Origin of the sequence: Slackia sp. CM382 (genome assembly GCF_000293015.1) — a bacterium.
In the GTDB taxonomy this organism is placed as follows: Bacteria; Actinomycetota; Coriobacteriia; order Coriobacteriales; family Eggerthellaceae; genus Slackia; species Slackia exigua.
In genome coordinates this window covers 287,541-345,211 of sequence record NZ_ALNO01000001.1, presented here as the reverse complement: position 1 = coordinate 345,211, position 57,671 = coordinate 287,541, and the positions used below count along the sequence as shown (strand labels likewise).

Genomic DNA, 57,671 nt, shown 5'->3' with positions numbered 1-57,671 from the left:
GAGCCGTACAAGGGCAAGGGCATCCGCTACGAGGGCGAGCATGTCCGCCGCAAGGAAGGCAAAGCCGGCAAGGCCGAGAAATAGCCGCGTGAAGGGATTTTGAGATGAACAAGCTTCAGAAGAAACAAGCTGGGCTGGCGCGTCGCCACCGTCGCGTGCGCGGCAAGGTCTCCGGCACCGCCGCACGTCCTCGCCTCTGCGTCACCCGCTCCAACTCCAACATCTATGTCCAGTTCGTCGACGACGTTGCTGGCAAGACTCTCTACGGCGAGGGCACCCTCGGCGCAGACTTCAAGGCCACCGGCAAGTCCGGCGCGAACGTCGAGGGCGCGTCCGCCCTGGGCGGCATCGTCGGCAAGAAGGCTCTCGAGAAAGGCATCACCGAGATCGTCTTCGACCGCGGCGGCAACCTCTATCACGGTCGCGTCAAGGCTCTCGCCGACGGCGCCCGCGAAGCCGGCCTGAAGTTCTAAGAAAGGGTAGCTTAGATGACTCCTCGTAAAGAAGAAAAGAATCAGAGCGCTGTTCCCGAGCTTCAGGAACGCGTCGTCTACATCAACCGCGTGTCGAAGGTCGTCAAGGGCGGCCGCCGCTTCGGCCTGACCGCTTTGGTCGTGGTCGGCGACGGCAACGGCACCGTCGGCGTCGGCATGGGCAAGAGCCAGGAAGTGCCCATCGCCATCCGCAAGGGCATCGAAGACGCGAAGAAGAACCTCTTCACGGTTCCTCTGACCGAAGCCAAGACCCTTCCGCACGAAATCATCGGCGAGTTCGGCGCGGGCCGCGTCCTTCTCAAGCCCGCCACCCCCGGTACCGGCGTCATCGCCGGCGGCCCGGTGCGTGCGGTCATGGAGCTCGCAGGCGTCCAGGACGTCCTCACCAAGTCCCTCGGCACCGACAACGCGATGAACGTCGTCAAGGCGGCCGCCGAAGGCCTTAAGATGATGTCGTCCGCGACCGAGACGGCCGAGCGCCGCAACATCACCGTGGGCAAGATCTACGGCTGGTCCGAAAAGAAGGAGGCGTAAGGGCTCATGGCAGACGCTACGAAGACTCTGCGCATCAAGCAGATCAAGTCGTCCATCGGCTACAAGTACGACCAGGGGCAGACGCTTCGCTCCCTGGGCCTCGGCAAGATCAACCGCGTGGTCGAGCAGAAGGACACGCCGGTCATCCGCGGCATGATCTTCAAGGTCAAGCATCTCGTCGAAGTCGAAGAGATCTAAACCTCCTCGCACGGCGAACGCAAAGCCCGCTTCGGCGGGCTTTTTTCTTTTCCCGTGTTCTTCGGTGCGGCAGACGGACATTTTGTGTATCATGTACAAGCTTATGCGGCTGGGCGGCATATCGCGCCCGAAGGTCGCATGCCTATGAAGTTGGCCAGCGAGCGAGCTGCTGGCTGAAACGGAGGATTTCCTCCGTTGAGAAAAGCGAAAGGAAGCTTTGCATGGAACTCAAGGATCTCAGGCCTGCTGCAGGCTCTCGTAAGAACCGCAAGCGCGTCGGCCGCGGCCCCGCGTCGGGCACCGGCAAGACCGCCGGTCGCGGCATGAACGGCCAGAAGTCCCGCGCGGGCGGCGGCAAGGGCGCCGGCTTCGAAGGCGGCCAGACCCCTCTGGCGATGCGCCTGCCGAAGCTGGGCGGTTTCCGCAACATCAACCGCGTGGAGTATCTGCCCGTCAACGTTTCCCGCATCGAAGAGAAGTTCGAGGCCGGCGACGTCGTCGATCACGACGCCCTCGTCGCGAAGGGCATCATCAAGAAGAACACCGCCCTCGTCAAGGTTCTCGGCGACGGCGACATCACCAAGGCCGTCACGGTTAAGGTGGACAAGGTTTCCGCCAGCGCTGCCGCCAAGATCGAAGCGGCCGGAGGAAAGGTTGAACCGCTTTGCTAAAGACTCTCGTTGATGCATTCAAGGTGCCGGATCTGCGCAACAAGATCCTGTTCACCTTGGCCATCTTGGCGCTGTACCGCTTCGGTGCGTTCGTGCCGGTGCCGGGCATCCCCTTCAACGAGTTCGCGAATTCGTTCACCAGCGGGGGAGGCGTCGGCATGTCGATGCTCGACCTCTTCACCGGCGGCGCGCTTTCGCATTTCTCGGTCTTCTCGCTCGGCATCATGCCGTACATCACGGCATCGATCATCATGCAGCTCATGCAGGGCGTCATCCCGAGCGTGGGCCGCTGGGCGAAGGAAGGCGAGACCGGCCGTCGCAAGATCACCCAGGTCACGCGTTTCATGACGCTCGGTCTCGGCCTCATCAACGCCGTCGGCTACCTATTCCTCTTCAAGAGCAGTGCCTATGGCGTCGTCTTCACGACCGAGATCCCCGAAATCGTCACCGACCTGATCGTCATCGTCACGCTGGTCGTCGGCACTGCGTTCATCATGTGGATGGGCGAGCTCATCACCCAGCGCGGCGTCGGCAACGGCATGTCGCTCATCATCTTCACGTCGATCATCTCGCGCCTGCCTGCCGCGATCGCGAGCAGCATCAACACCGAGGGCGACTTCGGCATGGGCCTTGCGGTCACGATCCTGATCATCGCCGTCGTGGCGCTCACCATCCCGGCGATCGTCTTCGTCGAGCGCGCCCAGCGCCGCATCCCGGTCAACTACGCCAAGCGCGTCCAGGGCCGTCGCATGATGGGCGGGCAGTCCACCTACATTCCCTTCAAGGTGAATGCGGCGGGCGTCATCCCCATCATCTTCGCAAGCGCCCTGATCTACTTTCCGGCGCAGATCGCGGCCCTGCTCAACGTCAGCTGGCTGACGTCGTTCGCCAACTCGCTCAGCACCGGTCCGGTCAACTGGGTCCTGACTATGATCCTGATCGTCTTCTTCGCGTACTTCTACACGTCGATGGTGTTCAACCCCGACGAGATGAGCGAGAACCTGCGCAAGCAGGGCGGCTTCATCCCGGGCATCCGCCCCGGCAAGGCCACGACCGACTACATCCACGACGTCCTGCGCCGCGTCACGCTGCCGGGCGGCATCTTCATCGGCCTGATCGCCGTCGTGCCGGCCATCCTGTTCTATTTCACGGACAACCAGCTGATCCAGGCGTTCGGCGGCACGTCGATCCTCATCATGATCGGCGTCGCGCTCGATACGATGAGCAAGGTGGAATCGCAGCTCAAGATGCACAACTACGAAGGCTTCTTCAAGTAGGCCGCCCTCGTGCTACAGCTCGCTTTCGCGTTGCGCGCACGCGCCCGTCTCTTCGGAGGCGGGCGCTTTTCGTTTCGGGTATCATGCGGAATGCTGCGGGTGATCCATGCATGCGCGCAGGACCTGTCGGAATGGCGCGCAGGCGCTCCGTGCGTGCGCCTTGCCGGGATGCGGCGGGTAGGATGTGCCGCGCTGCGGATTGCGCGGATCATGCGCTCGCGCGATACCGGGACGAATCCCTCCGCGGGCGATGTCGTCGATCGAAAGGGGAGACGGTGCTTTCAGGAAAGACCATAGTCGTCGGCGTCTCGGGCAGCATCTCTGCCTACAAGGCCGCCGACCTGACGTCTCGCCTCGTGAAGCTCGGATGCGACGTGCGCGTGCTCATGACCGATGCCGCCGCGCGCTTCATATCCGATCTGACGCTTGAGGTGCTGTCCCGCCACCATGTGGTCGTGGGGGCTGCGACCGGGCGCGAATCCGTCCTTGATGCGCTCGCACGTGAGGCCGATCTCATGATCGTCGCTCCGGCTTCGGCCAATACCGTCGCGCATCTCGCGCACGCCGTCGATGCCGGCTGCGTGTCGTACGTCGCATCGCGCATGGAACGTGCGCGCGTGCTGGTCGCCCCGGCCATGAACGTGCACATGTACCGCAACGCCGCGACGCAGGCGAACCTCGATGCGCTCGCATCGAGAGACATTGTGGTCATTCCTCCCGCCTCGGGCATGCTCGCCTGCGGAGATGAGGGCGAAGGGAAGCTTCCCTTGGTCGACGAGCTCGTCGACTGGGCGGTGCGCGCGAGCGTGCGCGTGAAAGACCTTGCCGGCATGCGCATCGTCGTGTCCGCCGGGCCGACCCGCGAAGCGCTCGACCCGGTGCGCTTCCTGACCAATCGTTCGACCGGTCGCATGGGATACGCCATTGCGCGGCAGGCGATGCTGCGCGGCGCCGACGTCACGCTCGTGAGCGGCCCCGTCGACATTCCGGCCCCGCGCTTCGTGGAGGTCGTCGGCGTTGAAAGCGCAGCCGATATGTTCGAAGCCGTGACGTCGCGCGCGTCCGAGGCCGACGCCGTCATCATGGCCGCCGCCGTCGCCGACTATCGTCCCGCGACGCGCAGCGCGTCGAAGATCAAGAAGAAGGACGGCGATCTGTCGTTGCCGCTCGAACGCACGCAGGACATCCTGGCCTGGCTCGGCGCGCATCGCACGCCGAGGACGCGTCTATGCGGCTTCTCGATGGAAACCGACGACGTCCTTGAGAATTCCCGCGCGAAGCTCGTGCGCAAGGGCGTGGACATGATCGCGGCGAACAGCCTGCGCGAGACGGGTGCGGGTTTCGGGACGCCGACCAACCGCCTGACGCTCATCACGGCGCAGCGCGAGATCGATCTGCCGATGCTCTCGAAGGACGAAGCCGCGGGCCGTCTTCTCGACGAGCTGTTCTCGCCGGAGTTGGCCGCGAAGGGATGATCTCGGGTGTCAAGCGCCTCTCCGTTTCCACCTCATTCCTGGTGCGCCTCGGCATCGTTTTTCGCGCAGAGGGCATCGCCTAGGGCATGCGAACGGAAGCGCCCGGCATTCAGCTCGAACATGCAGTACGAGAAGGTAGGAACGAACGTGGTCTTCATCGTGGATATCGGCAATACCAACGTGACGCTCGGGCTTATGGAAGGGCGCGGACGCCTGACCTGGCAGCTGCGCATGCCGACCGACAAGCGCCTGACGGTCGAGGAATTCATGGCTGCATTCGAATCGGTCATGGGTCCCCATACGTTCGCGCGCGACGCCATCGAAGGCGCCATCGTCAGCTCGGTCGTGCCGGAGCTCACCGACGCCATGTCCGCGGCCGTCGAAGCCAAGACGGGCGTCCGTCCGCTCATCGTGCATGCGGGTCTTGCGTTGGGAATCGACATCGACATCGACACGCCCGACCGCCTGGGCGTCGATATGATCGCCGATGCCGTGGGCGCCGTGAACGAATACGAAGGGTCGCTCTGCATCTTCGATCTGGGCACGGCGACCACCTGCTCGGTGGTGCGCGCCGATCGCGCCTATATCGGATCGATCATCATGCCGGGCGTCGCCATCTCGCAGAACGCGCTCACGGCCGCGGCGTCGCAGCTTCCCTTCGTCAAGTTCGAGCAGCCGCGCGGGCTCATCGGCCGCACCACGGTCGACAGCATGCGCTCGGGGCTCGTGCACGCGAACGCCGCGATGATCGACGGCCTGGTCGATCGCGTGTCGGATGAGCTGGGCGAATCCGTGACGGCGATACTGACCGGCGGCATCTCCAAGCTTATCGTCCCGGCATGCCGCCGTCCGGTCGTCTACGATGCCGACCTGCTGCTCAAAGGGCTTTGGGATATCTATCGGTTGAACGCGGGGTAGGAGCCGCGAGGCAATCTGTGCGTCGTATCAATCGGCGCGCCGACGCGAACATGCGGCCTGCGCGCTTGATACAATGGACGCACCGTAGCGACAGAAAGGAAGTTCGCGCATGAATATCGTACTGTTGGGCGCGCCGGGTGCCGGCAAGGGCACGCAGGCCGCGAAGCTCGTCGAAGAGTTCGGCACGCCGCACATCTCCACGGGGGACATCCTCCGCGCGGCGGTCAAGAACCAGACCGAACTCGGCAAGAAGGCCAAGTCCTACATGGACGCCGGCGAGCTTGTGCCCGACTCCCTGATCATCGACCTGATGAACGAGCGCCTGCAGGAACCGGATGCCGCCAAGGGCTTCATCCTGGACGGCTTCCCCCGCACAACGGCCCAGGCCGTCTCTCTGGACGCGCTGCTTTCCCAACTCAAGCGTCCGCTCGACGGCGCTCTGCTCGTGGACGTGCCCTTCGACGCCATCGTCGACCGCCTGACCTCGCGTCGTTGCTGCAAAGACTGCGGCGCCATCGGCACCGTGGCCGACGCGTCCTGCCCCAAGTGCGGCGGCGAGATGTACCAGCGCGACGACGACAACGAAGCCACCGTGCGCAACCGCCTGTCCGTCTACGAGCGCAGCACGTCTCCGCTCATCGACTATTACAAAGGCAAGGGCCTGCTTCTGACGGTCGACGGAAACCGTCCGGTCGATACGGTCTATGCCGACGTCAAGGCGCTGCTTGATCTCTAGGCCGCGTCGATGCGTTCGGTCGAGGGCGATCCGAGGTTTCAAGGGTGCGAACCGGTTTCGGTTCGCACCCTTTCATGTCCCGCTCGCGGCGGCGCGCGTCCGAGCGTTTCGCGGATGCGGGTTCCGGTCGCGCGGATCGCGGCCTTCACGGCCGCATCGCTTCATGGCTTCGCCCCGTGCCGGCGTTTTCCAGAACGTTCGTCGATGAAAGAAGGTTCGGATGCGTGATATCGAAAGCCTCGCCGATCTATGGGCGCGTCGCGTGGAAGACCCCGAGCTTGCCCGCGACCTTGCCGGCATGAGGCGGAAATCGTCCGAGGATCTGGCAGATGCCTTCTATCGGGACCTTTCGTTCGGAACGGCCGGGCTGCGCGGCATCCTGGGCGTCGGCACGAATCGCATGAACGTCTATACCGTCGGCCGCGCGACGCAGGGGCTTGCGCGCTACCTGAACGAACGTTTCGACGCGCCGTCGGTCGCCATCGCGCGCGATTCCCGCAACGGGGGAGAAGCCTTCGTCCGCCGCATCGCCGGCGTCCTAGCGGCCAACGGGATCCGCGCGCTCGTGTTCCCGCGCATCGAGCCGACGCCGACGCTTTCCTTCGCGGTGCGCCGTTTGGGCTGCTCTGCAGGCATCAACGTGACGGCGAGCCATAATCCCGCGGCCTATAACGGCTACAAGGTCTACGGCGCGGACGGCTGCCAGATCGCTTCGCAGACCGCATCCGACATCTCCGCAGCCATCGACGCGGTCGATCCCTTCGACGACGTGCGCTGCATGGATCTCGACGATGCCGTGCGCGCGGGCCTCGTCTCGTGGATCGACGATGCGGTCGTGGACGCGTTCATCGATGCCGTCGCCGCGCAGTCGGTCTCCGATGCGCGCGGCCCCTTGAGCGTCGTGTACACGCCCTTGAACGGAACGGGCCTCGAATGCGTCTCGCGCATCCTCGCGCGCATCGGCGTGTCCGACGTGACGCTCGTCGAGGAGCAGGCGGTGCCCGACGGCGATTTCCCGACCTGTCCGTATCCCAATCCCGAGACGCGCGAGGCGCTTGAGCGCGGCCTGGCGCTCTGCGAGGAGACGGGCGCCGACCTGCTGATCGCCACGGACCCGGATGCCGACCGCGTCGGCGTGGCCGTGCGCCATCAGGGTGCGTATCGCCTTATCAGCGGAAACGAGATGGGCATCCTGCTGTTGGACTACCTTGCCCGCGCCCGTCGCGACGCGCAGGGCGGCTTGGACGGATGTGTCGCCGTCACCACGATCGTCTCTACGTCCATGGTCGATGCGCTCGCGCGCGCGTACGGCTTCGAGCTGCGCCGCACGCTGACGGGCTTCAAATACATCGGCCGGCAGATCGGCCTGCTCGAAGCCGCCGGCCGCGCATCCGATTTCCTCTTCGGGTTCGAGGAGAGCTACGGATACCTTGCCGGCACGCACGTGCGCGACAAGGACGCCGTCGTCGCATCGATGCTCATCTGCGAGATGGCGCGCGACTGCCGTGCGCAGGGGCGCACCCTGATCGATGCTCTCGATGGGCTCTATAGCCGCTTCGGCCATGTGCTCAACCGCACGATCTCGGTCGAATTCCCCGGCGCCGACGGCGCGGCGATGATGCGCCGCATCATGGAAGGGTTGCGCGCCTCGGCGCCCACGCGCCTGGGAGGGCTTGCGGTCGAGAAGATCGTGGATTACGCGGCAGGCGCTCCCATGCCGGTCGTGGGCGGGGCGTCATGCGGGGCGGCGTGTGGACGGGAGGGCGAGGACCATGATTTCGGCCATCAGGTCCTGCCCGCCGCCGACGTCATTGAGCTGCGGCTCGAGGCGGGCTGCAAGGTCATCGTGCGTCCGAGCGGCACGGAGCCGAAGGTGAAGGCCTACGTCTTCGCCGCGGCGCCGACGCAGGGCGAGGCGCAGGCCTTGCTCGAGCGCCTGGATTCCGCCGCCCGCATGCTGCTTGCCTGATGAATCTGCGGGCATCTCGCATGACGCGTGCGCGGCATCGGATACCATAGGGACGTATGGACGAAGGAAAGGCATACCCCATGAACGACGGAACGAATCAGGGTTTCGGCATGCCGACGCAGCCGCAGGCCGCAGGGCAGCCTCAGGGTGCGGGTCAGGCGCAAGCCGCCGATCGGCCGCAGTACGGCCAGCCCCAAACCGCAGGCCAGCCTGCCTCATTCCAGCCGCAGGCCTTCCAGCCCTCTCAACAGCCTGGATATGCGCAGCCTCAGGCGGTGCCCGCGGCAGGCTTCGCGGCTCCGGCGGCGCCGGCCGCTCAGGTCGCGGCCGCTCCTGCGAAGCAATCCCATAGCGGGCTGATCGCGCTCGGCATCGTGGCCGCGGCCATCGTGCTCATCTTCGGCATCGGCGCCGCCTCGTGCTCTGCGGCGATAGGCTCGCTTTCGTCCATCGGATCGGCGGGCGACGCCTCGAACCTTTCGACCTACGGCGATTCGGTGGCGGTCATCACGATGAGCGGCACCATCGGATACGACGGCAGCGCCTGCAGCCCCGAGGGCCTGCGTGCGGCGCTCAAGAGCGTCGAAGCCGACGACGATATCAAGGCCGTCGTCCTGCGCGTCAATTCCGGCGGCGGCACGTCCACCGCAGGCGAAGAGATGTCTCAGCTCATCGCTGGTTTCGACAAGCCTATCGTGGTGTCGAGCGCGTCCATCAACTGTTCGGCGGCATACGAGATATCGAGCCAAGCCGACTACATCTACGTCAACCATTCGACGGCCATCGGCGCCATCGGCACGATCATGCAGACCTACGACGCGTCCGAGCTGCTCGATAAGCTCGGCATCAAGGTGAACAGCATCGCATCGGCCGAATCCAAGGATTCGTCGTACGGCACGCGTCCGCTGACCGATGAGGAGCGGGAGTATTACCAGAATCTTGTCAGCCAGATCAACGCCCAGTTCGTGTCTTCGGTTGCCTCGGGGCGAGGCATGAGCGTCGCCCAGGTCCAGGAACTTGCCACGGGCATGGAATTCACCGGCGACGACGCGGTCGCCAACGGCCTTGCCGACGAGATCGGCACCTACGACGACGCGCTCGCGAAGGCTGCGGAGCTTGGCGGCATCAAGGGCGACTTCGATGTCGTGCACGCCGATCCTTCGCGGTCCGACCTGGCGTCGCTGCTCGGCATCTCGGGCTCGACGAAGGTTTCCATCAGCGCGGACGACTTGGCCGCCGCCCTCGCCAAGCTCGACGAGGCGCATACGGTCAGGTAGGGCGCGCCGTTTCGCCCTGGCCTGAGGTCGCCTTTCGGAGGTTGCCGTCAGCCGGCTTCGCATCCCGTCTCGGGCGAAGGCGCTGCCGAACATGCGCGATTCATCGTATCGGCTCACGAATGCATAAGGGGAAGCATCGCATGGACTACGTTTCCGATATCGAATGGCCGCGCCGCGCGGTCGTCACGGCGGGCATGCCGTACGGCAACAAGAAGCTGCATTTCGGCCACGTGGCCGGCGTATTCGTCCCTGCCGACGCCTACGCGCGCTTCCTGCGCGACCGCATCGGGGCCGACGAGGTGCTCTTCGTGTCGGGCACCGACTGCTACGGCTCTCCGATCGACGAGGGCTATCGCAGGGCGTGCGAAGGCTCCGATACGGAGGAGCCTTTCCAAGGCACCATCGTCGACTACGTCCGCCGCAACCATGACGCCCAGAAGGCGACGCTTGACGCGTACGGCATCAGCCTGTCCGTCTACGAGGGGTCGTGTTTGGGCGCGAGCGCCGGCATCCACGAGCGCCTCACCCGGGGCGTCTTCGACCGCCTGCATGCCAACGGGCACCTCATGCGCCGCAGCACGCTGCAGTTCTTCGATCCCGAAGCGGGCGTCTTCTTGAACGGACGCCAGGTGACGGGCCACTGCCCGGTGCAGGGCTGCAGATCCGAGAAGGCCTACGCCGATGAATGCGATCTGGGGCATCAGTTCTCGCCCGAAGAGCTCATCAACCCGATCAGCGCCGTGTCCGGCAAGGCGCCCGAGATGCGTCCGGTCGAGAACTGGTACTTCGACCTGCCGAATTTCCGTGAGCAGATCGCTCGCGTGAACGCCGACAACGCGGCCGATCCCGATGTGCGCGCCGTGGTGTCCAAGGCCGTGGGCGAGTTTCTGGCAGCGCCCGTCATCTACATCAAGAACGAGCTTCAAGACGACTACCGCGCGTTGGCGGACAGCCTGCCCGCGCACGAATTCCACGAGGCCGAGGGCGGCAAGCAATCGTTCACGATCGAATTCGCCTCGATCGACGACCGCGATGCCGCGCGCGATGCGCTCCTGCATGCGGGACTCAAGATCCGCACGGGCAAGACGCTCGTGCCGTTCCGCCTGTCCGGCAATGTGGCCTGGGGCGTTCCCGTTCCCGAGATGGACGGCGTGTCGGGACTCACGTGCTGGTGCTGGCCGGAAAGCCTCTGGGCTCCCGTGAGCTTCTCCATCGCGGCGCTGCTGCACCGGGCCGAGTCGGGCGCGTGCGGAAGCGCGGCGCAGGCCGATCCCGGCGCCTATGCGTGGAGCGCCTTCAAGGATTGGTGGTGCTCAGACGACGCGCAGGTCTATCAGTTCATCGGCCAGGACAACCTGTATTTCTACGGCGTGGTGCAGCCGGCGCTCTGGGCGGCCTTCGAAGAGGGCGACCGCATGGAGGCCTATCCGTCGGGCGACGAGCTGCGCCAGACGCGTCTGATCGCCAACCATCACATCCTGTTCGGCAAGACGAAGGCGTCCAGCTCGGGCGCGACGAAGCCGCCTTCGGCCGACGAACTGCTCGACTGGTACACGGTCGACCAGCTGCGCGCGCACTGGCTCGCGCTCGGCCTGGATCAGAAGTCGGTGGGTTTCAAGCCCAAGCCCTTCGACCCCGACGAGGCCAAGCGCGCCGATCCGCGCGTCGCCGACCCGGTGCTCAAAGAAGGCGCGCTGCTCACGAACGTGTTCAACCGCCTGGCGCGCAGCTGCTTCTACGAGGCGGCCAAGAACTTCGACGGCATGATGCCGCTCGATGCGCCCGCGCCCGACGTGGTGGAGCGCGCACATGCGGCTTTGCATGAATACGAGCGCCTGATGAAGGCCGCATCGCTGCATGCGGTCATGAGCCTCATGGATGAATTCATCCGCGCCGCGCAGAAGCATTGGGCCGACGGCATCCGCGATGCGGAGCATGAGGACGACGATGCGGCGCGCCGCCAGGTGCTTGCCGACAGCTTCTACCTGCTGCGCGTCTGCGCGTTGCTCATGCATCCGGTGGCGCCCGCCGGCTGCGAGATGATCGCCGAATACCTGCAGATCGCGCCTGAGCGCGTGTTCAGCTGGCATGCGCCGTTCGCATCCATGGCCGAGCTCTGCGATGCGGACGAGGCCGCGTCCGGCGCCCATGCCGTCAAGGAGCTGCCGCCGCGCACCGACTTCTTCGGCAAGCATCCGAGCCAGTTCAAATAGGGGCGGCCGCCTTTCTGCGTCGGATGGCCGACATGGCTTCTTCACCGGTCGCCGTGGCGGGTCATGCCCAGGACAGCGGAACGCGCCTGCCTGCGTTCGTCGCGGCCTCCATCTCGTGGCGGTGCGGCTTGTGCGTTTCATGACGGGGAAGGCGTGCGGCGAGAAGCCGCCTTCTCCGCTCTTGCGCCCTGTGGTATCATTCTCAGGCTGTCTCGCCTTGGTCGGAAACCAAGGCATGAAAAGGAGAACCCATCATGAAGCAGGGAATCCACCCCGAATACATGGAGTGCGAAGTCCGTTGCACCTGCGGCAACACCTTCACCACCCGCTCCACCAAGCCCGAGCTGCGCGTTGAGATCTGCAACGCCTGTCACCCGTTCTTCACCGGCACCCAGAAGCTGATCGACACCGGCGGACGCGTCCAGCGCTTCGCGAACAAGTTCGGCAGCGCTTCTTCCGCCGTCGCCGAGCGTGAAGCCGCCCGCAAGGCCGCCAAGGCCGCCGCTGCCGCCGAGGCCGAGGCCAAGAAGAAGGCCGAGCGCGAGGCCAAGGCCGCCGCGAAGGCCGCCCGTGCCGCCGAGTTCGCCAAGAAGGCCGAGGAAGAGGCCGCCAAGGCCGCTGCCGCTGCTGCCGCCGCCGAGGAAGCCGCTCCTGCGGAAGCCGCCGAAGAGGGTGCAGTCGAAGCCGCTCCCGAAGCCGTCGAAGCTCCGGCCGAGGCCACCGAGGCCGCTGCCGAGTAACACGGGTTCGGCTCGCATATATCGCACGAGATAAGACCCGCTTCGGCGGGTCTTTTTCATGCTGTCTCGGGCGGGCGCTTCCTCCTTGCGCTATACTTGCGCGAGCACATGCGTTGACGAAGACAGCGACGCCATGCGGCGCGACACCAGAGAAGAAGCCCCTCGGCTGGAAGGCTTCCGTCGTCGCCCGGCATCGATTCCCTTCCGAGCAGCGCGGCTGAACACGGGGCGCGGTCTTGCAGACCGTGCGGACGTCAAGTAGGCTGCGACGGGCGCTCCCGTCATAGGGCAGACAAGCGGATGCGCACGGCGTTCTCGTCGCCGCGCATCAACCAGGGTGGTACCGCGAGAGCCTCTCTCGTCCTTGGATTCCGGATTCGTCCGGACTCTGAGGCGAGAGAGGCTTTTTTTTGATGGGGCGAACAGGTACGCGCGGCTTCGGCGCGCGTCGGTTCGACGCTGCGGCGGACACGCTTCGTCGCGGGAGGAAGGAAGGCGTGAAATGGCATTGGTCGACGAGCTTTCCCAGCTCAAGGACGAAACCCTCGCAGCGATCGCCGCGGCGGGCGACACGTCGGCGCTCGAGCAGGTGCGCGTGGGCGTGCTCGGCAAGAAAGGGTCGCTGACCGGGTATCTGCGCAGCATGGGACAGGTTCCCAAGGAAGAGCGCGCGGCGGTCGGCAAGGCCGTCAACGAGGTGCGCGTCGCCGTCGAGCAGGCGCTCGAGGCGGGCAAGGCATCGCTTGAGCAGGCAGAGCTTTCGGCCCGCATGAGCGCTGCGGCCGTGGATGTGACGCTTCCCGGCCGCGCGCAGCAGATCGGCTCGCGCCATCTGATCACCTCCATCATCGAAGAGGTGTCCGAGATCTTCCTCGGCATGGGCTATTCGGTCGTGACCGGCCCCGAGGCCGAAACCGACTACTATAACTTCGAAGCGCTGAACGCGCCGGCCGACCATCCGTCGCGCGGCATGCAGGACACGTTCTATCTGGTCGACCGCTCGGGCGACGTCTCGCGCGTGCGCGGCGAGTCCGATGTGCTGCTGCGCAGCCAGACCTCGGGCGTGCAGGTGCACACGATGGAGGACCGCAAGCCGCCGATCTACGTCATCGCGCCGGGCAAGGTCTATCGCCGCGATGTGGCCGATCCTTCGCATCTTCCGCAGTTCCACCAGATCGAAGGCCTGGTCGTGGACGAGGGCATCACCTTCGGCGACCTGAAGGGCACGCTCGATTACCTGTGCAAGCAGATCTTCGGCGAAGACCGCAAGACGCGTTTCCGCGCGCACTACTTCCCGTTCACCGAGCCCTCGGCCGAGGTGGACGTGAGCTGCGGCATCTGCCACGGCGAAGGCTGCCGCTTCTGCAAGCACACCGGCTGGATCGAGGTGCTGGGCTGCGGCATGGTGGACCCGAACGTCTACGGCTTCGTCGGCATCGATCCCGAGAAGTACTCGGGCTTCGCGTTCGGCATCGGCGTGGAGCGCATCGCGGCGCTCAAATACAACGTTCCCGACCTGCGCATGCTGCTCGACGGCGACATGCGGTTCCTGCGTCAGTTCTAAGAGGGGAGACGGGCATGAAGATATCTCTGAAGTGGCTTTCCGAATACGTCGAGGTCCCCTCTGACGTGCAGGCGTTCTGCGACCGGCTCGACCTGACGGGCACGGGCGTGGAAGGCGTGGAGCGTCTGGGCGACGCGTTCGACCATATCGTAACGGGCCGCGTCATCAGCAAGGACGCGCATCCTGACAGCGACCATATGTGGGTCTGCCAGGTGGATGTGGGCGAGGCGAACCTCGGGGCCGACGGCGCGCCCAAGCCGCTGCAGATCGTCTGCGGAGCGCAGAATTTCAACGCGGGCGACCATATCGTCGTGGCGCTCGTGGGCGCCGAGCTTCCCGGCGGCATCAAGATCAAGAAATCGAAGCTGCGGGGCGTGGCGTCGTGCGGCATGAACTGCTCCGCGCGCGAGCTCGGCTTCGGCAGCGACCATACGGGCATCATGATCCTTCCCGAAGACGCGCCCGTGGGCGTTCCCTTCGCCGAGTATCAGGGCTTGGCCGATACGGTGCTCGATCTGGAAATCACGCCGAACCGTCCCGACAGCCTGTCGGTCGTGGGTTTCGCGCGCGAGGTGGGCGCGATGTACGACGTGGACTTCCGCATGCCGACGCGCGCGCTTCAGGAATCCGACGAGCGCATCGACGGCCAGGTGAGCGTTGAGGTGACCGACGCGGCCCTAAGCCCGCGCTATACGGCGCGCCTCATCCGCGGCGTGAAGGTGGGGCCATCGCCCGATTGGCTGGTCGAACGCCTTGCCGCCATCGGCCAGCGTTCCATCAACAACGTGGTGGACGTGACCAACTACGTGCTGTTCGAGTTGGGACAGCCGCTGCATACGTTCGATTTCGACACGCTCGACCTTGAAGACGGCGCGGCGCGCATTATCGTGCGTGCGGCCTATGCAGGCGAGAAGCTCACGACGCTTGACGGGGAAGAGCGCGCGCTCACGCCCGATATGACGGTCATCGCCACGCCGAAGCGCGCGGTGGCGCTTGCGGGCGTCATGGGCGGGCTGGATTCGGAAGTGACCGAGGGCACGGTGAACATCCTGCTCGAAGCCGCGACGTTCAGCCCGGCGCATACGAGCCGCACGAGCCGTAACCTGGGGCTCATGAGCGATTCGTCCATCCGCTACGAACGTCGCGTGGACGATGCCGGCATCGATGCGCGCAGCGATTATGCCGCCGCGCTCATCGCCGAGGTGGCAGGCGGCACGGTGTGCGCAGGTCGCGTGGATGTGTGGGCGCACGCGGATGCGCAGGCTCTCGTGCTGCCGTTCCGCATCGAGCGCTTCCAGAGGATGATGGGGGCCGCCATCCCGGTCGACTTCATCACGCGTTCGCTCACGCGTCTGGGGTGCGCGGTTGCGGCAGGGGATGCCGAGGGCGTTCTGCGCGTGACCGTGCCGACGTTCCGCCCCGACCTGGAGCGCGAGATCGACCTGTACGAAGAGGTGCTGCGCCTTTACGGCATGGACCGCATCGAATCCACGCTGCCGGCCGGTCGCGGGCGTGTGGGCGTGCGCACGCGGCGCCAGGAATGCGAGCGCATCGTGCATCGCGCGATGACGGCGTCGGGCCTGAACGAGACGATGACCTATTCGTTCGCCGGCGGGGACGATCTGGAGCTTCTGCGCATGCGCGAAGAGGGCATGGGCGAGGCGGCGGAGCTCATCAACCCGATGAATGCCGACCACGCGTTCATGCGCCGCTCGATCGTGCCGGGCCTGCTGCGCAGCGTGGCGTATAACCAGAGCCATGGCGTGGCCGATATCCAGCTCTACGAGGTGGGCACCGTGTTCTTCGCGCACGAGGGATCCAAGAAGCCGCGCGAGAAGAGGCGCGTGGCCGGCGTGCTGGCGGGCGCGATGGGTCAGAAGGCCTGGAATGCGGAACCTGCGGCGTTCGATTTCTTCGACGGCAAGGGCGTGCTGGAGAACGTGGCGCGCGAGCTGGCGCTTCCCAAAGTGAAGTTCAAGGCGCTCGGGGTTGATGAGGCCACGCACCTGCAGCCGGGCCGCGCAGCCGTCATGATGTCGGGCGGCGATGTGATCGGCTGGGTGGGCGAGATCCATCCGTTGGCCGTGGAGGCGTACGGCGCGAAGGCGCCGGTGGTGGCGTTCGAACTGGATGCGGATGCGCTCGAGCGCGACATGAGGCCGGCGAGGGATTACGTGGACGTGCCGCAATTCCCGGGCGTGCAGCGCGACATTGCGTTCGTCGTGGACGAGGACGTGAGCGACGAGAAGCTTATGCAGTGCATGAAGTCGGCCGGCGGAGCGCTGCTGGAAGGCGCGCGGCTCTTCGACGTGTACCGCGACGACGAGCACGTCGGGCCGGGGAAGAAGTCGATGGCCTACGCGCTCACGTACCGTGCCGCCGATCGCACGCTGACCAGCGATGAAGTGGACAAGGCGCATGAGAAATTGCGTGCGAAGGTTTGCCGCGCGACGGGGGCGGAGGTGCGGTAGGGCAAGGACCTAGCGATTCGAAGAGAACTATAAGAGGTTGTTCGAGCTAGGACAGCTCTATAACAGAATGTTTCGAAATGGCCTGAAAAGTAGAATTTCAGGCCATTTCCCGTATAGGTCGTTGGACCATTCATCGGATTGATGACGATTTGCGGTCGGTTTCTTCGAACCCATTCCTTCCTTGGGGATAGATTGCGGGATAATACGGGGAGAGGAAGCGTCTTTAGATTCAGGATGGTTCAATGCAGCATCTCTCAACGCTCGAGCTACGTTTTTCGTTGTCTGAAGATATAGCAATGTCCAGAGGTCAAGTCGCTTCCATGGGTCCTTTTCTCCAAGGTTTTCTGATGGAATGCATCGCAAGCGATTACGCCACGTATCTTCATGGGCTTCCGTTTAACCCCTACAGTCAGTATTGTTTTCTTGGCGATAACGGGAAAACTCTTAAGTGGCGCATTTCAACTCTTACGAATGAAGCATTCGAGCAGATCGCTGCTCCGATTCAGTTGGTAGATTCCATAGAGATAAAGTCTCTCCATCTTTCGCTTCCTGTTGAGCAACGAACTTTAGAGACCATATCGCTCAAGGATCTAACGGATTCAATTTATGCAGACGAATCATCGAAACAGTCGATAACCTTTATTACGCCTGCATCCTTCAAGCAATCGGGATCATATATGTTCATGCCTTCGGTCAGGCTTATATTCCAAAACCTTTTGATGCGCTACGGTCAGGTTTACGAGAATGAAAAGGAGATCGATCCGGGCACGCTTGAATTCATAGAGCAGAACGTTCGCATGGCATCTTACGACCTTCGCTCTCAATATTTCAGTCATGCGATGAATGAGTCGCGAAAAGTGCCGGCGTTCGTTGGCTCCTTAAGATTGTCCATCAGGGGGTCTCAGGCGTTGACCGGTCTCGTGCATATGCTTTCGAAATTCGGGGAGTATTCTGGAATCGGGATAAAAACATCGATGGGGATGGGAGGAATGCGATGTCGGTAGCTTCAGATGAAGGCCCTATGGCCGATATCAATGATGAGGAACGGTTGCGGCTGAAGACAGCCTTGGCGTTTGGGGCGTTGCTGCATGACATCGGTAAGGTGGTGTATCGAGGGGAGTCCGGGAAAGGCACTCATTCCAAGCTTGGCTCTGACTTCATAAAAGATGAAGTAGCTCCTTCCAATTCGGGCTACGATGGCGAGACCGGTTTTCGAATCGTCGAGCAGATTCGATACCATCATGCGAAGGAAATGACCTCCGCCTCGCTCTCAAGCGATTCGTTAGCCTATATCACGTATTTCGCCGACAATATCTCGGCCGGTATGGATAGGAAGAATGAGGGCGACGAAGGACGGACGATGTTCTTCGATCGAGACGCAAAACTAAGAAAAGTCTTCAACATTATCAATGGGCATCATGACGATAATGTCATCGAGCATGATGATTACAATGCGATTCGCGAGGGTCTGCGAAAGAATCTTATCAAGACGGAAGTCTCGTGGAAGCACGTCAATTCAATGATCAACGTGTTGGAGGCTTGGCTTCATGCCGTTCCTTCTTCAACGAACGTTTCCCAGCTCATCGATGTTTCTTTGTTCGACCATGCCAAGACGACCGCAGGCGTAGCCACGTGCATTTATGAGTATCTTGATGAGCGAGGCATAGCCAATTATCAAGAGGCTCTATTCGACAAAAGCTCTTCGGGTGAATACTACGATGCCCCTATGTTTCTCCTGTGCTCGTGCGACATGAGCGGCATCCAAGACTTTATTTATAACATCAGCGGATCTAAGGCACTCAAGCAGCTGCGTGCACGGAGCATGTATCTCGAAATGCTTCTCGAGCATATTGTCGATGAGTTCATCGATCGAGCAGGGCTTACCCGGGCAAACCTTCTGTATACAGGAGGCGGACATGCGTATATGCTGCTGCCGAACACCGTGAAGGCGAAGCATGCGTTCGACTCGGTGAACGCGGAACTCAAGTCTTGGTTCTTGGAGCATTATCGTAACGATCTATATATCGCAAGCGCGTGCATTCCGTGCAGTTCGAACGATTTGGCCAACAAGGGCGACGACAGACATTGCTATCAAAAGATGTTTCAGAGCCTGAGCGCTCGTCTTTCCGAGGTGAAGGCATCCCGATACGACGCCAAGGAGCTCTATTCCCTGAACTTCGGCGACACGGAGGGAATTGACCACAGCCGTGAATGCACGGAGTGCCATCGTTCCGATCTTTCATTGAACTCCGATGGCAAATGCGCCCTTTGCGCTGAACTGGAGGGCATTTCCAAAGATCTGGTTCGAAAAAGCGTCTTCGTTGTAACCGATGAAGACGAAGGTCTGGCATTGCCTTTCGGAAAAACGCTGCATATGTATTCAAGAGAAGAGTATCTTGCGAAAAAGCCCGGTGCAACACGTCTCTACACCAAGAACTCATGGGATGTCGGAGTCGGACTGGCTACCCACATCTGGATGGGAGATTACACGGCGAATGACAAGGGGGAGATTGCAGAATACGCTTCATCGGGTATCACTCTTCCTCCTGTAGAGGGTGCGCACCATAGCCTAGGAATAGAGAGGCTCGGCGTCCTTAGGGCGGATGTTGATAATCTGGGTATCACGTTTTCCCATGGACTGCCTGAGGAGAAGGCTTCGATAAGCCGAACGGCTACGTTAAGCCGTTCCATGAGCTATTTCTTCAAATGCAAAATCAATGAAGTGCTTTCAAATGGGGGATACCAGGCGCAAATCATTTATTCGGGTGGCGATGACCTGTTCATCATCGGAAACTGGTGCGACATCATATACGCCGCCATCGACATTCGGAAGGCCCTCGATGCGTTCACAGGAAATGGGTCTCTGACCATTAGCGCCGGAATTGGAATGTTCGACAAGAAATTCCCCATTGCCCGCATGGCCGCTGAGACGGGTTCTCTCGAGGATGCGGCGAAGATGTACAGGTCTCCCGTCGACAGGAATAAAACGAAGGATGCTGTTGCCCTCTGGTCTGGGGACCAGGTTTTTGGTTGGGAAGAATTCATCGGATCGGTCGCTCCTCGCTTGCAGGAGATACACGACATGTTCGATCGTAATGAAAAGGGCAAGGCGTTCATATACAAGCTGGTAGGGCTTTTGCGCAATTCCGATGATGCGATTTCGGCACCAAGACTCGCATATCTTCTTGCGCGCAGCTTCGCCGATGTCCCCGAAGGGACAGAGTCGAGCAAGAAACTATACGATTGGGCCCAAGACAAGCGAGAGCGCAAGTATCTCGTCACTGCGCTTGAATGGTATGTGTATTCGATACGAGAGAGGGGCTAGCGTGGCGAAGAAGTTGGTTCATATGAAGCTCGACGATAACTTGGTTTTGGATGAAATGAATTACGCCGATTCTGCAGAGAAGGTGATGAGGCGTCTTTCGAGCGAACGCAATAAGAACAATGAGGCGTTTTGCGGCCTAACCACCACCAAACTCAGGCGACTGTATTCTCTGGTCATGAATATATACACCAAGGTCGGCACGCTCGACGATTTCGAAGAGCATAGAACTGACCTCCAATATCTCAAGGTTAAGATGGCATATGAGGCCGGTCGAGACGACTCGGTGAAAGCGTTCTTGAGCAAGACGGGCTTGCGGGAGCTGATTGGTCGGATTGAATCTTACGATCAATTCATTCTGTATTGTCGATACGCAGAGAGCCTGGTCGCGTATTTCAAGTTCTATGGCGGGAAGGAATAAAACCATGAGCTTTACGAAGATAAAGATCGAGGGAATCATCGAAGTGAAGACCGGCTTGCATATTGGCGGAGACGATTCTTTCAGCGCTATCGGGGCTATCGACTCGCCGGTTGTACGCGACCCTCTTTCTCATGAGCCCATCATCCCAGGTTCGACGCTTAAGGGGAAGCTGCGTTCTCTTCTGGCTCGTGACAAGGGTTCTGTGCCTAAGAAGGGAACAGAAGGCTTCGAAGGCGATTGCTTCGAGGTCAAGCGTCTATTCGGTTCAGCACAGAAGGGCAGCAATGTCGATGGAACGGGGCTTCAGATGTCTCGGCTTCAGTTTTCGGATTGTTTTCTCGTCAATAAAGGAAGTCTTCCTCAGGTCTTCGAAACCAAATTCGAGAACACCATCGACCGTCTGACCTCCGAGGCCAATCCTCGTCAGATCGAACGGGTCGTAAGAGGTGCCGAATTCAGGATGGAGATCATATACAACGTCGAGGATCTGGGTCAGATTGACGAAGATTTCGCCAATCTTCAGACGGCTTTTCGCCTTCTTGAAAATGACTATCTGGGTGGTGGGGGCACTCGTGGGAATGGCCGTGTTGTGATGAAATCCCTGAAGGCAATCCGAGTTACTGGCGACGAATCCGTCGTCGTTCCGAGTCTTGTGTGATGTCATGAGCACGCGAATTGTCAAAATCTTCTTCTCCGGCCCTGTGCATTTCGGGCGAGGACGTCTTTCCGACGGCGCGTATGCATGCGATGCGGCAACGTTGTTCAGCGCATTGTATATCGAGGCCTTGAAAGCAGGTTCGGCGGATGCGTTGCTCGATGCCGTCAATCGAGGCGAATGCCAGATAAGCGATGCGTTCCCCTTCATAGGCGAAGACCTGTATCTGCCGAAGCTCATGGCTTCGCCGGCATCGTCGCTTCCCGATGAGACATCGGCTTCCGATTCTCGTATTAAGAAGGCCCACAAGAAACTAAGCTACATTCCCGCGCGTTCATTCAAGGGATTCCTCAGAGGAGATTTCGACGCAATACAGGAACTTCGTATCTTCGAGCAAGGAATCGGCCGGTCGTTCCTGCAAACGAAGGTCAATCTTGTCCGCGAGGACGATGAAGATGCGCTGCCATATTACGTAGGCGGGTTCTCATTCAACCCGTCGGCGGGCATTTATTTCATCGTGAAAGGGAGCTTCGATTTGGAATCCCTACTTGATGGCCTGCAGTACTCTGGATTGGGTGGAAAAAGATCAAGCGGCTATGGACGTTTTACCTATAAGATATTCGATGAGAGAATGCTTAACGGGGTACGACTTGGCGATGCAGGCTCAAGACATCTCCTTCTTTCTACCTCGGCGCCAACGGAGGCCGAACTGAGCGACAGTCTCATCAAAGGAGCTCAATACAAGCTGATACGAAGGGGAGGGTTTGTCCAGTCTTCGTCTCATGCGGCAACGGCCCAAAAAAAGCGCGACATGTATCTCTTCGAATCAGGGTCCGTTTTTGGACGTACGTTCATCGGAAAGGTGTTCGATGTGAACGAAATGCTGGGAGCTCATCCCGTCTTTCGTTATGCTCGAGCGCTATGGATGGAGGTTTGATTTCCATGGCCGTTCGAAACTATACGATGTCATTTACGACAGTCGGACCTGTCCATATTGGTTCGGGCGAGGATCTGGGCAAGAAAGACTACTTCTCCATCAGCAAGAATAAAATCGCCGTTCTTGACGTCCATAAGTTTGCGAGCAAGCTTGATTCTCCTCAGCTTGAAAGGTATTGCAGCTTTCTTGAGACGGATTCGAGGAAGGGCCTTCAGGACTTACTTGACGAGGCCCCAAGCTTCAAGAGAGCTGCCCAGGCTTCCATCGCATACGAATTAGCTGCGCGAGCCAGAAGGGGCTCGTATCAGTATTTTTCCGTGCAGAAATGCATCAAAGATGCGTATGGCAAGCCTTACGTGCCCGGGTCGAGCGTGAAGGGCATGCTTCGTACGGCCTTGATGTGTGCCTTGATCCTAGAGGATAGGGTCTCGTTCCTGGATGATTATGTCGATCCGACCAGGCGGGGCAGGACGTCTCGTGCCGATTCCGCGATGCAAAAGCGCGCATTTTGGCGCGATGTGTTTTACGACCATGATGGTCGGCAGCAGTCGAACGACATTATGCATTACGTATCCGTTTCGGATTCCGCACCGCTTTCAGTCGATGATCTGGTGTTCGTGAAGAAGTACGATAAGTTCTCGAAGAGGGATGACGGCAGCCATAAGCATGATATGGGGAATCGTTCCGATAAGGCATATCGTAAAGGAAACGAACTCCCTATCTATCGAGAGTGCATCAAGCCCGGCACGACGATAACCTGCGCCCTTTCCATTGATGATCGCATCGATGGATTCCTGCCTTTCGGAGCTCTTGATGCAGACTGTTTAAGCAAAGTGCTTGAACAGTCATTCGATTTATACAAGCGGTGCTTTCTGGATATGTATGAAGACGATTCGAAATCGGGGGGAACCGGGGGCCGCGACGCCGATGATGACTTCTGCAACTACGTTGTTCAATCAGGCCCGCTGGCTGGTCGACGTTGTCGCAATCATGCGATTGGGGGGACGGGATATTGCGGCCTACATCAGGATGCGGCAAAGGGCCAGGAGGCTTCTCGGCAAATCACATGTTATCTGGGCGGCGGCGCCGACTTCGACAGTAAAACGGTATTGAACGCATTGTTCGACGATGATGCCAAACGCATCGATGCAATTTCCCACACCCTTTTCGAGCAGTTTCCCACGAAGGTCGACAAGAGCAAGCGGCCGTCCTTGTGGCAGGAGGTTGAAGAGGCTTCATTCAAGCCTCGAGAAATGCGTGCTGTGTTTGATGGGAAAGGGAAGCTTAAGAAGGCAAAGGACGACCATCGCCACTGGAAGGATCCATTCCTGGGGGTTTCCCCGCATACCATGAAATTCGGGATGATCGGCGATGAAAAATATCCAATGGGTAAATGCTCGATCGTGATTCAGGAGCGGTGATGACGACTTTATTTTCTCCCATTGGGACGGCAGATCCCATTACGCAGCTGGGCGATGGTCCAATGCTTCATATCGTTAGGATGCGCAAGCCCGACAAGGTGGTGCTGTTCCTTTCCCCGACCATGATGGCGCATCAGAACGATGATCAGCGATACACGCGTTCTATCGAGCTTCTCTGCGACGCGACGGGTCAGGGACGTCCAAAGGTGGAGCTCGTCGCATCGCCTTATAGCCAGGTTCATAGATTCGATCATTACATCGTTGAATTCGAAGAGCTGCTGAAAAGACTGCCGAAGAGCGAGATGAATGTGGGTATTCTCGTAAACGTTTCCTCGGGATCTCCTGCCATGGAACAGGCCCTTGTTGCCTTGGGGGCATTCGGTCAGCTCAATCTTGAGCTTATTCAAGTCCCCACGCCGAGGAAGGGGGAGAACGATAAGAACGATCGAGAAAACCCCGACGCTTACGATCTTGATGTACTTTGGGCGCTTAATCCTGATAACGAGCGCATGGAATGCCGAGCGGAATCAATCGAGCTCCCTAATTTCAAGGAACGACTTCTGAAGGATAACATCGCGACATTGATCGATGTCTACGATTATGATGCAGCCGCAAGCCTGGCATGCAAGTCGAGCACCCTATCTCAATCGGCGATGAATGGAATTAAAGCCGCCGCTAATCGCTTACGACTGAGCAGAGGTAGCGCCGACAATTCTGTTTCTGAGTTTCTTTCGGTCATGGAGGTCCGGCTTCGCCAGGGGAATTATGGCGACTTCGCTAGGATGGTCACTCCTGCGTTCACCCATGTGATGAGGTCGGTTTTGCACGGGGTGTTGCCGGAGAAAAGGTATCTGAAGCGAAAAAGGGATGGCTCTTTCGGAGATAGGCTGGACGAAGCTTCTATCAGGGAAGACCAAAAGCTCAGCGGAGTTTTTGGTCGCCTCTCATCGAATGGCATACCTCGCTACCTTACGAATGAATGCCTTTCGGCCCTTGTTGAGGAATACTGCGAAGATGTTGAGGTGAAAAGCCTTGTTAGTAAATTGAGGTGTTTTGAAAAGAAGGTGCGAAACGGCCTTGCGCATGAAATCCAAGAGGTGAGGAGGGAGCGGATCGAAAAAGAGGGTGGCATGCCTCTTCAGGAAGTGTTGGATTCCCTTATGAAGCTTGCCGGTTCACGGTCTGGATACTACGACGATTTGAACAAGGGTCTGCTTGGTCAGTTGAAGAAATAGCATGGTATTGAGGAGATGGGTGTCATGGCGCATCTCTACCTTATGGAAAGCGATGTGAAGGTTGGTCTGCGGGAAAATCAGGTCGTTATAACGTATTTCGATAACCGTGGGGATGCCAGAAGGCTACCCATCGAGGGTGTTGATGGGATCTCGGTTTTCGGCATGCCCCAACTATCGACGCAGCTGATCAGGGAGTGCATTTCACGAAATATTCCTATCGGATATTACTCTGATGACGGTCATTATTTCGGTAACGTAAGCTCGTCGGAAAGCATAGATCCACTGCGGCAGAAGAGGCAGGTCTATCTGACGGATGACGATTCGTTTTGCCTGGATTGGTCGAAGAGGATCATCGCCGCGAAAATCCAGAACAGCATCACGCTCCTCTATTATTTCGAACGCGATCATCAATTCATTGATGATGAATTACGCGGATTGCATCACTCACTTGCTCATTTGAAATATGCGGAGAGCGTCGATGCGGTTTTAGGATACGAGGGAAATGCCGCGCGCAATTATTTCGAGTGTCTCCCGAAGGTGCTGAGGAATGAGGAATTCTTGTTCGTGGGTCGCAGTTCGCGTCCTCCGAAGGATCCGTTCAATTCAATGATTTCTTATGGTTACAGCCTGCTCTATCGCAACATTATTGGTGCGATAGAGCAGCATGGTCTGCATCCTTATTTCGCCTTCATGCATAAGTTGAAGTTCGGACACGCGGCATTAGCTTCGGATCTGATTGAGGAATTTCGCGCTCCTCTGATCGATAAAGCGGTTGTCGAGATGGTGAATAACGAAGAGGTCCGAGCATCGGGGTTTTATCGAAATGATCATGGCGCCTTATATATGGATAAGGAAACTGCCCGCATCGTAACTAATCGGCTTTCGGACATTATCGCAAAAGGACACAGATATTTTCTTGATGTGAATGACAGCCGTACGTATGGATTTCAGGTGGCTCTGGATAAGAAGATGGGAAACGTGCTTGAAGCGATTGAAAGACGAGATGCGAGCTTGTATATCCCTTATGTATGGAGGCCCGATTGGTAGCGGAAGAAGGAAAACTTGTTCGGACCAGTTGTTCGCCTGGTAGAGTGAACGGCCCATCTCCTGCAGAGAATAGGTATTACGTGATTGTGCTGTTCGATATTTCAGATGCGAAGAAGTATCGTCTTCTAACTAAGGTCCTTAAGGGATACGGAACGAGAATTCAGAAATCCGTTTTTGAGGCTCAACTCAAGAAATCGCAAATCAAAACGTTAATTGCATCTGTAGAAAAACTGATGTCATCTAGGCGATTCTTTAATCCGGACGATAACATTCGAATTTATGAAATTGCAGGTCATTGCGACCTGACGATATTCGGGGAGTGCCGCATCGATGTGATTGAGGATAATATATTTGTATAGCAGCGTTTTTTGCTGGATTGGGTTATTCTAAAGCGGTGCATGGTAGCAAAGGCATATGGATTTCTTTTTCGAAAAACATCTATTTTATGCCTATTACTCTGCTCTGTCCATGCCATTGATCAGGCTTAATCCCCGAGAGGGGACGGAAACCCTTGGATAGTGAACACACCGGGATTGAGAATAACCAGGCATTGATCAGGCTTAATCCCCGAGAGGGGACGGAAACTATCGCCGCTGGCGACCTTGGTCGCGAACGTGTAAACGAGCAATTGATCAGGCTTAATCCCCGAGAGGGGACGGAAACAAGAGCGAATGCCTTGATGTCAATGCCGTCGACATGAAATTGATCAGGCTTAATCCCCGAGAGGGGACGGAAACCAATCGGCAGGCAATGGATGGAATAGGAAAGCCAGGAATTGATCAGGCTTAATCCCCGAGAGGGGACGGAAACCGTCGACATGAATATCGAACATGGACATGAGTATTCCTTATTGATCAGGCTTAATCCCCGAGAGGGGACGGAAACTTCGTCTCGGTTGTCCTGCGGTCGCCTTCCCCGACATTATTGATCAGGCTTAATCCCCGAGAGGGGACGGAAACTCTCCGAAAATGCTTCGATGATCAAACATAAAAGCATACTATTGATCAGGCTTAATCCCCGAGAGGGGACGGAAACCCGATAGTAACCTTATAATATGACCAAGCAAGTTCATAATTGATCAGGCTTAATCCCCGAGAGGGGACGGAAACCATGAACAGGAACCCTTCGTCGCAACGATTCTTCGTCATATTGATCAGGCTTAATCCCCGAGAGGGGACGGAAACAAGGAAAGGAGCCATATACCATGGCGAAGCTCATCAAGAAATTGATCAGGCTTAATCCCCGAGAGGGGACGGAAACCCTTGGCGATCTTGTCGGTATCTCCCAGCATGTCTAATCCATTGATCAGGCTTAATCCCCGAGAGGGGACGGAAACTCGGGCATCTTGCAGCCTTCGGGATACATCTCGGCGAATTGATCAGGCTTAATCCCCGAGAGGGGACGGAAACCAAGATCGTCTCGACGACTGATGGCATTCAGGCCATCGAATTGATCAGGCTTAATCCCCGAGAGGGGACGGAAACGTTGACGAAATCTTCCATCTTCTTGGCCATCATCGCCATTGATCAGGCTTAATCCCCGAGAGGGGACGGAAACGTTTATATCATCGAGCTGCGAGTCCATCTCTTCAAGATTGATCAGGCTTAATCCCCGAGAGGGGACGGAAACACTTTGTCAACAGGGGGAGAGTTAAACTCACCAAATAAATATTAAATTGATCAGGCTTAATCCCCGAGAGGGGACGGAAACGATCGCCTGCTTCGGTGACAAGGACCTGATAGCCATCGAAATTGATCAGGCTTAATCCCCGAGAGGGGACGGAAACTACTCGACATCGATTTCGGCGAACGATCCGTCGATCTCGTCGTTATTGATCAGGCTTAATCCCCGAGAGGGGACGGAAACTCCGCCGCGTCTATCCAGTGCTAACCGAAGACGAGGACATTGATCAGGCTTAATCCCCGAGAGGGGACGGAAACGAGCATGCGTTCGGCAACTCCGGCATCCTGATGCCATTGATCAGGCTTAATCCCCGAGAGGGGACGGAAACCATCGCCGCATCATGAATCTCGTTGTAATCGTAATTCATATTGATCAGGCTTAATCCCCGAGAGGGGACGGAAACGACCTCAAGCCCTTCACCGTTCAGACGAAGCTTAACTATTGATCAGGCTTAATCCCCGAGAGGGGACGGAAACGCATTCGGCCGCCGTAATCGGAAAACCGTTCACGAAAATTGATCAGGCTTAATCCCCGAGAGGGGACGGAAACCGTGAAGGTCGGCGATCATAGAATAGCCGTTGCATGATTGATCAGGCTTAATCCCCGAGAGGGGACGGAAACCGTGATTTCGCTGGTCCTCGCATTCGCCGCGACGCGCATATTGATCAGGCTTAATCCCCGAGAGGGGACGGAAACAATTTACGGCAATCCCCTCAAGCAGCAGATTCACAAATTGATCAGGCTTAATCCCCGAGAGGGGACGGAAACGTGATGGAATACTTCCAACGAGGAAGCAGCATCAGCCGCCAATTGATCAGGCTTAATCCCCGAGAGGGGACGGAAACATGGTGACTAGTTCTTTCATGGTTACCTCCAAGCTCGTATTGATCAGGCTTAATCCCCGAGAGGGGACGGAAACGATCTCGATCACGGTGTCCTCGTCCAGGTCTTTTACAATTGATCAGGCTTAATCCCCGAGAGGGGACGGAAACAGAACGTATGTTCGTGTATTGTTAATACAGATCGATTATTATTGATCAGGCTTAATCCCCGAGAGGGGACGGAAACTCTGAATAAACGACAGTGCAATTGTGTTTGTAGGTTCTGCATTGATCAGGCTTAATCCCCGAGAGGGGACGGAAACTCGTTTCCAAATCGTACGCGACGCCCGCGGGCGTGAGATTGATCAGGCTTAATCCCCGAGAGGGGACGGAAACAATCGAGCACGTATCCGATATAATCCAACCGTTCGTTATTGATCAGGCTTAATCCCCGAGAGGGGACGGAAACCATCATGGGCGCAGTAAAGCAGCTCGCGATCCGTGAGAGATTGATCAGGCTTAATCCCCGAGAGGGGACGGAAACAACGGGATTACGGAGTAATGGACTCGGTACAGCATCAGATATTGATCAGGCTTAATCCCCGAGAGGGGACGGAAACTAGATTTCATGGAGTTTGAGTGTATGTTAATCTTGTGAATTAATTGATCAGGCTTAATCCCCGAGAGGGGACGGAAACTCGGGATGACCTCCATACGTACGCATTGCCTTAATATTGATCAGGCTTAATCCCCGAGAGGGGACGGAAACGTCTTCTCGCCGTCCCAGGTGAATACGCGGGTCACCCATTGATCAGGCTTAATCCCCGAGAGGGGACGGAAACAATTCATCATGCTGAAATATTTCCACTGATTGGGGGTGCGGACAAAAACTTGGACCGCGAAGGGTCCGGGAAGGGTGGACTGGGCAAGATAAATCGGACACCAAGTCAAGGATGAAAGGTGGAACGAGCAAGATAGATCGGACGCCGAGTTAAGGGCGGAAGACGGAGCGAGCGAAAGCCTGGATAACGAAACCTGAAGACTTTTTCTTGGGTTTCGTTATCCAGGACAAGCATCTTCCGACGAGCGAAAGATGCTTGTCGTCGAGCTGCCAATTGCGATACGCCCAGCCGTTGTTCGCTCTTAGGATTCCGTCTCTCTAGGTGGTGCCGGAACTTTCGTTTTAATCGTGCAGAGCAACGCGAGAAGCAGCGTGATCCCGAGATACACGGGAACGCTCATCGCGGTGCCGGTGTTTTCAAGCAGCATGAGGCAGATGGTCGGGGCGAGCGTTCCTCCGAAAACGCCGGCCATCTGAAAACCGATGCTCGTTGCCGTGTAGCGGACATGTACTGGGAACATGGCCGGCAGATGAGAGGCGAGCGGTGCCCAGAGCATTGCAAGGCAGAAAAGCGACACGAACGCTCCGGCGAGGATAATCGTGGGATTCTGCGTGTCGAGCAAAAAGATATACGCGAACGCATACAGCATGTTGACGACGGCGCCGACGATGAGGACCTTGCGGGTCCCCCAACGTCCGCAGAGCCAGCCGAAGATCGGCGTGCCGACCATTTGTCCGAGCGAGGCGAATACGCCGACCAGCAAAGCCGAACCGCTCGTTATGCCGATGCGGGGCAGATAGACCAAGGGAAACATCGCGAAGACGTAGAAGGCCGTGTCTGATCCGATACGCGTTCCGATAGCCAGAAGCACTTCTCTACCATGGTTTTTCACGACATCCATCAACGGTGCCGGACGGCTCTCCTCCTTGCGTTCAAGGAACTCGGGCGATTCTTCGATGCCGAAACGCATGTAGAATCCGATGACCACCAATACGGCGCTTGCCAGGAAAGGAATGCGCCATCCGCCTCCTAGGAGAAACGCTTCGCCGCCAAGATCCGATATAAGCGAAAGCGTGCCGCTCGCCAAGAGAAACCCTAATGGCGAAGCGACCTGCACTATGCTCCCGAGAATGCTTTTCAGTCTTGGTGAAGTCGTGTACTCGTTCACCATGAGCGCAGCGCCGCCCCATTCTCCACCGAGGGCCACACCCTGCAAAAGGCGCAGGATGCATAGCGCAACGGCACCGAACGACCCAGCCGTCGCGTAATCCGGCAAGCATCCGATGAGAAACGTCGCGCCTCCCATGATGAGGAGTGCAACGATCAGAACGTTTTTTCTGCCGACCTTGTCGCCGAAGTATCCGAATACCAACGCGCCCAAAGGGCGGGCGATGAAAGCTACCGAATAGGTTACGAGCGATAGCAGGAGCGCTACGGTTGGAGGCATGGATACGAAGAACACTGCGGGGAATACAACCGCCGCTGCCGAGCCGTAGACGAAATGGTCATAGAATTCGAGCATGGTGCCGGACATGCTTGCTAGGGTGACTTTGAACATACGTTTCTTTTTCGGCACATGAGCGTCCGATTCAGTCACGGCGTCTCCTCCTTGCTGTCCAAACGAGTCCGCATAGTTATCTGCTTGACGCTTGCCCGTGTGCGTCCTGTCCGATTAGAGGAGAAAGAAATGGTTGGATGAGTTCGTGGTTTCGCTTTATGAGGTACTCGAGGTAGTTGCCGATACGTCCGTCATCATTCTTTTTTCTTGCGTATGACATGGGAGAAGGTTGTCGCATGATGTCTTTCGCAGACAGTGCGCAAAGCTTTTTCGCGGCGATCCATCGGTCGGCGATGGGTTTAGGCAGAAACCCGATGCCCAAGCCCATCACGTGGCAGTGAATTTTGGTTTCGAGATCGGGAACGATGATTTCTTCTTGCCCTTCGAGACGCCAGGCGGGACGCCCGATGGAATGGGTCGAGGTGTCTTGAATATTCACAACGGGATGCTGCTTGATGGAATCGCCATCGACTTCGATCCCCGTACGTAAGATGGGATGATTCGGCGAGCAAACCAATACCCATTCGACAAGGCCGAGAGGAGTGGTGACGAAGCGCTCGTCTATGGAATGGTGGGAGGGCGCCCCTATGGCAAAAGATCCTCCCTCATGGACCATATAGTCCCAAACGCCGGTGAATACGGATTTCTGCACGTTAAGCGCGGCAGATCCGAACTTTTCGCTGAGATGGGCGAGCAGTTTCGCAACGGCGACGCCGTCGTAGAGAAGGTTATTGACGACCAAAGTGAACGAAGGTTCGATTCCCGTCTTGATCGCGTCGAGTTCGTCATAGAAACCGCGATGGAATTCAAGGAGATCCTGCGCTTTGGCGGCAAGTCTCTTTCCCGCTGTCGTAGGAGCGATGGCATGGGTCGTGCGCTCGAGAAGCTGGATGCCGAGGGATTCTTCAAGCGCCTTGATGCGATAGCTGACCGCCGAAGGCGTTTTATAGAGAGCAGATGCGGCGGCTGTTAGGCTGCCCTCTTCAATGACCAGGAGAAAGGTCTGTAAGGCCTCGAGATCGAGATGGTGTTGAGATTTGAGACCCATACCAGCATCGTTCCTTCATGGAGGCTTGCGGGGACGGCATGTTTTTCAAGAACATAGTAGCAACCGCCATGCCGCGCGGTTTTGAGCATTTTTCACAACAGCCATGAGCATATTTTCAGTTCCCTTGCTTGGGGCCTTCCTATACTTTGCAGCAAGACGTCTTGCCCGATGTGTTCGACGATGCTCGAAGCAAGGTGGTGATCGCCCTATTCCAGAATCTTCTTTTCGAAGTGAAATCCTGAAAGGCACCTCTCCAAGAATGCACCTTCGAACAATAGGAGCGTAATGTGAAAACCCTGAGTTCCGTACGCAAGAATACGTATTACGACTCGGTCACCCTTATGGGCATTTCAAAGAAGCTCAATGACCTGCCGGATATTCTATCCGTCTCGGTAAGCATGGGAACCGACATGAACAAACAGATCCTCATCGACGGAGGCTTCGATGCCTCTTCGATCGGGGATGCCGGGCCGAACGATCTTATGATCGCCTGCAGCTTCGAAGACTCCGTACGCGAAGAGGATGTTCTTGCGGATCTGGAAGCGGCATTGAAAAAACAGGTCACACAGAAGGATCGTGATTCCGAACGCCCGCGTACCTTGACGCGGGCCGCCGAAGATATCGATGCCAATATCGCCGTGATATCCGTGCCGGGCATGTACGCCGCCGCCGAAGCGCGAAAGGCTCTCGAGAAGGGTCTGCATGTCCTCATGTTCAGCGACAACGTGAGCCTTGACGACGAAATAGCCCTTAAAGACCTCGCTCACGGCAAAGGCCTGCTGATGATGGGGCCTGACTGCGGGACGTGTGCATTCCAAGGCGTCGCCTTCTGCTTCGCGAATGCCGTCCAGCGCGGCAGCATCGGCATCGTAAGCGCGTCGGGAACCGGCGCCCAGGAGGCAGCAGTTCTCCTTGATTCGTGGGGAATGGGCGTAAGCCAGATCATAGGAACCGGGGGAAGGGATTTGAGCATCGAAGTCGGAGGCCGTATGTTCCTTGATGCTTTCGATGCTCTCGAGGCCGATGAGGGCACATCTCATATCCTGCTCATCTCCAAGCCTCCTCACGAAACCGTGGCGAGAAAGGTAAGGGATCGTGCGGCACGATCCACTAAACCCGTAGTGGCTTGCTTTCTCGGCGATGTCGCAGAAGACCTTTCCGAAACGGTGCTGTTCAAAAGCGACATCGTCTCCGCCGTCGATGCGTTGGCCCTATTGGTCGACTCCTCGTTCTCCGCTCCTGAAGAAAGCGCGATCGAAGTCGATTGCATGCCGGATGGATCGTATGTACGCGGTTTGTTCTGCGGGGGCACGCTCATGGAGGAAGCGAAGATGACGTTTATGTCTTCTCTGCCCGACGTTGACGTATATGCGAACTCGGCGAAAGGTGGTTCCATTCCTCTTGACGATTCGTCGGAAAGCCGCGGACATGCATTCCTCGACCTGGGAGACGATGCATTCACTCAGGGCAAGCCCCATCCCATGATTGATCCTCAGACACGCAACGCCCGCATTGCGCAGGAGGCTGCCGATACCGAAACTGCGGTTATCCTTCTCGATTTCGTCCTGGGCTACGGTGCGCATGAGGACCCCGTCGGCGCTGCGCTTCCGGCTATTCACAAGGCGAATGTGTCATGTCTTGAAAGCGGGCGCACGATGGTGTTCATCGCATACGTTTTGGGAACGGATGCCGATCCGCAGGACAAGCAACATCAAGAAGAGATGCTTGCGCAAGAAGGCGTCTTGGTGTGCCAGACCAATGTCCAGGCAGCTAATCTTGCCGCGTCTATAGTGAAGGGGCTGCGATAATGTCAAACGCTCAGACTTTGTTTTCCGACGACCTCCGCGTAGTGAACGTGGGCGCTTCGCGATTCTGCGATGACCTCGAATTGCAGGGAGTCGCTTGCGTTAATGTCGATTGGACGCCGCCTGCCGCAGGATCTCCCGATTTGATCCGAGCCCTTTCGACGCTCATGTCGCCGGAGATAGATGCTGCGAATCGAGTTGCCGTGGAGCGGTATTGTTCGGTGCGTCCTCATCTGGTGGATTTCCAGCTGGCAAAAGACGTGATTCCCGGTATGCGGCCCAATCTGATTCTGCATGCGGGTCCTCCTATCACATGGGAGAACATGTGCGGGCCCATGCAGGGTGCTGTCATGGGGGCGCTCATTCTTGAGGGATTCGCGAGCACTCCTGAAGAGGCGGCAGAAGTAGCCGCTTCGGGCGATATAGATTTCGAACCCTGTCATGACCATGACGCCGTAGGTGCCATGGCGGGCGTCATCTCGTCGAATATGGTCGTTCAAGTTTTGGAGGATAAGACCAGCGGACATCGTGCTTTCTGTCTTGTTCCCGAAGGCATGGGCGGGAAGCTGTTGCGTTACGGCGCCTATGCTCCCGAGGTCATCGACGGCCTCAGGTGGATGGCCTCCGAGTTCCGCGAGGTCATGCATGCGGCGCTGAGCACCTCGGAAGAGGGAATCGACACGCTGGCGCTGCAGTTCCAGGCGCTGCATATGGGCGATGAGGGTCATAACCGCAACAAGGCGGGTACAAGCATGCTTCTGCGCGCCCTGTTTCCCCTCCTGCTCGATTCGGGCATGCCCTTCGATAAGGTGAAACGTGCGGTTGAATTCATCAACGGAAACGATGGGTATTACCTCAGCATCAGCATGCCCACATCCAAACTGTGCCTCGATGCGGCGCGCGACGTGAGAAGCAGTTCCATGGTTACCGCTATGTGCCGCAATGGCGTTGAATTCGGCATTCGCGTTTCAGGTCTGGGGGATCGATGGTTCACCGGTCCGGCGCAAATGGTTCGCGGCTTGTATTTCCCTGGTTTCGATGACGACGATGCGAATCCCGACATGGGCGACTCGTGCATAACCGAAACTGCCGGAATCGGCGGATTCGCTCTGAGCGGTGCTCCTGCAATCGTTCAGCTCGTCGGGGGAACGGCGGCCGAAGGGGTCGATATCTCCAAGCGGATGTACGACATAACGTTGTATGAGAACGGCAACTTCTCTCAGCCCGTCCTTGATTTCCGTGGGTCGCCTACGGGTATCGACATTCGCAAGGTGGTTGAAACCAACATCCTTCCCGTTATCGATACGGGAAGCGTGCATAGGCTTGCCGGTATCGGCCAGATCGGCGCGGGCATTACGGCGCCTCCCATGGAGTGCTTCGAGAAAGCCCTGCTTGCTTTTGAAGAAACATACGGAACGAACTGCTAGGAGGCCATCATGGATGAGATTATCAACAACCCATTGCTATGGGTCATCTGCTCGGTAACCGTTTTGATCATCGCCTTTCAGTTGGTCGCCTATTTCCGATTGACAAGGAAGCAGGCGAAGGCTTTGGACATGCCTGACAAGACATGCTCCCAATCGCTTCGCGTAGGCCTTATCACGGCTATAGGTCCGGCGCTTGGCATCGTCATCGTCATGGTCGGCCTCATGGCGGTTCTCGGGCATCCGCTTACGTGGATGCGCTTGACCATGATCGTGTCCGCCTCTAACGAACTTGCCGCGGCTCAAATCGGAGCTGAAGCGACGGGCACCGTGTTCGGCGGTGCCGACTACACTCCCGAAGCTCTTATGGTGTCTTGGTTCGGCATGTGGCTCAACGGCGTGGGGTCTTTGGTCGCATGCGTCCTGTTCGCTAAGTCGCTTGGGAAAATCAAGAACAAGGTCGAAGGGGGAAATCCGCGCATCCTCGCGATCGTCAGCGGTGCTGCCATGTGTGCCATTTATGGCAACCTGAGTGCCGGCTCGCTTATGGGGGGCGCCGATTTCGTAGCTGCATGGCTTACCGGCGGCATCGCAACGCTTCTGTTCTACAAGATTGCGCAGAAGCACGAACGTCTCAAGGAATACAGTCTCGGACTCGCCATGATTCTCGGCACGCTTGTGGGCGCCGGCATACACATGGTTGTCTAGATAGGAGTTTCTCATGGATAACGCCACCTACGAAAAGAACTGGACCAAGCCCGTTCATCTCATTGGCCGAATCACCCTCATCGGCGTCTGCATCTCATCGTTTTTACCCGTCGCGTTTCTCTACTTTGCCTACGGTATCGTTCCGCCGATCGACTGGATCATCAAGGATGTGGTGTTGATTGCTGCGTCGTTCGGCTTCATTTGGCTTATCGAGCCCATTACATTCTTTCCGGTGCTGGGCACCATCGGAAGCTACGAAGCGTTTCTGACAGGCAATATCGGGACGAGCAAGCTTCCCGCCGCGGCCGTCGCTCAGGATTTGACGCGCGTCGAGCCGGGATCGAAAGAAGCCGAAGTGGTATCTTCCCTAGCCATCATCGGATCCACCATCACCACGGTCGCGTTCGTCTGCATAGGCGCTTTCGCAGGAACGTTCATCTTGGGCGCTCTGCCCGAAGAGGCTCTCGATGCGGTCAAATCCTATGTTGCGCCCGCGGTGTTCGGATCCCTCATGGTCACGTTCGCCATCAAGTTTCCCAAGGTCATTCCTATAGCCATCGGTACGCCCCTTCTTCTCCGCATCTTCGCGGGCGGGGTTATACCCGGATACTTGTATATCGTGTTCACCATTGTGGCCACGATTGCCGCGGCCGTGATCATATACAAGAAACGCATCAAGGGAGAAGAACAGGAAGCGTAGCGATTCATTGCTGCGAGCGGGCCGACGTCACCGCGTTCGGTTCGCTCGCAGCGCGGGAATGCCTATGATCAAAGCATGCAATATAGAATTCATGGATAGGGATTGGGTCTGTGCGGCTCAGTCGCATGCGAGCATGCGAGCATGCGCTTCGTTCGAACATGTCGTCAACTTCTCCATGCCTTGCGGTTCGCTGGCCCGCAACAAGCAGAATTGCCGATTGCAGTATTGTCGCGATGCATGTGGCAATATGGTTCGCGATGCTACGGTATGGATAGGAACAAGATCGTGCGACTTCGCTCCAGGAGGGCTCGTGGTCGATGCCCTGGAACTGCCGATATTCGTCCGTCGCGCGAAAACGCTTCGTATCGTCGAAGAGGACGGTGGATGCTACAGGCTCGTTATCGTCGATGATGAGGAACGTCGCCATACGTGGCACGCTAGAACGTCTTGCGGTACGTTTGACGGAACGTTGCTCGACTTGCTTTCGGTCGGATCGCAGCCTCTGCCTTCAGCAGCCTGCTTGGATTCCATACGAGAAGCATTTCGCCTTCATGGCAAAGCGCAGTCGCCGTTCATGGAGGATTTCGCAAGGAATCCGTCGGTAGACGGACGGATGAGCAAGGAGCTTGTTGCGAACGGCATGCTGTTTTGCGACCTGATGGCATCTTCTGCCGCTTCTTCGAGAGCAATGTCTTTGGTGCTTTCTCGGATCGTCGGATTAGGCGTGGGGCTCACCCCGTCCGGAGACGACTTCATCATCGGAGTATTGGCAATCGCTCGAGCGTTTTCCCTGTCAGGAGGGTTAGGAGATGCTTTGGTCGAGATTGTCGATATGCTGGCGCAAAACACGACGAGGATCTCTCAGCATTACCTTATGTCAGCCGTTCGCAGCCGATTTTCCCAAAGCGTGGTCGATGCGGTTCATGCGGTTCTTTGCGGCGATTTGCATATGAGCACCGGCGCATCCGAGGCATCTTTCAGGACGCTTTTGAATCATGGATCGACTTCTGGTACCGATACGCTTGCAGGGATGGTGGCAATGCTGCAAGCGTGTTCTTGCTCATTTCATCAAGATGTCTTAAACGCTTCGGCCATGCGACATTCACAGTTCGCTTCTTAGGTGGCATTGGGATGTTCTGCCATCACACTTCCTCGTCTAGGTCTACAAAGCTGCAATCCGCGATGTCCTTGCGCCGATGCAGGACGCGATAGATGACGATGCGCTTGCTGTCGAAGCGGTAGAATACGGTATGCATGCCGGCGAGGACGCGGTGGTGGTCATGATGGGCCGTGTCTTCGAGGACGACGCGTCTACCCATGCTTGGGAATGCTTGCACCTGGCGTATGGCATCGTCGATCATCTGTATGGTCGACAGGGCGGCTTGGGGGTTCTTGCATTCGAGGCCGAGATAGATGGCGATGGATTCGCGATCAAGCTGCGCACGCGGCCGCCATTCGACCTCATGCATAGGTGAGTCCCCAAATTTCGAAGAGTTTGCGCATCCGATCATCTGCATCTCGGGACGAAATGGTCTCAGGACGGTACTTCTCTTCTATTTCGGCTTCGATGAGCGCCGCACGAACACGGGCGCTTTCGATCCGGGCTTCGTAGGTTTCGCTGTCCATCAGAACGAACGCAGGCGTTCCGTTTTTGGTGAGCACGATAGGCTCTTGATTTTCAACAGCCTGGTCGCATACGTCGTTGAGCTTCGTGCGAAGGTCGGTTATGGGGCGGATTATCGGCAAAGGTCTTTCAAGCATGGGCATAGCGGTTGCCTCTCATTCAAATGAGTATTGAGCTTTATTATAGAGTGAATTACATACTGAATTACGTATTGAATAAGAGCTGTATCGCGTTTTAAAGATGTTACGGAATACAGCAGGAGGCGCAGGTTGGAGTCGACCCCGGCCATCTCCTTGCGCACATGGCTCCAGTCGGGATCGGAGAAGACGTCCTCCTCCACATGCCTGTCGGGGCAGAAAGGCTCCTTTCGTCTGGACTGCATGGCAAGTCCTAGCTTAGGATATGCAGCTTAATACATCCAAGAAATCGTCCGGAGCCCCAGGCCTCTCGAACGAAAGAAAGTTGGCACCGAATCCGAGGATTCGGTGCCAACCTGGCAAGCTGCCGAATAAGATTGACGCGAATTAAGTCATTACTCGATAGATTGAACCGTAGATACGGAATTTGCTGCTAGTGAGCCATTCTCGTTTTCCCACTTAAGGTTCTTGGAGAACTTGTAAGCCAGAAGGAGCAGGGCGCCGATCAGTATATCGATCCCGATGCATACGCCGAATACCGCGGCGAAGCTGCCTGCTGCGCTGTAGATGGTAGTCATGAAGGGCATGCCGAACGCACCGACGATGTAGGCAATGGTGCAGATCCATGCGAAAATCTGGCCGAAATCCTTCGAGCCGAACAGCTCGATGATCAGACAGGTCAGGCCAGCACCAGCTACTACGTACATAACGTCGTTGACTGCTGCGCCCGCAATGGCGACGGTGGAGTTGGTGGAGCCGATAATGAGCAAAATGAAGGACACAATGCATAGGCCGATCCAAAACAACAATGCATGCTTCGTGCCAAACTTATCGCAGGATGAGCCCACGAAAATATTGAAGAAGATATCGGCGAAAGACGCCGCAGAAACCATCAGGCCGCCGATCATGGGATCAAAGCCGACTTCTGCCGCAAAGGTAGGGAACAGCTGATTCATGCAGACCGTGAGCTGAACGAGGGATAAAAACATCACGCACAGCCAGAATGCAGGCGCTCGCAGAGCAGACTTGAAGGACACTCCGGAGACTTTGGCGAAGGATTGAGTTCCAGCAACCTTGACATCAGGCTCGTAACCGTAAGGGAGCATATTTTTATCTGCGGGGCAGTAGCGAATAATGAGGATTACGGACGGCAGTACCAGAATGGCCGAAACCGCTGCCAATATCAGATAGCTCATGCGCCAACCCACAGCCTCGATGACGGCGGTGATGGCGGGGCTCATGATGAGCATGTAGATGGAATTGATAGTCCAGGCGAGGCCTATGGCAAGACCAGCTTTCTTAACGAACCACTGGTCAACTACGGTAGACATGCAAACACCCGTGGTGAAGCCCATGCATATGCCGATGATGACGGAAGAAATCCAGAATTGCCATGCCTGGGTATAAAAAGCCATGCAGGCGCCCGCAACCAGAAGGATGACGGAGATGATTGGCAGGCCGGGTTTGCCAATCAGCTTGGGGAGGTATTTACCCGCAAAAGGCATGCCCACGGCGACGCCGAGCAGCGTTCCTGTGAAATAGTAGGAGAAAAGCGTATAGTCAAGGTCAAGGCTTTCGCAGACAGGCACCATGAAGCATCCTGCTACGACGCTGTAGGAGCCGGTGGTGCCTGCGGACATCAAGCCCAGCGCAACAACGAGAATCCAGGCGAACTTATTGCTGCATTTCAATTGGGTGTTTTTCATTTTCTTTCTCTTTCTACTGGAAGAAAGGTGGCTCGGTTCCATTCGAGCTATTCATGCCTATGTAACGAGCCAGATTTTCCTTAGCTTCGTTCGAGCGAAAATCCTAAAGCCCAAGGACGGCACACATCATGGCCTTGATAGTGTGCTGACGATTCTCGGCCTCGCGGAAGATGACAGGCGCATTGCGCTCGAAGCACTCGTCGGTGATTTCGAAACCGGTGCGAATAACTTCGCGGGACCATTCATCGGGGGCTTGTGCCAATAGATTGCGGCCCACGCGGTGGTTGGCATTATGGGTAGAGGGCAGCTCGTGCATAGCAAAGATGTCGGGATTGCCGGTGCGGGTCAGGAGTTCGCTGGAAACGCGGTAGGGCAGCAGTTCCTTTGCGTAACGCATGTAGGAGTCGTACTGTTCGGGGTTGCAGACCTCATCGCCGACCTCAGGATTATCGTAGCGCCATTCCTCGGTCACAACAACGTCGATGCCTTCTAGGGCATTCAAGTCAGAAGTGCAAACGAATTCGCGGTCGGGAGCCCAGCGATTGAAGCAATCCTGAACGTCTTTTTGCATGTCCGTGCACATCTGCTTTGCAAGTACGTCGGGACCTATGGCATAGAAATCCATGTTCAGGATGGCAGCTAGACGTCCGTACCAGAAGGGGGCACCCGCGCAGTTTCCTACGAAGGCCATTCTCTTGCCCTTGCAGGAACCGGAACCGCCCCACTGCTCTTCCATGGTCAGAGCATCGGCGAGCATTTGGGTGGGGTGGTCTCCCAGAGACAGGGCGTTGATGACAGGGACGTCGGAAATATCGGCGATCTTGTAAATGTAAGATTCCTCTTTCTGCGCGCGCCAGACGATTAAATCGTACATGGCAGAGAACACACGAATGGAATCTTCTAGGGTCTCGGTGTCGTTCACATGGGAATTGGATAGGTAGGTGAAGCCCATGTCCAAATCGTTGCAACTGGTCTCGAAGGCGCAACGGGTGCGGGTTGATCCCCATTCGAAGTTGGACAGCACGTTTTTGCCGCCGAACCAATGCTGGTTAACGCCGGCCTTCTTTTGGGCCTTGAGGGTTGCGGACAGATCGATTAGATAGCGGAATTGTTCGGGGGTCATTTCCTTGATATTAAGTATGTCTTTGCCGATAAGAGTGTTACGCATTGCTTTCTCCTTGAAGAGATTGAAGGTGGATTTCGTAAGTGATGGCCGCTCCCGCTGCATTGCGACGCATCTGAAATTGGCGTCAAGCTTTAGGCGTCTGCTGCAGCCACATCTTTGGTCCAGCAGTGGACGCCGCCGCCCATGAGGTTGAGTGCTAAGGAGTCGATCATGATGATTTCACGGTTTGGGAAGCAGGATTCCAAAACGGTTTTCGCCTGATTGTCGCGGCGGCGAATGTCCTCATCCATGCCTTCGTGCCAGTAGCGCTGGCCTAGAACCACGTCGTTGCAGATGAGGAAGTTGCAATAGCTTGCCGCAGCATAGAAGTGCACGGGACCTTCGGGCCACGGGGTGCCGTCCATGAACCTGCCGCCCAATTCGTCGATGAATCCTCTGTATAGGGCATAGTCGTCGTCTTCGGGGTTGAGCACCAGTTCTATAGGCTTAGCTATAGGCATGCGAATAATGTCGAAAGGCTTGCCCTCGGTGTCGGTCTCGCTGCTGAGAATCTCATATGCGGCATCTAGGCGCTTTTTCGATTCGCGGTTCATTTCGGAGCTGGCAGCTTCGTCATCGGTGATTTCAGCCAAGAGAATTTTGTTATCCGTGACGAATCGGCACATCTCATCCACGTGGGCAGCGAAGCTCATTCCGAACACGAAGGTTCCGTCTTCCTTGCGGTCCAGCGGGCCGAGACGGTAGTCGTCATCTTCGAGCATGGGCTTAGGAAGCCAGATGACTTTCTTTAGGTTGTAGATACGCTTGTACTCGGCCTCAACCTCTTCGCGGGTCTTACGGGGATTGCGTTTGCGAACCTCGGTGTCTTCGATGGCAATCAGGATGCCCTTGCCGTTGAATTCGCGGTCCCCACCCTCGGAGACCAAGTTTGAGCTAACTACATCGAAGATCCCCAGTCCAATACCCATAATCAAGCCAGAGGCACGGGATTGGACCATGTTGGGATCGGATGGGTCGTATACGCCGTAGTAGCTCCAATTAGGGTTGACCAGCAAACGATTGCCTTGCCCGTCTACCATAACGTTGGGTCCATGGTCGCGGGTATAGAAGTTGGTATCGGGGACGCAGCTGAAAATAATTTTATTAAGGTCCACGCCTTCCGCTGAAAGACGTCTTCTCGCCTCCTCGTAGGTGCCGGGCTCCCCGCAGTTCACATGAACCTGAACATGGTCGACGAGGGCTTTGATGATATCGACGCAAGGTTGTCGACTGTCGTGTTCGTCGGATCCGATATAAGGAGGAAGCCATGTCACGAAGACGTCGGAACGCTTTTCAAATTCCCCTGGATGACGATAACGCTCAAACATTTCCACTCTCCTTAAGGCGTTTCTTTCATGGTTGCCCTTTTAGGCTGCGCTTGGCCAATGCGCGAACCCTGTTAAGAGCCATGTATCGCGGTGGATGTAGGCGTGATGCAATTGTTCCGAATCTGACCTAACGATCGTTAGATACATGTTATACCATATATACCGAACGTTCGGTATATAGACTTGAAAAATATTTTGATTCATATTTCGCAAAAAAGATCATGTTGGTGCCGCGAAGGCGCGATTTCGGATGTTTCACTATGCAAGCAAGCACAAGGTATGTATTTTGCTGCGACCGAGAAGGACCGATTGCACTTGGTGCAAGCTAAAAATACGATTACGGCGAGTGGACTTTCATGCTCGTTCAGAGAGGAGATGCATGAACGGCGACGTGAGCACCAGGGATAAGATTCTTGAAGCTATGTACCATCTGGTAGCGAAAGAGGGTTACGACAGGGCTTCTATTGGCAAGATTAGCGATGCGGTAGGCGTAGCAAAGCCTTCCATCTATTACCATTTCAAGTCAAAAGAGGATATTTTCAATGCAGTGCTCGATGCGATTTACGTGACGATGGACTACAACGGTATCCTGCGTCAAGCCGGGACTCCGGAAAAGTTCAAAGACGCCCTGGTTGGCGTGGGCAATGCGGTATTGGATGGGTACAGGGATGATTCCGAACGTCGCGCCGTAATGGGAGAGATGGCAGTGCAGGCCACCCGTATCCCATCCGTAAACAGCCATCAGGTGCGTTTGAGCGACGAGATTATCGAGTCGTTGGAAAATGGGCTTCATTACGGCAAGGAAATCGGTGCTTTCGATGCAAGTTTCGACGAGAGACTCGCGGCTGAAACGCTGTACGTCATCATGTCCGGCCTTGGCACTACGGTTGCGAACCACGAGAACGTGTCCAGTCGTGCCGTCTGGAAAGGCGCGGTGTTGCGTCTCTTCAAGTAAGAGTCGTTTTGACGAGTGTTCCGCGGTTCGTCGGTACGTAGCTAATTCGACAAATTCAAGGAAGATCCCTCCGTTATTCAAACGCTACGCGCCCTTGAGCACTTTCGCATCCTTATACAAATCCATGACCTCCTCCCATGCGACGGGTTTGCTTGGCGTAAGCCTTCCTGTCATCGCGTGGATGGCGGCATAGCGGCCCGACGTGAAGCAGGATCCGCAGGCCATGCCGTCCGTATACACCCAGTCATGGTTTCCGCATAGCTCGCCGGCGCAGAAGCCGACGGCGTAAAGGCCCGGAATCGCCTCGTCGTTGCTGTCTATTACCTGGTAGGTGCCGTTGACGGCCAGTCCGCTGCAGATCGCTGAAACGCGCACCCACTGGGATACTCCCCAATAGGGCGGCGTGTCTATGGGCATGAGGTACTGCTCATCCAATCCGAAGTCGGTATCCTTTCCCTGCGCGCACATCTCGTTGAAGCGCTCGACGCTCTCTTTGAGATTCCCGGCGGGTATGCCCAGCTCGTCTGCAAGCTCGTCAAGGGAATCGCACCTGTGGGTATTGATGAGGTCGGAATACACTCCCTTGGGCGATTCGACGAATCCAGGGATGTAGTTCTCCAGGACCTCCGCCTTCGGGGCCGTGCCGCCCCAACTTGCGACTTTATCCATATAGGCATCGTCAAACACCCTGAAGAACCTGCCCGGATCATTTCCGGCCGTGTTCTTCTCAAGCAGTGCGAGATTCCAGGAAATCATGGGGATGTCCTCGTTCATGAATCGCGTTCCATTCGCATCCAACGCGAGGAAGGGAAGCTCTGCGAGCGGTTTGGGCGCCGAGTCCATGTCGTGCAGCTGCTTGGCATGTCCTACCGGGCTCATCCTTCCTCCGGCTGCGGCGCACATGAGGATGCCGTCCCCGGTCTTGTTCGATTGCTTCCTGCCGAATTTCGCGATATCGGGCGAATAGCGTCGGATGAGCGATTCGTTGTTCTGGTAGTCGCCCGTCGCAATGATGGCGGCCTTGCGCGCATTGAACCTAAGGTAGTCGGAGCCTTTGCGGCCTATCACGCCGGTGCATGCCCCATCCTCCACCACGAGCTGCACCCCGGGCGTTTCGTAATAGAAGTCCGCTCCGTGCTCTTCCGCCATCGAAGCGAGCGCCCGGATGAGATGGCCGTTGTTCTCGGGCTTGATGCCGAACGCATGCCTGCGGAACGCGGCGGTTTCATCGCCGTATGTCCTGGTGGTGTCGTTGTACGTGCTGGCCGGATACCCCGCCTCTCCTGCGGCCTTGTCAAGCCAGCAGAGCGTTTCCCCTGAATGGCGCGCGAAGAATTCCAGCTGCGATAGGTTGGTGCGGTATTGCACGGCCTTGCGATAGGCCTGCATCCATTTCTGGACGGCGTTGTCGGTGCTGAGCTCCAGGATGAAGCCTGATGAGTTATTGCCCTGCGCGATAGGCGTCGCTTCCTTCTGCAGGCACGCGACGCTCCCTTCTTCCTCTAGGGCGGAAAGCACGGCGGGCAATCCGGAGGTTCCGGCCCCCACGACGACGATGTCGTACGTTTTCTCGTCGGAGAACGCATTGATCGGATTCAACTCGGCGTTGGATTCCTCGTAGTCGTCGAGGGAGAAGCCCTCGGGCGGCTCTGCCGCGCTTCCTGCCGTTCCGGACGATGCGCCGGGAGCGCATCCGAAGACGCCGAGTGCGGCAAGCGAGCCGGCGGACAGGGCTGCTCCTTTGAGGAATTCCTTTCGATCGATGCTCATGACGGCCTCCTCCTTGTCTGATTCGCAATCTCCCCGTCGCATACGTTCGGGATATGCGTCCATCGTAGGAAAGGGCGCGAATCGAGGCATGTCATGAAATGAGGGGTTTTCCCTCTGTCTTCCCATAAATTATGGGAAGACAGAGGGAAAACCGAGAAGTACCAGATGGGAGGGAGGCGTGTATTTAGAAGCCATGGACCGGACGAAAGCAGCGAGTCTTCCATCCTGTATACTCAGGCAAAGAGAGGAGAGGTGGGAATGCCCTGGAAACCGAGCTTTTCGACCGGCGTCGCAATCGATTCTCCAACGGCATGTTCAATCATCGGGCTTTCGTTTTTCTGGCTGCTTTTCAGAAGGCCGTTCTATAGCGTCCTCCTCTATGCCGACGCTTCGAGGGCATTCCATTCGATGGCATGCCATCAGCTCTTCATCGTCGCCGCGGTGCTTATCGCCGTCTTGTTCCTGGGCATGCATGGCTTGATCGAGGGCCTTCTGGTCAAGCGCGCTCGGGAATTGGTCGCAGCATGCGGCCTTCCGATCGTCTGTATGACGCTTCCATCTTTTTTGATTTCTGGGGCGTTCTATCCGCTCGCATGTGTCTCCATGGCGGTTCTCGCCGTCTCGTTCGCAGTGCTTGCCTGCATGTGGTGTTCGGTATCCTGCACGCTTCCCGCACGAACGCTGCTGACGATATGCGTCGTATCGTTTTTGGGAACCTGCGCGATAAGCACCGCATTCCTGCTTCCTCAGCCGATGCCGTTTCTTCTTGCGGCATGCACGCCGGCCATATCGGCCGTCTGTTGGATGAGGTCGTCGAAAGCCTGGGGAGCATCCAGGAACGGCAAGGGATTGCGCGATGCATTGCGGGGAGGGCTTTCGAAGGCCGTTGGGATCCTGATTCTCTTCCTCTTGTTGAGCGGGGTTCTTCGCGGGCTTCTATACGGCGGTTCCGCCGGCCTCCTTTCTCTTTCGGATACCCTGAAGCCTTCGGCCATAGCGTTCGGCCTTGCGTCGTGCGTCCTGATCGTCATCCTGGGATCATCGGAGCGGCGCCCTGTGTTCGAATATGTATGGAAGGGCCTGACGGCGCTGTTCTTTCTGGGGCTGTTCCTGCTCGTCTTCATGGACGGGGACCAAGGCGCCGCAGGCAGGTCGATCGTGATAGCCTCGCGAACGTGCCTCAACGTGTTTCTGTTCGTATGCCTTGCGATGCGCGCTCAGGAAAGGCGTGTGAGCGCTGTTGTTGCCGGAATGGTATTCCTGCTGGTGGATGCGGCGTCGTCGTTCCTAAGCTATGGAGTTGTGCCGATGGCGGCTTCTCTGTTGCCGAATGCTGTCGAGGTGTATGTGGCGCCTTGTGCCGCCGCCGTCTCGTTCATCTTGATGTTCGTTTCTTTCAATATTCTCGGTAGCTGCATGTTCGAGAACAGGGCTGAATCCTGTGATTCGATGGCAGTTCGCGATCGGTTCGAAGAACGCTTGGACAGCCTTGCGAAGCGATATGGTTTAACGGAAAGAGAAAAGGACATAACGAAGCTGATCGCGCAAGGAAACACGGTTAAGAAGACCGCTGCTCTTCTCTACGTTTCTCCTGGTACGGTGCAGTCTCATATGAAAAACATCTATCGGAAGCTCGACGTGCATTCCCGGCAAGAGGTCATCGATATGTGCCATCAAGATGATCGCACGGTGTCATGATTGAAAACTATGCAGTATCGTCCTGCTGCGCGCGCGGCCGCCATTCGACTTCATGCATACATGAGCTTCCAAATATCGAAGGGCCTGCGTGCAATTTTTGATGCGCGATCTTTCGACTCCTTTTTGATGGGGGAGGGGCTTTCAGTCTCCTTTTTGAGACAAACCGTCCTTCTATGCATGATGAAATAGGATAAAATTTAGTCCATAATAATGGACTAAATAAAGTACGAACAAAGGTGATTCATATGCCCGCAATCTATCCTTCAACCGCATTGAAGAACGAGCAACGTGCGTTGAAGGCCATCGCGGACGAGGAGGTCGTCTACATTACCGAGAATGGGCGAGGGAAATACCTGTTCATGTCTCAGGAGGTTCATAATCGCGAGATAAAAGAAGCCGTTGAAGAGGCGCTGTATGAGTTCCGTATGGCTGAGGCGCTTCGTGCGTCGCACGCCGATTACGCAGAGGGCCGGTCGTATTCGACGCGCGAAGAACTTATGGCGGCTGTTGCGGAGAAGCGAGCTGCTCGTGCCCAGGCTTGAGTTTTCGGATCGATTCGCCGACGATCTGTCGCGCGTGACTTCGTGCAAGGTTGAGGCGAACATATATGCCGTTCTCGACAACGTGGAGGCTTTCGGGGAATTTGGCTCAAGGCTCATTCTCGATTCGATTCTTCGTGTCTTCGGCGAAGGGGTTCGCAAGGTGGTCGTGAGCCCATTTGATCTCATATGCACGTATTATCCCGAAAAAGACCTGGTTGCTATAGAAACCTTGATCAGTCGGAGGATGGCACGGTAGTCACACCCGCATCAGGGCAATTCGTGTCTGACGGGGAGATGGTTCTAGGCGATGCGTCCTACGCATCGATCGTCGTGATGCGCGAAAAGCCGAAGAGGTTTTTCAGGACGCTTGCGCAGAAGGGTCATAGACTACGCATCGATTGGGAAGTCATCCCCCAGGCTGTTCACCACGTCGGCCGACGTTTGCTTCATCCAGCCGATGGGGTCGTCCTCCTCGGACAGCACGTTGTGGGTGCTTGCCAGCGCAGGCGTGTAGTCCTTCAGCGCGTACACGGCGAAGGCGCCTTCCTGCTCATGCATGACCAGCGGCGTCCACGATACGTTCTCTATCCCTACGCTGCCATCGTCCGCCTTCACGAAGTCGCAGGTCAGCATTCCACCCAGGTCATTGATCATGTGCGGTGCGTCATGGTGCGACGTGAAGTTTCCGAGCGAATACGCGCACAGCGTGCGATGCCCGCTTCCGTTCGAATTCGCGATCCAGGTCAGCGGCCCTATCACGTGCGGATGCGAGCCTAGGATCACGTCCACATCCAGATCGGCCAGCAGCTGCGCGTATTTCAGCTGGTCCGCATCGGGCTCTATCTGGTTCTCGGTGCCCCAGTGCATGGCGACCATCACGACATCCGCCTGTTCCTTCGCGCGGTCCACGTCCGTTCTGATGCGGTCCTCGTCGATGAAGTTCACGGCATAGGGCGGCACATCCGACCTCTCGAATCCGTTCAGCCCGTACGTGTAGTCCAACAGCGCGAATCTGATGCCGTCGCGCTCGACGATGGCGAGCGTGTCCGCTTCTTCCTGGCTGCGTGCGGTGCCGGTGAACGCCACGGGCTGCTTGCTCCACACGTCGCAGGAATGATCGAGCGCTCCGTACAGCCCCCAGTCGTAGCTGTGGTTCGACGCGGATGCCACGAAGTCGAATCCGGCGTCCACCACGGCGTCGGCCATGGCGTCGGGCACGTTGAACGACGGATAGCCCTGCGGGCCGATATCGTCGCCGCCCAGGTGGGTTTCTTGATTCATGTAGGCGAGGTCGGCCTGCGCCACATAGGGCCTGATCGGTGCGAACAGCGGCCGAAAGTCGTATCGACCGTCGCCGGCTTCTCCCGCGGCGGCATCCGCCTGTTCGCTTATGGCGACTTCGGGCAGGTTGTCGCCAACGGCGACGAATGTCACGCGATCGGGATCGTTTTCGGGATGGGTCGCGGCGGGCTCGGCTTCTTGATCGGCCGTTCGTCCGGCAGACGACGTGCAGGCGTACGCTATCAGGACGACGGCGGTCGCAGCGATGAGGATGGCGACGAGCGGAAGCCATCGGGAACCGCCGACGGGCGCGTCGTTCTCTAGCGGCACGCCGCTGGCCCTCGGCGTGCCCTGCCGTCTGGTCGGTCGACGACGATGTTCTGCATCGGAGGCCCTCATGCGCGCATCCCTTCGCCTAGCGGCGTTCGTGGAAGAAGATGCTCCAAGTATAACGGCGTGCCCTGCTCTTGTTCGATAAGGACGCGCTTCATCGGTCGATGTTCCTACGGCTTCCGGACTCGGCCCTTTCTTGAAGCCCTACGCGAACTCGGACACGTCGGCCGGCGTGATGCGCTGTTTCACGAGCCGGGCCAGCGGATCCAGGAACCCTCGCTCGCCGGCTGGCAGTCCTTCGTAGGCCATCTCCACGAGCGCGTCGCACATGTCGCCGGCGTTGCGCGAGAACGTCTCCGCCTCGTATCCGCGCTCCATGATCGCCGTCTTCGCATCGTCCACGTCCTGCGCATCCACGCCCTCGAACGCCGCGGCCAGCGCACCGAGCGCCGGTCCGTAGAAGATGCCCTTGATAAGCGCCTCGTAGGCGCAGGCAAGATCGATCGGCAGCGCATCGGCAGGGCGGATCTCCACGTAGGTCTTCAGGCGCGCGTCGGGCCATACCATCGAAAGCGCGTGCTCGATATCGGCGTGCGTCATCGTGCGGTCGGCGAAGATGTCCCCGAAGGTGCGCGTGTCGTAGCGCGCCTCGCCCTCGGCGTCCAGCGCCACCACGGCGGGCACGTCCAGGATATAGTTCGCGTAATCGGCGAACGAGAATCCCGCATCCAGGCATCCGGGGACGGTGTTGCAGCGGTCGGGATCGAGATACCGCCAGATCTCCGCCCGCATCAGGCGGTGCGGCGCGCGGGTTCCTTCGAATACGGGCGCGTTGTCGCACATGAGCGAAAGCAGGGGAGCAAGCGCGGAGGCGACGCGCATCTTGGCCGCGGCGTCTTCTTCGCTCGTATAGTCGATGGACACCTGCGTCGATGCGCTGCCGCGCATCATGCGCGGCCCGGACGGGGAGATGGCCGAAAGGTAGCGGTTCATGATGTCATAGCGCGCCTTGGGGATGAGCTCCTTGTCCGCGGCCACGAGCATCGGATCGTAGCCGAGCGCGACCATGCGGCCCGCAACCGGCGTGAGCGCCGCCGCCACGTCCCGCTCGAACTCGCCGAGCGCGAAGCGCATGTCGGCGATGGATTCGAAGGGACCGGCGGATATCTCCAGCTGCGCGGCCGGTTCGATCGTGACGTTCATATGCGGCTTCGCGACGCCCAGGATGTCGTCGCCGTGCATGCTGACGTCGGGATAGCGGGCGCTCAGCGTGCGCAGCACGTCGGCGACGCCGTTCGGCTGGCTGTACGTGAGCGGCTGGCCGGTGTTGTCCACGAGGAAATGCTCGATCTCCACGCCGAGCGTGGAGGCCTTCGGCTTGCACCCGTTCTGGAAGTATTCGACGAACGCTGCGACGTTCGCGTCGCGCGCCGGTTGGTCGGCATGGGCCGCGCGCGCCCCGTTTTTCTGGTCCATGGCCGCGCCTTTCTCTCAGAAATATGCAGAAATTTGCAGCTTTGAGCAAATTTCATACCGTTTTTTGAAAATTTAAACCAATTTAATGCAATTACCTGTATATTTTAGTCCTGCAAGAAGACCCACGAGCGACGCAGCGTCTCTTAGCTGCGTTTTTCCATAAGGAGGTTGGCATGACCAAACGTGCCGTGCGCCACGACGTCATACGGGACATCATCCGCCGCGGCACGGTTAAGACCCAACGCGACCTGGTGGAACAGCTGCGTGAAGAAGGTTACGACTGCACGCAGGCGACGGTCTCCCGCGACATCGCGGGCATGGGTCTGGCCAAATCCCGCGAAGGCTATTACGTGCTGCCCGAAGACATGCAGCTCAAGCGCATGGTGGGCGAACTCGTCGAAACGGTCGAGGTCGTCAACAACTTCATCGTGCTGCGCACCCCCTCGGGCATCGCCTCGGGCGTCACGGTCGCCTTCGACTCGGCGCGTTTGAACGGCGTGGTAGGATCCCTAGCCGGCGACGACACGGTCTTCGTCATGACGCGCAGCGATGAAGACGCCCTGCGTGTTGCAGACATCATCCGCAATCTCAAGAAGAGCTGACGCAGCGGAATCGCCTCAGTTCCGCGATTGGCGAAGGCGGGCTTCGTTCGGGAGCCCGCCTTCAGCTTTTTCGCGGCGGTTTTCGTCTTCGCGCTTCATGTCGAAAATGAAACGGAGTCTCGTCGTTTCATCCGAGCGTGCGCGCCGCTGATACAATGGGGCGCAATCCACGTGAAAGGATCGAATCGACCATGCATACGAAGGCATCCCTCCTAGACCACCTGAAGGCTTCGTCGCGCCGCATCGTCGCCGTGGCGGCGATCGCCTGCCTGGCCGCGTTCGCGCTTGCCGGCTGCTCGGACGAGGCGAAGGACAATTCCCGCACGCCGCTCCAGCTCGACCGCGCCTACATGGCCTCCATCAACGGCATCGGCGCCGATGTGGCCGACGATCTGTCCGGCTTCTCCGAATACGTCGCCGCTGGCGACGGCGCGTCCATGAAGCTCGCGGCGCAGAAGGCCGCCGACGACCTTTTGAAGATCGAGGACATCTCGGCTCCGACCGATCTTGCCGACGCGCATGAGGAATACGTCGCCGGCGCCAAAGATCTTTCCAGCGCCCTGAACGCCTATGTGGACATCTACAACGAGGCTCAGGCCGCAGGCTCTTCGGCCGACGCCGAGGTGTTCGCCGCCAAGATCGCCGACGTCCAGAAGACCTACGAAAGCGGCGTCGACCATCTGTCCAAGGCCGACGGGCTTGTGGCCGACGCCTTGGAAGCTGCGGGGGAGGATCCGTCCAATGCGGCATCCCGGTCCATGGGCGCGCTGCTCTCTTCGGCCATAGGGTCCGGCTCCGCATCCGGCGGCTCGGATGGCGCCGCCTCGGATGCAGGCTCCGCATCCGAGAGCGCTTCCTAAGGCGAAAAGGCTTCGCATTCGAAAGCGCTTCCTTGATCTTAAGGCGAAAGAGCCTCGCATCCGAGAGCATTCTGATGCTGCCCTGGGGATACATTCCCCAGGGCTTTTTTGTGCCGCGACGGCCCGCACGACCCTCCGCCGCTCACCGACGACAAAAGAACTCCATGCCGTTGGAATTCTGTGAACGGCACGTCCGTCCGCTCTTTGCCTTCGACCTGCGATTACACCAATTATGGGAATAGTTTTGCACCCTATCCACAATATCTTGTGGATAACGCCGAACATTATGGGCTTCGAATGTCGTATCATGGCACGGCCGGAAGACATCCGGGCAACCCGTGCACCACGCAATTCAGACACCGGCGCGAAGCCGTAGGGAGAAAAGGAAGAGGAGCGCATCCATGAAGATCATCAAGCGCAACGGTTCGGAAGTCGAGTTCGACATCTCCAAGATCGAAAATGCGATCACCGCCGCCAATGCGGAGGTTCCCGCCGCGCAGCGTCTGACCGACCGTCAGATCTCCTATGCGTCCCAGAACGTCGCCGACGCCTGCGCCGAAGCGGGCCATGCCGTCTCCGTCGAGGAAATCCAGGACCTCGTCGAAGACGAGATCATGAAGCTCGATCGCTTCGAAGTCGCGCGCAAGTACATCATCTATCGCTACGTTCAGGGCCTGAAGCGCCAGAAGAACACGACCGACGACAAGATCATGGCGCTGATCGAATGCAACAACGAAGAGGTCAAGCAGGAGAACTCCAACAAGAACCCTTCGGTCAACTCGGTCCAGCGCGACTACATGGCCGGTGAGGTCTCGAAGGACCTGGCCATGCGCGTGCTTCTGCCGAAGGACGTCGTGACCGCGCATAACGAGGGCGTCATCCACTTCCACGACTCCGACTACTACGCGCAGCATATGCATAACTGCGACCTGGTGAATCTGGAAGACATGCTGCAGAACGGCACCGTCATCTCCGGCACGCTGATCGAGAAGCCGCACAGCTTCTCCACTGCCTGCAACATCGCCACGCAGATCATCGCCCAGGTGGCGTCGAGCCAGTACGGCGGCCAGTCTATCTCGCTCACGCATCTCGCGCCCTTCGTCGACGTCAGCCGCCAGCGCATCCGTCGCGAAGTGCTCGACGAGATCAACACGCTGGGTTTCGAATCGTCGCCCGAGCGCGTCTCCGAAGTGGTCGAGAAGCGCCTGCGCGACGAGATCCGTCGCGGCGTTCAGACCATCCAGTACCAGGTGGTCACGCTCATGACCACCAACGGCCAGGCACCCTTCGTCACCGTCTTCATGTATCTCAACGAAGCCAAGGACGAAGCCGAGAAGCACGACCTCGCGATGATCATCGAAGAGACGCTCGCGCAGCGCTACCAGGGCGTCAAGAACGAAGAGGGCATCTGGATCACGCCGGCCTTCCCCAAGCTCATCTACGTGCTCGAGGAAGACAACGTGTCCGAGGGCTCGCCGTACTTCTACCTGACGCAGATGGCCGCCAAGTGCACGGCGCGCCGCCTGGTGCCCGACTACATCTCCGAGAAGAAGATGCGCGAGCTCAAGCTCAGCAAGGGCGAGGTCGAAGGCGACGGCGATTGCTACACCTGCATGGGCTGCCGCAGCTTCCTGACGCCCGATCGCTCGGGCAACGGCTACGACAACGTGGCCAACGCCGGCAACTACGAGCCGGGCACGCCGAAGTACTACGGCCGCTTCAACCAGGGCGTCGTCACGATCAACCTGCCTGACGTCGCGCTTTCGTCCCGCGGCGACGTGGATGCGTTCTGGGACATCTTCGAAGAGCGTCTGGAGCTCTGCCATCGCGCCCTGCGCGCCCGCCACGACCGCCTGCGCGGCACGCTGTCCGACGCCGCCCCGATCCTGTGGCAGCACGGCGCCCTCGCGCGCCTCGAGAAGGGCGAGACCATCGACAAGCTGCTCTACGGCGGATACTCGACGCTTTCCCTCGGCTACGCGGGCCTGTACGAATGCGTGAAGTACCTGACCGGCCACAGCCACACCGACGAGGAGGCCACGCCGTTCGCGAAGGCCGTCATGCAGAAGATGAACGACAAGTGCGCCGAATGGAAGGAAGCCGAGGACATCGACTACTCCCTGTACGGCACGCCGCTCGAATCCACGACGTACAAGTTCGCGAAGGCCCTCCAGCGCCGCTTCGGCGTCATCAAGGGCATCACGGACAAGGGCTACATCACCAACAGCTACCATGTCCACGTGGCCGAGGAGATCGATGCCTTCACGAAGCTGAAGTTCGAAAGCGAATTCCAGCGCCTGTCCCCGGGCGGCGCCATCAGCTACATCGAGGTCCCGAACATGCAGGACAACCTCAAGGCCGTCGTGTCCGTCATCCAGTACATCTACGAGAACATCATGTACGCCGAGCTCAACACCAAGAGCGACTACTGCCAGTGCTGCGGTTACGACGGCGAGATCAAGATCGTGGAAGATGACGGCAAGCTGGTCTGGGAATGCCCGAACTGCGGTAACCGCGATCAGTCGACGATGAATGTTGCGCGTCGCACCTGCGGCTACATCGGTACCCAGTACTGGAACCAGGGCCGCACCCAGGAGATCAAGGACCGCGTCCTGCATCTGTAGGCGCGTCACGTCGACCGGATGCCGCCGGCGGTCGGCGATGCGCGCACGGATCGGCAGGCTAAGACTTGAAGGCGGCGCTGCGCGCGATGCGTGCGGCGTCGCTTTCTGCGGGCTGGAGCATGAAGCGATGCATTACTCGACGATCAAATACTGCGATATCGCCAATGGGGAAGGCGTGCGAACAGTCCTGTTCGTCTCGGGGTGCCGCATGCGCTGCCCGTTCTGCTTCAACGAGGAGGCATGGAACTTCCATGCCGGCAATCCCTTCGACGCCGCCGTCCAAGACCAGATCGTCGAAAGCCTTCGCCCTCTGTACGTCGACGGCCTGAGCGTGCTCGGCGGCGAGCCTATGGAGCCGGAGAACCAGGCGGGCCTGGTCGATTTCCTCGAACGCGTGCGGCGGGAATTCCCCGACAAGACGATCTGGCTCTATTCGGGACATACGTTCGAGAATCTGACGCGCGGATCAGGGCATACCGAATGCACCGATCGCATCATGGCCACCCTCGACGTGCTGGTGGACGGCCCGTTCGTGCAGGCGAAGAAGAGCATGGGCCTGAGGTTTCGCGGGTCGAGCAATCAGCGCGTGATAGACGTGCCGGCGACGCTCGCGTCAGGCGAGGTCGTTCTCTGGGGCGACGACGCCCTGTACACGACGCGCGAGATGAAGCGGAGCTTCTGACGTCGACTCACGCATTCTTTTTCAGAATTCGATAATGCATGGTCCGGCAAGGTAGGTTCGAACGTTTCTCCCTCGCCGATCTTGAGAGGCCGATGTAAGGGCGATGAGCAAAGATGCTCTTCAATATGTGCTCATACTGACTGATTTTTTGCGGCAAATCAGCAAAAATGATAGTATCTTGACAAGATATAAAGAGAGAGGAAGAGACTATGATCATCTGCCTCGAGGTCGAGAACTATCGCTCTATCAAAGACCCGATCGAACTTCAGATGACGGCGATTAAGTACTATAAAGAATCGCAAGATCAGCTTATCGATCCCAAGCTTCCAGGTATGTCGGGAGTGAAAATCCTACGGTCAGCTGCTATCTATGGTCCGAACGCATCGGGCAAATCTGCTATCTGGCGTGCCTTGAGAACGATGCGGACAATGATACTGCGGTCCTCCTCTCTATCGGCCGACGATTCTCTTCCCTACGATCCGTTTCGTCTTGATACGAAAACGCAAGATCAACCGACCAAGTTTTCCGTTGTATTCACGACCCGTCATGACACGAGATTCGAATACGCATTCTCGTATACAAGAAAGCGGATTGTTGCCGAAACCTTATGCGCCTTTCCTAAAGGGATGAGGCAGGTCTGGTTCAGCCGTGCTACCGATTCGGAAGGAACGACGATAAATGGTTCTAGGTATTTCAGGATTCCATCAGCTATCAAACCTCTAGTAAACGACAATGCTCTTGTATTGTCGCTTATTGCGAACCATAGGAACGTTCCAAGCTCTGATCTGGCTATCGAGGTCGTCAACTGGTTTGCCGATGATCTCAACACGTATAGGGCGTTGGATGCGCATGAAGACTTTCCCTATACCGGCGAGATCCTTCATGGCGATAGCGGGACCGATTACCAGAGGGCTTTCATCAACGGAATGATGAGAGTTGCCGACCTCGGTGTTGAAGCAGCTTGTGTGGAGGTTCGACCTGCTCCGCCCATTCCGGATGAGATCAAAGACATTTTCGATGCAATGGGAATTCCTAGCATGAACGAGTACAGGACCGTAGTTCTGGAACATTCCGGCCACGAAAGCGCTATGCGGGTCGATCTTAATGACGAGTCGGATGGAACAAGGCAGCTTTTCGGATTGAGCGGGCATATTGCGCAAGCTCTAGAGTATGGATCAACCCTCTTTGTAGATGAGATAGATTCATCTTTGCATCCGATTATCGTAAGAGAGATCATTGAATCGTTCTTGAATCCTGAAAGCAATCCGAAAAATGCGCAGCTTATATTCACTGCACATAACCCATGTCTTCTAGAGCGTGGGCTATTAAGGCGTGATCAAGTGTGGTTTACCGAGAAAAGCCGAAATGGATCCACCAGCCTTTATCCTTTGTCAGATTTCAGACCGAGGACTGATGAGGCTATTTCGAGCGGATATCTGGTAGGACGGTATTCTGCTACGCCGGTAGTGCCTGAATGCTTCGGTCGATGCAGACAATGAGATGGGCAGTGATGTTCGTGAGTGGAAGATCTCATTCTAGAAAGCCAGGGAACAGGCGACCTGGAAGTCGTCTGTATATTCTTACCGAGGGCGCTGTGACCGAGCGAGAGTACTTCTGCTGCATAAGAGAAAGGCTAGGCATAGCAAAGGAGCTTGTCACCATCAAGAAGGCGCAATGCACGGATCCAAATGGCATGGTCGATGAAGCAATCAAATTAAAAAAGAAAAATGCGACAGAATCATACCGGGGCAATGATGTCGTTGTCGACCGGTGGTGGATCGTTCTAGATAGCGAATGCCGGTATAGCAACATGAGAGACGCTCTCGTGAAAGCGAAAAAGAACGGCATCTTGCTTGCCGTCAGCGATCCAAGCATTGAATTATGGCTTCTTCTCCATTTCAGATATACAACCGCCGCGTACGATTCGGCTTCTCAGTTGATTGAGGAATTGTCTAAAAGCCAGCTTCTTCCTGGATATGGCAGTCGCAATAAGAAACCGAAGATGGACGTTTTGTATCCAAGGATTCATGAGGCAGTACGCAATGCGCGCCGTTTACGGTCGAGCCATACGTGCAAAGGCAATACTCATCCACTGACAGACGTCGATCTTCTTCTCGACGATCTTGCCGCTCAGGCTTCTCCGGGCAATCGCCCTGAATATGCACACGATTTCGATTCGGGAGAGCTCTTTATGAATAGAGCCGGATATTGAGCAGCTGTGCTTCCAGACAGATGATACTCGTTCGGAATCATATGCATGTGGGGAGAGAGGCTTCGTCTAGGATTCGATGCCTCGACTGTATTCCTTTGGATGGCTATCCGGGCAATTTCTAGACTGCATTTCCATTCCTATGGTTCTGCCGATCATGCGCATGCAGTGCCGTCAGCCTCTGCAGAGAAGGGCGTCGATCGAGCAACCGAGCGCTTCAGCGAGGCTGGCCGCGGTGTCGAGGCGCATGGCCGATTGCCCGGTTTCGTACTGCTGGATGAGGTTCAGCGAGACGCCGGATATGCGGGAAAGCGTCGCCTGATCGAGTCCTCGTTCGGTTCTCAGGCCTTTCATCCGACGAGCGATTGCCTGCATGTCATAGCCCACGTCCGCCCCTCGATTCATCGATAATCACGTAATGTGTAAACTACGATGAATATAGCTGCACCTATTGAGCAAGTCAACACTATACGCTGGAGTTTTATTGTGGTAATGCCACCTAACGTGTAGAATCT

General features: G+C 57.6%; 49 protein-coding genes and 1 CRISPR repeat array (1 of these 50 only partly in view). Of the genes, 38 read left to right on the top strand and 11 right to left on the bottom strand.

Translation table 11 applies throughout. The features are described 5' to 3' along the window. The 24 genes from rplF to cas2 form a co-directional block, all read left to right on the top strand. Positions 1–84: the end of a 50S ribosomal protein L6 gene (gene rplF, locus HMPREF1155_RS01420; protein ID WP_009076110.1), read on the top strand. It extends 462 nt beyond the left edge of the window; the window shows 84 of its 546 coding nt (coding positions 463–546); its start codon lies beyond the left edge, outside the window; its stop codon occupies positions 82–84. A gap of 20 nt (positions 85–104) precedes the next feature. Beyond that, positions 105–473, top strand: coding sequence for a 50S ribosomal protein L18 (gene rplR, locus HMPREF1155_RS01415; protein ID WP_006363099.1), 369 nt, complete (start codon positions 105–107; stop codon positions 471–473). Between the two features lie 15 nt (positions 474–488). Beyond that, entirely contained in the window at positions 489–1,028 is a 540-nt protein-coding gene (gene rpsE / locus HMPREF1155_RS01410; protein WP_006363098.1) for a 30S ribosomal protein S5, read from the top strand. A 6-nt stretch (positions 1,029–1,034) separates the two neighbouring features. Continuing rightward, positions 1,035–1,226, top strand: a complete 192-nt coding sequence (rpmD, locus tag HMPREF1155_RS01405; RefSeq protein WP_006363097.1) for a 50S ribosomal protein L30 — start codon at positions 1,035–1,037, stop codon at positions 1,224–1,226. A gap of 221 nt (positions 1,227–1,447) precedes the next feature. Further along, positions 1,448–1,897 (top strand): 50S ribosomal protein L15, encoded by a 450-nt coding sequence (gene rplO, locus HMPREF1155_RS01400; protein ID WP_006363096.1) that lies wholly within the window; start codon positions 1,448–1,450, stop codon positions 1,895–1,897. After that, positions 1,891–3,174, top strand: coding sequence for a preprotein translocase subunit SecY (gene secY / locus HMPREF1155_RS01395; protein WP_009076300.1), 1,284 nt, complete (start codon positions 1,891–1,893; stop codon positions 3,172–3,174). The genes rplO and secY overlap by 7 nt, the downstream gene beginning before the upstream one ends. Positions 3,175–3,449: 275 nt before the next feature. Then, positions 3,450–4,649 (top strand): bifunctional phosphopantothenoylcysteine decarboxylase/phosphopantothenate--cysteine ligase CoaBC, encoded by a 1,200-nt coding sequence (coaBC, locus tag HMPREF1155_RS01390; protein ID WP_009076447.1) that lies wholly within the window; start codon positions 3,450–3,452, stop codon positions 4,647–4,649. 147 nt (positions 4,650–4,796) lie between these two features. Further along, positions 4,797–5,567: a type III pantothenate kinase gene (locus HMPREF1155_RS01385; protein WP_039993144.1), complete on the top strand. Its 771-nt coding sequence runs from the start codon at positions 4,797–4,799 to the stop codon at positions 5,565–5,567. Positions 5,568–5,676: 109 nt separating this feature from the next. After that, a complete protein-coding gene (locus tag HMPREF1155_RS01380) occupies positions 5,677–6,303 on the top strand; it encodes an adenylate kinase (protein ID WP_006363092.1) in 627 nt (208 codons plus the stop codon). A 220-nt stretch (positions 6,304–6,523) separates the two neighbouring features. After that, positions 6,524–8,272, top strand: coding sequence for a phospho-sugar mutase (locus HMPREF1155_RS01370; protein WP_009076236.1), 1,749 nt, complete (start codon positions 6,524–6,526; stop codon positions 8,270–8,272). A 56-nt stretch (positions 8,273–8,328) separates the two neighbouring features. Next, on the top strand, positions 8,329–9,549 hold the full coding sequence (gene sppA / locus HMPREF1155_RS01365) for a signal peptide peptidase SppA (RefSeq protein WP_009076423.1): 1,221 nt from the start codon (positions 8,329–8,331) through the stop codon (positions 9,547–9,549). A gap of 140 nt (positions 9,550–9,689) precedes the next feature. Then, on the top strand, positions 9,690–11,762 hold the full coding sequence (locus HMPREF1155_RS01360; protein ID WP_009076602.1) for a class I tRNA ligase family protein: 2,073 nt from the start codon (positions 9,690–9,692) through the stop codon (positions 11,760–11,762). A 254-nt stretch (positions 11,763–12,016) separates the two neighbouring features. Next, entirely contained in the window at positions 12,017–12,502 is a 486-nt protein-coding gene (rpmE, locus tag HMPREF1155_RS01355; protein ID WP_009076211.1) for a 50S ribosomal protein L31, read from the top strand. Positions 12,503–13,004: 502 nt separating this feature from the next. Then, positions 13,005–14,066, top strand: coding sequence for a phenylalanine--tRNA ligase subunit alpha (pheS, locus tag HMPREF1155_RS01350; RefSeq protein ID WP_009076419.1), 1,062 nt, complete (start codon positions 13,005–13,007; stop codon positions 14,064–14,066). 14 nt (positions 14,067–14,080) lie between these two features. Then, positions 14,081–16,537, top strand: a complete 2,457-nt coding sequence (gene pheT / locus HMPREF1155_RS01345; protein ID WP_009076549.1) for a phenylalanine--tRNA ligase subunit beta — start codon at positions 14,081–14,083, stop codon at positions 16,535–16,537. A gap of 242 nt (positions 16,538–16,779) precedes the next feature. Continuing rightward, on the top strand, positions 16,780–17,541 hold the full coding sequence (gene cas6, locus HMPREF1155_RS01340) for a CRISPR-associated endoribonuclease Cas6 (protein WP_039993143.1): 762 nt from the start codon (positions 16,780–16,782) through the stop codon (positions 17,539–17,541). Positions 17,542–17,558: 17 nt separating this feature from the next. Next, entirely contained in the window at positions 17,559–19,862 is a 2,304-nt protein-coding gene (cas10, locus tag HMPREF1155_RS01335; protein WP_162130806.1) for a type III-A CRISPR-associated protein Cas10/Csm1, read from the top strand. 1 nt (position 19,863) lies between these two features. After that, on the top strand, positions 19,864–20,280 hold the full coding sequence (gene csm2, locus HMPREF1155_RS01330; protein WP_009075988.1) for a type III-A CRISPR-associated protein Csm2: 417 nt from the start codon (positions 19,864–19,866) through the stop codon (positions 20,278–20,280). A 4-nt stretch (positions 20,281–20,284) separates the two neighbouring features. Continuing rightward, positions 20,285–20,938, top strand: coding sequence for a type III-A CRISPR-associated RAMP protein Csm3 (gene csm3 / locus HMPREF1155_RS01325; protein ID WP_009076182.1), 654 nt, complete (start codon positions 20,285–20,287; stop codon positions 20,936–20,938). A gap of 4 nt (positions 20,939–20,942) precedes the next feature. Beyond that, entirely contained in the window at positions 20,943–21,872 is a 930-nt protein-coding gene (gene csm4 / locus HMPREF1155_RS01320; RefSeq protein WP_009076458.1) for a type III-A CRISPR-associated RAMP protein Csm4, read from the top strand. A gap of 5 nt (positions 21,873–21,877) precedes the next feature. After that, a complete protein-coding gene (gene csm5, locus HMPREF1155_RS01315; RefSeq protein ID WP_009076598.1) occupies positions 21,878–23,293 on the top strand; it encodes a type III-A CRISPR-associated RAMP protein Csm5 in 1,416 nt (471 codons plus the stop codon). Then, positions 23,266–24,528, top strand: a complete 1,263-nt coding sequence (locus tag HMPREF1155_RS01310; RefSeq protein ID WP_081501503.1) for a hypothetical protein — start codon at positions 23,266–23,268, stop codon at positions 24,526–24,528. Before csm5 ends, HMPREF1155_RS01310 begins: the two co-directional genes overlap by 28 nt. 24 nt (positions 24,529–24,552) lie before the next feature. Continuing rightward, entirely contained in the window at positions 24,553–25,575 is a 1,023-nt protein-coding gene (gene cas1, locus HMPREF1155_RS01305; RefSeq protein WP_009076243.1) for a CRISPR-associated endonuclease Cas1, read from the top strand. Beyond that, a complete protein-coding gene (gene cas2, locus HMPREF1155_RS09175; protein ID WP_081501501.1) occupies positions 25,557–25,934 on the top strand; it encodes a CRISPR-associated endonuclease Cas2 in 378 nt (125 codons plus the stop codon). Before cas1 ends, cas2 begins: the two co-directional genes overlap by 19 nt. Positions 25,935–26,048: 114 nt before the next feature. Continuing rightward, positions 26,049–28,921: direct repeats of the CRISPR family, unit length 36 nt; unit sequence ATTGATCAGGCTTAATCCCCGAGAGGGGACGGAAAC. A 301-nt stretch (positions 28,922–29,222) separates the two neighbouring features. Here cas2 and HMPREF1155_RS01295 read toward each other — a convergent pair. Both HMPREF1155_RS01295 and HMPREF1155_RS01290 read right to left on the bottom strand, forming a co-directional pair. Then, positions 29,223–30,518 carry an MFS transporter gene (locus HMPREF1155_RS01295; protein ID WP_009076344.1) on the bottom strand — a complete coding sequence of 432 codons (1,296 nt, stop codon included), beginning with the start codon at positions 30,516–30,518 and terminating at the stop codon, positions 29,223–29,225. A 37-nt stretch (positions 30,519–30,555) separates the two neighbouring features. After that, complete coding sequence (locus tag HMPREF1155_RS01290; protein ID WP_009076440.1) at positions 30,556–31,527, bottom strand: LysR family transcriptional regulator; 972 nt, start codon at positions 31,525–31,527, stop codon at positions 30,556–30,558. Between the two features lie 287 nt (positions 31,528–31,814). Between HMPREF1155_RS01290 and fdrA the strand changes: the two genes are divergently transcribed. The 5 genes from fdrA (at position 31,815) to HMPREF1155_RS01265 (ending at position 37,284) form a co-directional block, all read left to right on the top strand. Further along, positions 31,815–33,335 (top strand): acyl-CoA synthetase FdrA, encoded by a 1,521-nt coding sequence (gene fdrA, locus HMPREF1155_RS01285; protein WP_009075979.1) that lies wholly within the window; start codon positions 31,815–31,817, stop codon positions 33,333–33,335. Next, positions 33,335–34,759 carry a DUF1116 domain-containing protein gene (locus HMPREF1155_RS01280; RefSeq protein ID WP_006363072.1) on the top strand — a complete coding sequence of 475 codons (1,425 nt, stop codon included), beginning with the start codon at positions 33,335–33,337 and terminating at the stop codon, positions 34,757–34,759. Before fdrA ends, HMPREF1155_RS01280 begins: the two co-directional genes overlap by 1 nt. A 9-nt stretch (positions 34,760–34,768) precedes the next feature. Then, complete coding sequence (locus HMPREF1155_RS01275; protein ID WP_006363071.1) at positions 34,769–35,464, top strand: DUF5058 family protein; 696 nt, start codon at positions 34,769–34,771, stop codon at positions 35,462–35,464. Between the two features lie 13 nt (positions 35,465–35,477). Then, positions 35,478–36,164, top strand: coding sequence for a hypothetical protein (locus HMPREF1155_RS01270; RefSeq protein ID WP_006363070.1), 687 nt, complete (start codon positions 35,478–35,480; stop codon positions 36,162–36,164). A 310-nt stretch (positions 36,165–36,474) separates the two neighbouring features. Beyond that, complete coding sequence (locus tag HMPREF1155_RS01265; protein ID WP_238319040.1) at positions 36,475–37,284, top strand: DUF2877 domain-containing protein; 810 nt, start codon at positions 36,475–36,477, stop codon at positions 37,282–37,284. A 22-nt stretch (positions 37,285–37,306) separates the two neighbouring features. On the opposite strand, the gene HMPREF1155_RS01260 is transcribed toward HMPREF1155_RS01265, so the two are convergent. The 5 genes from HMPREF1155_RS01260 to HMPREF1155_RS01240 all read right to left on the bottom strand — a co-directional run bounded on the left by HMPREF1155_RS01260 (position 37,307) and on the right by HMPREF1155_RS01240 (position 42,124). Then, positions 37,307–37,633, bottom strand: a complete 327-nt coding sequence (locus HMPREF1155_RS01260) for a type II toxin-antitoxin system RelE/ParE family toxin (protein ID WP_009076061.1) — start codon at positions 37,631–37,633, stop codon at positions 37,307–37,309. Continuing rightward, complete coding sequence (locus tag HMPREF1155_RS01255) at positions 37,626–37,931, bottom strand: type II toxin-antitoxin system Phd/YefM family antitoxin (RefSeq protein ID WP_009076234.1); 306 nt, start codon at positions 37,929–37,931, stop codon at positions 37,626–37,628. The genes HMPREF1155_RS01260 and HMPREF1155_RS01255 overlap by 8 nt, the downstream gene beginning before the upstream one ends. Positions 37,932–38,320: 389 nt before the next feature. After that, a complete protein-coding gene (locus HMPREF1155_RS01250) occupies positions 38,321–39,631 on the bottom strand; it encodes an MFS transporter (RefSeq protein ID WP_009076436.1) in 1,311 nt (436 codons plus the stop codon). A 103-nt stretch (positions 39,632–39,734) separates the two neighbouring features. Then, complete coding sequence (locus HMPREF1155_RS01245) at positions 39,735–40,799, bottom strand: ornithine carbamoyltransferase (RefSeq protein ID WP_009076512.1); 1,065 nt, start codon at positions 40,797–40,799, stop codon at positions 39,735–39,737. Between the two features lie 89 nt (positions 40,800–40,888). Then, positions 40,889–42,124, bottom strand: coding sequence for an agmatine/peptidylarginine deiminase (locus tag HMPREF1155_RS01240; RefSeq protein WP_009076228.1), 1,236 nt, complete (start codon positions 42,122–42,124; stop codon positions 40,889–40,891). Between the two features lie 379 nt (positions 42,125–42,503). Here HMPREF1155_RS01240 and HMPREF1155_RS01235 point away from each other — a divergent pair, with 379 nt between their 5' ends. Next, entirely contained in the window at positions 42,504–43,079 is a 576-nt protein-coding gene (locus HMPREF1155_RS01235) for a TetR/AcrR family transcriptional regulator (protein WP_009076398.1), read from the top strand. 84 nt (positions 43,080–43,163) lie between these two features. Here the strand turns inward: HMPREF1155_RS01235 and HMPREF1155_RS01230 are convergent, their stop codons facing one another. After that, positions 43,164–44,849: an FAD-dependent oxidoreductase gene (locus HMPREF1155_RS01230; RefSeq protein ID WP_039993085.1), complete on the bottom strand. Its 1,686-nt coding sequence runs from the start codon at positions 44,847–44,849 to the stop codon at positions 43,164–43,166. A gap of 1,056 nt (positions 44,850–45,905) precedes the next feature. Here HMPREF1155_RS01230 and HMPREF1155_RS09030 point away from each other — a divergent pair. Beyond that, a complete protein-coding gene (locus HMPREF1155_RS09030) occupies positions 45,906–46,547 on the top strand; it encodes a helix-turn-helix transcriptional regulator (protein ID WP_162130804.1) in 642 nt (213 codons plus the stop codon). 245 nt (positions 46,548–46,792) lie between these two features. Then, the gene (locus tag HMPREF1155_RS01220) at positions 46,793–47,089 is read left to right on the top strand and encodes a hypothetical protein (protein WP_009076611.1); all 297 of its coding nucleotides are present in this window, start codon (positions 46,793–46,795) and stop codon (positions 47,087–47,089) included. A 387-nt stretch (positions 47,090–47,476) separates the two neighbouring features. On the opposite strand, the gene HMPREF1155_RS01210 is transcribed toward HMPREF1155_RS01220, so the two are convergent. After that, entirely contained in the window at positions 47,477–48,700 is a 1,224-nt protein-coding gene (locus HMPREF1155_RS01210) for a CapA family protein (RefSeq protein ID WP_009076269.1), read from the bottom strand. Between the two features lie 207 nt (positions 48,701–48,907). Further along, on the bottom strand, positions 48,908–50,179 hold the full coding sequence (locus HMPREF1155_RS01205) for a glutamate-cysteine ligase family protein (RefSeq protein WP_009076578.1): 1,272 nt from the start codon (positions 50,177–50,179) through the stop codon (positions 48,908–48,910). 173 nt (positions 50,180–50,352) lie between these two features. Between HMPREF1155_RS01205 and HMPREF1155_RS01200 the strand changes: the two genes are divergently transcribed. From HMPREF1155_RS01200 to HMPREF1155_RS01175, 6 genes are all read left to right on the top strand, one after another. After that, positions 50,353–50,781 carry an arginine repressor gene (locus HMPREF1155_RS01200; RefSeq protein ID WP_009076386.1) on the top strand — a complete coding sequence of 143 codons (429 nt, stop codon included), beginning with the start codon at positions 50,353–50,355 and terminating at the stop codon, positions 50,779–50,781. 191 nt (positions 50,782–50,972) lie between these two features. Then, positions 50,973–51,641, top strand: coding sequence for a hypothetical protein (locus tag HMPREF1155_RS01195; RefSeq protein WP_009076191.1), 669 nt, complete (start codon positions 50,973–50,975; stop codon positions 51,639–51,641). 401 nt (positions 51,642–52,042) lie between these two features. Further along, positions 52,043–54,265 carry an anaerobic ribonucleoside-triphosphate reductase gene (gene nrdD, locus HMPREF1155_RS01190; protein WP_009076043.1) on the top strand — a complete coding sequence of 741 codons (2,223 nt, stop codon included), beginning with the start codon at positions 52,043–52,045 and terminating at the stop codon, positions 54,263–54,265. A 127-nt stretch (positions 54,266–54,392) separates the two neighbouring features. Further along, positions 54,393–54,947 (top strand): anaerobic ribonucleoside-triphosphate reductase activating protein, encoded by a 555-nt coding sequence (gene nrdG, locus HMPREF1155_RS01185; RefSeq protein WP_238319038.1) that lies wholly within the window; start codon positions 54,393–54,395, stop codon positions 54,945–54,947. Between the two features lie 209 nt (positions 54,948–55,156). Next, positions 55,157–56,446 carry an ATP/GTP-binding protein gene (locus HMPREF1155_RS01180; protein ID WP_006363055.1) on the top strand — a complete coding sequence of 430 codons (1,290 nt, stop codon included), beginning with the start codon at positions 55,157–55,159 and terminating at the stop codon, positions 56,444–56,446. Beyond that, positions 56,422–57,159, top strand: coding sequence for an RloB family protein (locus tag HMPREF1155_RS01175; protein WP_369791711.1), 738 nt, complete (start codon positions 56,422–56,424; stop codon positions 57,157–57,159). Before HMPREF1155_RS01180 ends, HMPREF1155_RS01175 begins: the two co-directional genes overlap by 25 nt. A gap of 171 nt (positions 57,160–57,330) precedes the next feature. Here the strand turns inward: HMPREF1155_RS01175 and HMPREF1155_RS01170 are convergent, their stop codons facing one another. Beyond that, a complete protein-coding gene (locus HMPREF1155_RS01170) occupies positions 57,331–57,543 on the bottom strand; it encodes a helix-turn-helix domain-containing protein (protein ID WP_009076072.1) in 213 nt (70 codons plus the stop codon). Positions 57,544–57,671 lie beyond the last annotated feature (128 nt).

What these genes read in the sequence shown, in the direction of transcription:
- HMPREF1155_RS01370 (WP_009076236.1), top strand. Translation starts at nt 6,524, where the DNA reads ATGCGTGATATCGAAAGCCTCGCCGATCTATGGGCGCGTCGCGTGGAA.
- HMPREF1155_RS01360 (WP_009076602.1), top strand. Translation starts at nt 9,690, where the DNA reads ATGGACTACGTTTCCGATATCGAATGGCCGCGCCGCGCGGTCGTCACG.
- HMPREF1155_RS01180 (WP_006363055.1), top strand. Translation starts at nt 55,157, where the DNA reads ATGATCATCTGCCTCGAGGTCGAGAACTATCGCTCTATCAAAGACCCG.
- HMPREF1155_RS01380 (WP_006363092.1), top strand. Translation starts at nt 5,677, where the DNA reads ATGAATATCGTACTGTTGGGCGCGCCGGGTGCCGGCAAGGGCACGCAG.
- pheT (WP_009076549.1), top strand. Translation starts at nt 14,081, where the DNA reads ATGAAGATATCTCTGAAGTGGCTTTCCGAATACGTCGAGGTCCCCTCT.
- pheS (WP_009076419.1), top strand. Translation starts at nt 13,005, where the DNA reads ATGGCATTGGTCGACGAGCTTTCCCAGCTCAAGGACGAAACCCTCGCA.
- cas10 (WP_162130806.1), top strand. Translation starts at nt 17,559, where the DNA reads ATGGCCGATATCAATGATGAGGAACGGTTGCGGCTGAAGACAGCCTTG.
- HMPREF1155_RS01175 (WP_369791711.1), top strand. Translation starts at nt 56,422, where the DNA reads ATGCTTCGGTCGATGCAGACAATGAGATGGGCAGTGATGTTCGTGAGT.
- HMPREF1155_RS01255 (WP_009076234.1), bottom strand. Translation starts at nt 37,931, where the DNA reads ATGCCCATGCTTGAAAGACCTTTGCCGATAATCCGCCCCATAACCGAC.
- cas2 (WP_081501501.1), top strand. Translation starts at nt 25,557, where the DNA reads ATGGAGGCCCGATTGGTAGCGGAAGAAGGAAAACTTGTTCGGACCAGT.
- rpmE (WP_009076211.1), top strand. Translation starts at nt 12,017, where the DNA reads ATGAAGCAGGGAATCCACCCCGAATACATGGAGTGCGAAGTCCGTTGC.
- rplR (WP_006363099.1), top strand. Translation starts at nt 105, where the DNA reads ATGAACAAGCTTCAGAAGAAACAAGCTGGGCTGGCGCGTCGCCACCGT.
- HMPREF1155_RS01240 (WP_009076228.1), bottom strand. Translation starts at nt 42,124, where the DNA reads ATGTTTGAGCGTTATCGTCATCCAGGGGAATTTGAAAAGCGTTCCGAC.
- rplO (WP_006363096.1), top strand. Translation starts at nt 1,448, where the DNA reads ATGGAACTCAAGGATCTCAGGCCTGCTGCAGGCTCTCGTAAGAACCGC.
- HMPREF1155_RS01310 (WP_081501503.1), top strand. Translation starts at nt 23,266, where the DNA reads ATGCTCGATCGTGATTCAGGAGCGGTGATGACGACTTTATTTTCTCCC.
- HMPREF1155_RS01280 (WP_006363072.1), top strand. Translation starts at nt 33,335, where the DNA reads ATGTCAAACGCTCAGACTTTGTTTTCCGACGACCTCCGCGTAGTGAAC.
- csm5 (WP_009076598.1), top strand. Translation starts at nt 21,878, where the DNA reads ATGGCCGTTCGAAACTATACGATGTCATTTACGACAGTCGGACCTGTC.
- HMPREF1155_RS01260 (WP_009076061.1), bottom strand. Translation starts at nt 37,633, where the DNA reads ATGCATGAGGTCGAATGGCGGCCGCGTGCGCAGCTTGATCGCGAATCC.
- HMPREF1155_RS01230 (WP_039993085.1), bottom strand. Translation starts at nt 44,849, where the DNA reads ATGAGCATCGATCGAAAGGAATTCCTCAAAGGAGCAGCCCTGTCCGCC.
- nrdG (WP_238319038.1), top strand. Translation starts at nt 54,393, where the DNA reads ATGCATTACTCGACGATCAAATACTGCGATATCGCCAATGGGGAAGGC.
- HMPREF1155_RS01220 (WP_009076611.1), top strand. Translation starts at nt 46,793, where the DNA reads ATGCCCGCAATCTATCCTTCAACCGCATTGAAGAACGAGCAACGTGCG.
- HMPREF1155_RS01245 (WP_009076512.1), bottom strand. Translation starts at nt 40,799, where the DNA reads ATGCGTAACACTCTTATCGGCAAAGACATACTTAATATCAAGGAAATG.
- HMPREF1155_RS01205 (WP_009076578.1), bottom strand. Translation starts at nt 50,179, where the DNA reads ATGGACCAGAAAAACGGGGCGCGCGCGGCCCATGCCGACCAACCGGCG.
- rpsE (WP_006363098.1), top strand. Translation starts at nt 489, where the DNA reads ATGACTCCTCGTAAAGAAGAAAAGAATCAGAGCGCTGTTCCCGAGCTT.
- HMPREF1155_RS01270 (WP_006363070.1), top strand. Translation starts at nt 35,478, where the DNA reads ATGGATAACGCCACCTACGAAAAGAACTGGACCAAGCCCGTTCATCTC.
- HMPREF1155_RS01290 (WP_009076440.1), bottom strand. Translation starts at nt 31,527, where the DNA reads ATGGGTCTCAAATCTCAACACCATCTCGATCTCGAGGCCTTACAGACC.
- rpmD (WP_006363097.1), top strand. Translation starts at nt 1,035, where the DNA reads ATGGCAGACGCTACGAAGACTCTGCGCATCAAGCAGATCAAGTCGTCC.
- cas1 (WP_009076243.1), top strand. Translation starts at nt 24,553, where the DNA reads ATGGCGCATCTCTACCTTATGGAAAGCGATGTGAAGGTTGGTCTGCGG.
- sppA (WP_009076423.1), top strand. Translation starts at nt 8,329, where the DNA reads ATGGACGAAGGAAAGGCATACCCCATGAACGACGGAACGAATCAGGGT.
- cas6 (WP_039993143.1), top strand. Translation starts at nt 16,780, where the DNA reads ATGCAGCATCTCTCAACGCTCGAGCTACGTTTTTCGTTGTCTGAAGAT.
- HMPREF1155_RS01200 (WP_009076386.1), top strand. Translation starts at nt 50,353, where the DNA reads ATGACCAAACGTGCCGTGCGCCACGACGTCATACGGGACATCATCCGC.
- HMPREF1155_RS01195 (WP_009076191.1), top strand. Translation starts at nt 50,973, where the DNA reads ATGCATACGAAGGCATCCCTCCTAGACCACCTGAAGGCTTCGTCGCGC.
- nrdD (WP_009076043.1), top strand. Translation starts at nt 52,043, where the DNA reads ATGAAGATCATCAAGCGCAACGGTTCGGAAGTCGAGTTCGACATCTCC.
- csm3 (WP_009076182.1), top strand. Translation starts at nt 20,285, where the DNA reads ATGAGCTTTACGAAGATAAAGATCGAGGGAATCATCGAAGTGAAGACC.
- HMPREF1155_RS01250 (WP_009076436.1), bottom strand. Translation starts at nt 39,631, where the DNA reads ATGAAAAACACCCAATTGAAATGCAGCAATAAGTTCGCCTGGATTCTC.
- HMPREF1155_RS01235 (WP_009076398.1), top strand. Translation starts at nt 42,504, where the DNA reads ATGAACGGCGACGTGAGCACCAGGGATAAGATTCTTGAAGCTATGTAC.
- HMPREF1155_RS01275 (WP_006363071.1), top strand. Translation starts at nt 34,769, where the DNA reads ATGGATGAGATTATCAACAACCCATTGCTATGGGTCATCTGCTCGGTA.
- csm4 (WP_009076458.1), top strand. Translation starts at nt 20,943, where the DNA reads ATGAGCACGCGAATTGTCAAAATCTTCTTCTCCGGCCCTGTGCATTTC.